Origin of the sequence: Streptomyces sp., assembly GCF_036524955.1 — a bacterium.
In the GTDB taxonomy this organism is placed as follows: domain Bacteria; phylum Actinomycetota; class Actinomycetes; order Streptomycetales; family Streptomycetaceae; genus Actinacidiphila.
On the sequence record NZ_DATDBG010000242.1, the window covers coordinates 1 to 46139 of the forward strand.

At 70.3% G+C, this 46139-nt stretch carries 36 protein-coding genes; 19 read left to right on the top strand and 17 right to left on the bottom strand.

Annotation, left to right across the window (positions count from 1 at the left end; genetic code table 11):
• The 5 genes from VIW71_RS19450 to VIW71_RS19470 all read right to left on the bottom strand — a co-directional run.
• On the bottom strand, nucleotides 1-654 hold a 654-nt coding region (locus tag VIW71_RS19450; protein ID WP_331623672.1), incomplete at its 3' end, for an IS630 family transposase.
• Between the two features lie 125 nt (nucleotides 655-779).
• Nucleotides 780-1946, bottom strand: coding sequence for an acyl-CoA dehydrogenase family protein (locus VIW71_RS19455; protein WP_331623630.1), 1167 nt, complete (start codon nucleotides 1944-1946; stop codon nucleotides 780-782).
• Nucleotides 1947-1948: 2 nt separating this feature from the next.
• On the bottom strand, nucleotides 1949-3016 hold the full coding sequence (locus VIW71_RS19460) for a hydroxymethylglutaryl-CoA lyase (RefSeq protein WP_331623631.1): 1068 nt from the start codon (nucleotides 3014-3016) through the stop codon (nucleotides 1949-1951).
• A 107-nt stretch (nucleotides 3017-3123) separates the two neighbouring features.
• Entirely contained in the window at nucleotides 3124-5334 is a 2211-nt protein-coding gene (locus VIW71_RS19465) for a biotin carboxylase N-terminal domain-containing protein (protein WP_331623632.1), read from the bottom strand.
• Nucleotides 5335-5366: 32 nt separating this feature from the next.
• Nucleotides 5367-6995 (bottom strand): carboxyl transferase domain-containing protein, encoded by a 1629-nt coding sequence (locus VIW71_RS19470; RefSeq protein WP_331623633.1) that lies wholly within the window; start codon nucleotides 6993-6995, stop codon nucleotides 5367-5369.
• An 84-nt stretch (nucleotides 6996-7079) separates the two neighbouring features.
• Here VIW71_RS19470 and VIW71_RS19475 point away from each other — a divergent pair, with 84 nt between their 5' ends.
• Together VIW71_RS19475 and VIW71_RS19480 are read left to right on the top strand one after the other, a co-directional pair.
• Nucleotides 7080-7691 carry a TetR/AcrR family transcriptional regulator gene (locus tag VIW71_RS19475; RefSeq protein WP_331623634.1) on the top strand — a complete coding sequence of 204 codons (612 nt, stop codon included), beginning with the start codon at nucleotides 7080-7082 and terminating at the stop codon, nucleotides 7689-7691.
• Nucleotides 7692-7730: 39 nt separating this feature from the next.
• Nucleotides 7731-8888: an acyl-CoA dehydrogenase family protein gene (locus VIW71_RS19480; protein ID WP_331623635.1), complete on the top strand. Its 1158-nt coding sequence runs from the start codon at nucleotides 7731-7733 to the stop codon at nucleotides 8886-8888.
• A 69-nt stretch (nucleotides 8889-8957) separates the two neighbouring features.
• Here VIW71_RS19480 and VIW71_RS19485 read toward each other — a convergent pair whose 3' ends face one another.
• Complete coding sequence (locus tag VIW71_RS19485; protein WP_331623636.1) at nucleotides 8958-9770, bottom strand: phosphatase; 813 nt, start codon at nucleotides 9768-9770, stop codon at nucleotides 8958-8960.
• Nucleotides 9771-10068: 298 nt separating this feature from the next.
• Between VIW71_RS19485 and speB the strand changes: the two genes are divergently transcribed.
• Both speB and VIW71_RS19495 read left to right on the top strand, forming a co-directional pair.
• Nucleotides 10069-11028 (top strand): agmatinase, encoded by a 960-nt coding sequence (speB, locus tag VIW71_RS19490; protein ID WP_331623637.1) that lies wholly within the window; start codon nucleotides 10069-10071, stop codon nucleotides 11026-11028.
• Between the two features lie 175 nt (nucleotides 11029-11203).
• Entirely contained in the window at nucleotides 11204-15118 is a 3915-nt protein-coding gene (locus tag VIW71_RS19495) for an ABC transporter ATP-binding protein (RefSeq protein WP_331623638.1), read from the top strand.
• Nucleotides 15119-15144: 26 nt separating this feature from the next.
• Here the strand turns inward: VIW71_RS19495 and VIW71_RS19500 are convergent, their stop codons facing one another.
• The 5 genes from VIW71_RS19500 to VIW71_RS19520 all read right to left on the bottom strand — a co-directional run bounded on the left by VIW71_RS19500 (nucleotide 15145) and on the right by VIW71_RS19520 (nucleotide 20455).
• Entirely contained in the window at nucleotides 15145-16968 is a 1824-nt protein-coding gene (locus VIW71_RS19500; RefSeq protein WP_331623640.1) for a glycoside hydrolase family 3 protein, read from the bottom strand.
• A 157-nt stretch (nucleotides 16969-17125) separates the two neighbouring features.
• Nucleotides 17126-17707: a hypothetical protein gene (locus VIW71_RS19505; RefSeq protein WP_331623641.1), complete on the bottom strand. Its 582-nt coding sequence runs from the start codon at nucleotides 17705-17707 to the stop codon at nucleotides 17126-17128.
• 160 nt (nucleotides 17708-17867) lie between these two features.
• Nucleotides 17868-18665 carry a sugar phosphate isomerase/epimerase family protein gene (locus VIW71_RS19510; protein ID WP_331623642.1) on the bottom strand — a complete coding sequence of 266 codons (798 nt, stop codon included), beginning with the start codon at nucleotides 18663-18665 and terminating at the stop codon, nucleotides 17868-17870.
• 43 nt (nucleotides 18666-18708) lie between these two features.
• On the bottom strand, nucleotides 18709-19419 hold the full coding sequence (locus VIW71_RS19515) for a vWA domain-containing protein (RefSeq protein ID WP_331623643.1): 711 nt from the start codon (nucleotides 19417-19419) through the stop codon (nucleotides 18709-18711).
• Nucleotides 19420-19528: 109 nt separating this feature from the next.
• Nucleotides 19529-20455: a bifunctional helix-turn-helix transcriptional regulator/GNAT family N-acetyltransferase gene (locus tag VIW71_RS19520; RefSeq protein ID WP_331623644.1), complete on the bottom strand. Its 927-nt coding sequence runs from the start codon at nucleotides 20453-20455 to the stop codon at nucleotides 19529-19531.
• Between the two features lie 790 nt (nucleotides 20456-21245).
• On the opposite strand from VIW71_RS19520, the gene VIW71_RS19525 reads away from it, so the two are divergent.
• The 4 genes from VIW71_RS19525 to VIW71_RS19540 all read left to right on the top strand — a co-directional run bounded on the left by VIW71_RS19525 (nucleotide 21246) and on the right by VIW71_RS19540 (nucleotide 27090).
• The gene (locus VIW71_RS19525) at nucleotides 21246-23468 is read left to right on the top strand and encodes an ATP-dependent RecD-like DNA helicase (RefSeq protein WP_331623645.1); all 2223 of its coding nucleotides are present in this window, start codon (nucleotides 21246-21248) and stop codon (nucleotides 23466-23468) included.
• Between the two features lie 124 nt (nucleotides 23469-23592).
• The gene (locus VIW71_RS19530; RefSeq protein ID WP_331623646.1) at nucleotides 23593-24882 is read left to right on the top strand and encodes a citrate synthase; all 1290 of its coding nucleotides are present in this window, start codon (nucleotides 23593-23595) and stop codon (nucleotides 24880-24882) included.
• Between the two features lie 477 nt (nucleotides 24883-25359).
• Nucleotides 25360-26109, top strand: a complete 750-nt coding sequence (locus tag VIW71_RS19535; RefSeq protein WP_331623648.1) for an SDR family NAD(P)-dependent oxidoreductase — start codon at nucleotides 25360-25362, stop codon at nucleotides 26107-26109.
• Between the two features lie 183 nt (nucleotides 26110-26292).
• Nucleotides 26293-27090 (top strand): DedA family protein, encoded by a 798-nt coding sequence (locus VIW71_RS19540; RefSeq protein ID WP_331623649.1) that lies wholly within the window; start codon nucleotides 26293-26295, stop codon nucleotides 27088-27090.
• Between the two features lie 155 nt (nucleotides 27091-27245).
• On the opposite strand, the gene VIW71_RS19545 is transcribed toward VIW71_RS19540, so the two are convergent.
• Nucleotides 27246-27974: a TetR/AcrR family transcriptional regulator gene (locus tag VIW71_RS19545; protein ID WP_331623650.1), complete on the bottom strand. Its 729-nt coding sequence runs from the start codon at nucleotides 27972-27974 to the stop codon at nucleotides 27246-27248.
• A gap of 114 nt (nucleotides 27975-28088) precedes the next feature.
• On the opposite strand from VIW71_RS19545, the gene VIW71_RS19550 reads away from it, so the two are divergent.
• Nucleotides 28089-30308, top strand: a complete 2220-nt coding sequence (locus tag VIW71_RS19550; RefSeq protein WP_331623651.1) for an MMPL family transporter — start codon at nucleotides 28089-28091, stop codon at nucleotides 30306-30308.
• A gap of 3 nt (nucleotides 30309-30311) precedes the next feature.
• On the opposite strand, the gene VIW71_RS19555 is transcribed toward VIW71_RS19550, so the two are convergent.
• The 5 genes from VIW71_RS19555 to VIW71_RS19575 all read right to left on the bottom strand — a co-directional run bounded on the left by VIW71_RS19555 (nucleotide 30312) and on the right by VIW71_RS19575 (nucleotide 33831).
• Nucleotides 30312-30515 (bottom strand): MarR family transcriptional regulator, encoded by a 204-nt coding sequence (locus tag VIW71_RS19555; RefSeq protein ID WP_331623652.1) that lies wholly within the window; start codon nucleotides 30513-30515, stop codon nucleotides 30312-30314.
• Nucleotides 30516-30665: 150 nt separating this feature from the next.
• A complete protein-coding gene (locus tag VIW71_RS19560; RefSeq protein WP_331623653.1) occupies nucleotides 30666-31502 on the bottom strand; it encodes a class II fructose-bisphosphate aldolase in 837 nt (278 codons plus the stop codon).
• A 42-nt stretch (nucleotides 31503-31544) separates the two neighbouring features.
• Nucleotides 31545-32435: an SIS domain-containing protein gene (locus VIW71_RS19565; protein ID WP_331623654.1), complete on the bottom strand. Its 891-nt coding sequence runs from the start codon at nucleotides 32433-32435 to the stop codon at nucleotides 31545-31547.
• Between the two features lie 491 nt (nucleotides 32436-32926).
• Nucleotides 32927-33136 carry a hypothetical protein gene (locus VIW71_RS19570; RefSeq protein WP_331623657.1) on the bottom strand — a complete coding sequence of 70 codons (210 nt, stop codon included), beginning with the start codon at nucleotides 33134-33136 and terminating at the stop codon, nucleotides 32927-32929.
• Nucleotides 33133-33831: a hypothetical protein gene (locus tag VIW71_RS19575; RefSeq protein WP_331623658.1), complete on the bottom strand. Its 699-nt coding sequence runs from the start codon at nucleotides 33829-33831 to the stop codon at nucleotides 33133-33135. The genes VIW71_RS19570 and VIW71_RS19575 overlap by 4 nt, the downstream gene beginning before the upstream one ends.
• A gap of 1567 nt (nucleotides 33832-35398) precedes the next feature.
• Between VIW71_RS19575 and fabD the strand changes: the two genes are divergently transcribed.
• The 10 genes from fabD to VIW71_RS19625 all read left to right on the top strand — a co-directional run.
• Nucleotides 35399-36364, top strand: coding sequence for an ACP S-malonyltransferase (gene fabD / locus VIW71_RS19580; RefSeq protein WP_331623659.1), 966 nt, complete (start codon nucleotides 35399-35401; stop codon nucleotides 36362-36364).
• A gap of 175 nt (nucleotides 36365-36539) precedes the next feature.
• Nucleotides 36540-37247, top strand: coding sequence for a response regulator transcription factor (locus tag VIW71_RS19585; RefSeq protein ID WP_414720786.1), 708 nt, complete (start codon nucleotides 36540-36542; stop codon nucleotides 37245-37247).
• Nucleotides 37244-38137: a hypothetical protein gene (locus VIW71_RS19590; RefSeq protein ID WP_331623662.1), complete on the top strand. Its 894-nt coding sequence runs from the start codon at nucleotides 37244-37246 to the stop codon at nucleotides 38135-38137. The genes VIW71_RS19585 and VIW71_RS19590 overlap by 4 nt, the downstream gene beginning before the upstream one ends.
• Before the next feature lie 197 nt (nucleotides 38138-38334).
• Complete coding sequence (locus VIW71_RS19595) at nucleotides 38335-38664, top strand: TcmI family type II polyketide cyclase (protein ID WP_331623663.1); 330 nt, start codon at nucleotides 38335-38337, stop codon at nucleotides 38662-38664.
• Between the two features lie 68 nt (nucleotides 38665-38732).
• Nucleotides 38733-39989, top strand: coding sequence for a beta-ketoacyl-[acyl-carrier-protein] synthase family protein (locus VIW71_RS19600; protein ID WP_331623665.1), 1257 nt, complete (start codon nucleotides 38733-38735; stop codon nucleotides 39987-39989).
• Nucleotides 39986-41203: a ketosynthase chain-length factor gene (locus tag VIW71_RS19605; RefSeq protein WP_331623666.1), complete on the top strand. Its 1218-nt coding sequence runs from the start codon at nucleotides 39986-39988 to the stop codon at nucleotides 41201-41203. The genes VIW71_RS19600 and VIW71_RS19605 overlap by 4 nt, the downstream gene beginning before the upstream one ends.
• A gap of 62 nt (nucleotides 41204-41265) precedes the next feature.
• The gene (locus tag VIW71_RS19610; RefSeq protein ID WP_331623667.1) at nucleotides 41266-41535 is read left to right on the top strand and encodes an acyl carrier protein; all 270 of its coding nucleotides are present in this window, start codon (nucleotides 41266-41268) and stop codon (nucleotides 41533-41535) included.
• A gap of 93 nt (nucleotides 41536-41628) precedes the next feature.
• Nucleotides 41629-42414, top strand: a complete 786-nt coding sequence (locus VIW71_RS19615; RefSeq protein ID WP_331623668.1) for a 3-oxoacyl-ACP reductase — start codon at nucleotides 41629-41631, stop codon at nucleotides 42412-42414.
• Nucleotides 42415-42520: 106 nt separating this feature from the next.
• Nucleotides 42521-43465 carry an aromatase/cyclase gene (locus VIW71_RS19620; protein WP_331623669.1) on the top strand — a complete coding sequence of 315 codons (945 nt, stop codon included), beginning with the start codon at nucleotides 42521-42523 and terminating at the stop codon, nucleotides 43463-43465.
• A 1-nt stretch (nucleotide 43466) separates the two neighbouring features.
• On the top strand, nucleotides 43467-46139 hold a 2673-nt coding region (locus tag VIW71_RS19625), incomplete at its 3' end, for an FAD-dependent monooxygenase (RefSeq protein WP_331623670.1).

Genomic DNA, 46139 nt, shown 5'->3' on the forward strand with positions numbered 1-46139 from the left:
CAGATCAAGGGCGGCGAGCATGTGCATCACGCCGTCGTAACGGTTGTAGGTCGCCCGCAGCCGGCGCGGTGAACCCTGCGGTCGCCATGCCTTGCCCTTGCGGGGCATCAGGTTCAGCGGGCCGAACTCGTCCACGCACACCACGCGGCCGTCAGACGGCGGAGTGTCGTAGAGCGCCAGGACCCGGTGCATCTTGGCGATGAAATCCGGGTCGTTCGAGGCCTTCCACGTCGTGGTGCACTGCCACGAGACCTTGCCCTCGCGCAGTATCCGGCGCAGCGTCTCACGGCTGACCGCCGGCACGACCGCCTGTTTGACCAGGTGCTCGGCCAGTTTCGTCAGGCTCCAGGTGGAAAACGCGGTGATCTTCCAGTCGGCGGGGGATGTACGGGCGATCAGGCAGATGTGCTCGCGCACCTCGTCACTGATCGCCCGGGGGCGTCCCCCGCTCCATTTTGGGTCCAGCGCGTCAAACCCCCACTCGTCGAACGCATGGATGACATCGCGCACGTAGTCCTCGCTGACCTGCATCAACAAGGTGATGTCACGGACTGACTGACCCTGAGCGGACATCATCACGACGATTGCCCGTCGCAGCTTCACCGGGTCCTTCGCGCTCCGGCTGATCCGCTGCAGCCGTCGACCCTCGTCCATGCTCACCGGCCGGACGAACACTCCCGGACGACGCCCCACGACCACCTCCAAGATCAGACCTGGAGCCAGCTTGTCCGCCGAGGGCCAATCGATCAATTACCCGGTCGACCATCCGAGCCGAGCCACTAGCTCACCAGCCCCAACTCCCTCGCGATCAGCATGCGCTGCACCTCACTCGTACCCTCGCCGATCTCCAGGATCTTGGCGTCCCGCCACATCCGGGCCACCGGGTACTCGTTCATGAAGCCGTACCCGCCATGAATCTGGGTGGCCTCGCGTGCGTTGGTCACCGCGATCTCCGACGAATACAGCTTCGCCAGCGCGGCCTCTTTCTTGAACGGCTCCCCGTGCACCAGCCGCGAGGCCGCATCCCGCCATGCCAGCCGCGCGGTGTGCGCCCGCATCTCCATGTCCGCGATCTTGAACTGGATCGCCTGGTTCGCCCCGATCGGCCGGCCGAACGCCTCCCGGGTCCGGGCGTACGTCAGCGACTCGTCCACACAGCCCTGCGCCAGCCCGGTCGCCAGCGCCGAGATCGCGATCCGCCCCTCGTCCAGGATGCGCAGGAACTGCGCGTACCCCCGGCCCTGCTCGCCGAGGAGGTTGGCGGCCGGCACCCGGCAGTCGGCGAAGGACAGTTCCCGGGTGTCCGACGCGTTCCACCCGACCTTGCTGTACTTCTTCGACACCGTGAAGCCGGGCGTCCCGGACGGCACGATGATCGACGAGATACGGGGGCGGCCGTCCTCGGTCCGTCCGGTCACCGCGGTCACCGTGACCAGGCCGGTGATGTCGGTACCCGAGTTGGTGATGAAGCACTTGGTGCCGTTGATCACCCACTCACCGGTCGTCTCGTCCAGCCGCGCGGTGGTCCGGGTCCCACCCGCGTCCGAGCCGCACTCCGGCTCCGTCAGCCCGAACGCGCCCAGCATCTCGCCCGAGCACAGCTTCGGCAGCCAGGTCCGCTTCTGCTCCTCCGTACCGAACCGGAACACCGGCATCGCTCCCAGCGACACCCCTGCCTCCAGGGTGATCGCCACCGAGGAGTCCACCCGGGCCAACTCCTCCAGCACCAGGCACAGTGCGAAGTAGTCACCGCCCATCCCGCCGTACTCCTCCGGGAACGGCAGCCCGAACAGGCCCATCCGCCCCATCTCCCGTACGATCTCGTACGGGAACTCCTCGTGCTCGTAGAACTCGCCGATCTTCGGGGCGATCACATCTTGGGCGAACTCCGCGACGGTCGTGCGCAGTTCCTCGTGTTCGTCGGACAGACGATGGTCGATCGACATGGCTACTGCTCCTGGTGGGTCAGGGCGCGGACGGTACGGGACGGGCTGGGCCGTCCCAGGTGCTCCGCCATCCACACGCTTGTGGCGGTGAGGCGGGCGAGGTCGACCCCGGTCCGGATGCCGAGCCCGTGCAGCATCCAGACGAGGTCTTCGGTGGCGAGATTTCCGGTGGCGCTCTTGGCGTACGGGCAGCCACCGAGGCCTCCGGCGGAGGCGTCCACGACGGTGACCCCGCACTGCAGGGCGGCCAAGGTGTTGGCCAGAGCCTGGCCGTAGGTGTCATGAAAGTGCACGGCCAGCTTCTCCACGGGGATTCCGCCGCCGGTGGGGGAGGGGACCGAGGCCCGGGCGGAGGTGCCGCCCGCGCCGCTGGTTGAGGTGCCGCCCGGCTCGCTGGTCGGGTCGGCGTCCGGGCCGGCATACGAGCCGCTGACCGCGCTGCCGCGCCTGCCCCTGGTCAACTCGTTCAGCAGCGCGATGACATGCCCGGGTGTTGCCACTCCGACGGTGTCCCCGAGGCTCAGTTCGGTACAGCCCAGCGCATACAGCCGCCGGGCCACTCGCGCGACCTGGGCGACCGGCACCGGGCCCTCCCATGGGTCGCCGAAACACATCGACAGATAGCCGCGCACCCGCATCCCGGCCGCCCTCGCCCGGCCGACCACCGGCTCGAACATCGCCAGCGACTCATCCACCGTCCGGTTCAGGTTCGCCCGGGCGAAGGACTCTGTCGCGCTGCCGAACACAGCGATCTCCCGCACCCCGAACTCCAGCGCCCGCTCCAGACCGCGCTCATTGGGCACCAGCACCGGCAGCCGCACTGCGGGGTCCACTTCGGCGAGATCCGCGAGCAGTGGCATCAACTCGCCCGCGTCCGCCAGTTGGGGCACCCACTTGGGGTGCACGAAGCTGGTCGCCTCAATCGTGCTCAGCCCCGCCTCGGCCAGCCGGTGCACGAACTCGGCCTTCACCCCGGTCGGCAGCGTCACCTGCTCGTTCTGCAACCCGTCCCGCGCCCCGACCTCATGAATCCGGACAGCCTCGGGCAACCCCGGCAACGGCGCCTCCATCGGCAGCCCGGTGGGTGGGCCACCCGCGGACGCCGCCCCACCGGTGCGTGTGCCTGCTTCGTAAGGGCCCCCGACGGCCCGGCCACCCGTGCGCCCGTTCACGTCCCTCATGACGCCTCCCCCGGCCGCACCAGCGCACGCTCGCCCGCGCCCACCGCCCCGTCCCCGGACCGGACGCCCACGGCGCCGTTTCCGGCAGGCCCCGCCGCACCGCCTCCGGCGGGAGCGGCCGAACGGACCCCGGCACCCCCCACCGAACTCCCGCCGGCTCCCCTCCGCGAGCCACCTCCCGCGGTGCTATCTTCCGAGTAGTCCTTCGCGGCCACGCCCACCGAACCGTCTCCTGCGGGCGCAGCCGGTGTCACCACCGCGAGCACTTGGTCCATCGCCACCGCCGCGCCCGCGGCGACGTCGATTTCCGAGACCGTCCCGTCGTGCGGGGCGGTGGTGACGTGTTCCATCTTCATGGCCTCCACCACCAGCAGGCTCTGCCCGGCCACCACCTCATCGCCCTTGGCGACCTTCACTACGGTGACCGTGCCGGGCATCGGCGCGGTCAACGCGCCGCCGCCCGCGCCCGCTGCTGCGCCGCGCAGGGCCGCCGCCACCGGGTCGTAGGGCCGCACCCGCCAACTGTCGCCGTCGCGTCCCAGCCACTCGCCTGCGTGACGGAAGGCGAACACCGTGCCCTCGCTGTGCAGCAGCACCCGCTCCCCGTCCACGGCGAGCCGTGCCTCCATTGCCGGGGCATCCCCGATCCGCACGTGTCCGCCCCGCACCCGCACGGTCACCGGGTCGCGTCCAGGCACCCGCAGGTGGTGCACCGTCCAGGCCGGTTCCCCGCCGAGCCGCCATCCGCTGGGCACCGAGAAGGGGTCGGTCCAGCCGCCCTCGACCGGTCGCGGTGCCAGCGCCCGCTGCCTGAGCAGCGCCGCTGTCGCGTACACCTCGTCCGGAACCCCGGACGGCACGAGACCGGCCGCTTCCCGGTCGATCAGCCCGGTGTCCAGCTCGCCCGCCACCACCGCCGGATGGCCCAGCAGCCGCCGCAGGAACCCGGTGTTGGTGTCCATGCCCAGCACCACCGTGTCCGCGAGGGCGGCCCGCAACCGGCGCAGGGCCGTCGCCCGGTCCGGGCCGTGTGCGATCACTTTGGCCAGCAGCGGGTCATAGGCGGTGCCCACCTCCGTACCCGGCGCCAGCCCCGAATCGACCCGCACCCCGGGCCCCTCCGGTTCGCGCAGCTCCAGCACGGAGCCGGACGAGGGCAGGAAGTCCACCCGGCCCTCCCCGGCGTGTGCCGTCTCCGCGCAGATCCGCGCCTCGACGGCGTGACCGGTGAGGACGATGTCCTCCTGGGCGAAGGCCAGCCGCTCCCCGCAGGCCACCCGGATCTGCCAGGCCACCAGATCGAGACCGGTGACCAGTTCCGTCACCGGATGCTCCACCTGGAGCCGGGTGTTCATCTCCATGAAGTAGTAGGAGGCGGGGTCGGCGCCCGGGACGATGAACTCCACGGTCCCCGCACCGGCGTATCCGCAGGCGCGCGCGGCTTGCACCGCGGCCTCGCCCATCGCCGTCCGGGTCGCCGGGTCCAGCAGGACCGACGGCGCCTCCTCGATCACCTTCTGATGCCGCCGCTGCAGCGAGCACTCGCGCTCGCCCAGGTGCACCACCCCGCCGTGACCGTCGGCCAGCACCTGGATCTCGATGTGCCGGGGCCGGTCGATCCACCGCTCCACCAGCAGGGTGTCGTCGCCGAACGAGCCCCGCGCCTCCCGCCGGGCCGCCGCGATCTCCTCAGCCAGCAGCGCGGAGTCCCGGACCAGCCGCATGCCCTTGCCTCCGCCGCCCGCAGACGGTTTCAGCAGCACCGGCAGGCCGATCTCCAGCGCCGCCTCGGCCAGTTCGGCGTCGGAGAGTCCGCTCCCGCTGCTGCCGGGCACTACCGGTACACCCGCGGACCGTACCGTCCTTTTGGCGCGGATCTTGTCGCCCATCAGCTCGATCGCCTCGGCGGGCGGTCCGATGAAGACCAGTCCGGCCTCGGCGCAGGCCCGGGCGAATCCGGCGTTCTCCGCCAGGAAGCCGTAGCCGGGGTGTACGGCCTGGGCGCCGGCCACCCGGGCGGCCCGCACCTGCTCGGCGACCGAGAGGTAACCGGTCACCCGCACCGCTGTGTCGGCCTCCCTGACGTGCCGGGCGTCGGCGTCCGCGTCGGTGAAGACGGCCGCCGACCGTACGCCCAGCTCGCGCAGGGTGCGCAGGACGCGGACCGCGATCTCGCCGCGGTTGGCGACCAGAACGGTCTCGAACATGCTGCTCGGTGTCGTTACGGTCATCACGGCCCTCACATCCGGAAGACGCCGTAGCCCGGCGCGGTCGGATCGGCTTCGGGCAGCGGGGCGTTGGCACAGGCGGTCAGCGCCAGACCCAGCACCGTGCGGGTCTCCAGCGGGTCGATCACCCCGTCGTCCCACAGCCAGGCGGTGGCGTAGTAGGCGTTGCCCTGCGTCTCGTACTGCTCGCGGACCGGCGCCTTGAACGCTTCCTCCGCCTTCTCGCTCCACTTCTCCCCGGCCGCGGCGAGCTGATCCCGCTTGACGGTGGCCAGCACCGAGGCGGCCTGCTCGCCGCCCATCACCGAGATCTTGGCGTTGGGCCACATCCACAGGAATCGGGGGCTGTAGGCCCGGCCGCACATTGAGTAGTTCCCGGCGCCGTAGGAACCGCCTATCACCACGGTGAGTTTGGGCACCCTCGCGCACGCCACCGCGGTGACCATCTTCGCGCCGTGCTTGGCGATGCCGCCCGCCTCGTACTGACGGCCCACCATGAAGCCCGAGATGTTCTGCAGGAAGAGCAGCGGGATGCCGCGCTGGTCGCACAGCTCGATGAAGTGCGCGCCCTTGAGCGCGGATTCGCCGAACAGGATGCCGTTGTTCGCCACGATGCCGACAGGGTGGCCCTGCACATGGGCGAAGCCGGTGACCAGGGTCGTGCCGTACTCCGCCTTGAACTCCGCGAAGCGGCTGCCGTCTACCAGCCGCGCGATCACCTCGCGCACGTCGTAGGGGGTACGGGAGTCGACCGGCACCGCGCCGTACAGCCCCGCCGGGTCCACGGCGGGCGGCTCCGCGGGGCGTACCGCCCAGGGCGGCTCGCCCTTGCCGCGCAGGGTGGAGACGATGTCGCGGACGATACTGAGCGCGTGGGCGTCGTCCTCGGCGAGGTGGTCGGTGACGCCGGAGGTCCTGGAGTGCACCTCACCACCGCCCAACTCCTCCGCGGTGACGACCTCGCCGGTGGCGGCCTTCACCAGCGGCGGGCCGCCGAGGAAGATCGTGCCCTGGTTCCGTACGATCACCGCCTCGTCGCTCATCGCCGGGACGTAGGCACCGCCTGCCGTGCAGGAGCCCATCACCGCGGCGATCTGCGGGATGCCGCGGGCGGACATGGTGGCCTGGTTGTAGAAGATGCGGCCGAAGTGGTCGCGGTCGGGGAAGACCTCGTCCTGCCGGGGCAGGAAGGCGCCGCCGGAGTCCACCAGGTAGACGCACGGCAGCCGGTTGTCGAGGGCGACCTCCTGGGCCCGCAGATGCTTCTTCACCGTGATCGGGTAGTAGGTGCCGCCCTTGACCGTGGCGTCGTTGGCGACCACGACCACCTCGCGCCCGGCGACCCGCCCGATCCCGGCGATCACGCCCGCAGCGGGGGCCTGCCCGTCGTACATCCCGTCGGCGGCCAGCGGAGCCAGTTCCAGGAAGGGCGAGCCGGGGTCGAGAAGCCCGTCCACCCGGTCCCTGGGCAGCAGCTTGCCCCGCGCGGTGTGCCGCACGCGAGCCTTCTCGCCGCCGCCGAGACGTGCGGCGGCCAACTTGTCGCGCAGCGTCGCGCTGAGGGCGGCGTGTGCCTCCGTGTTGGCGCGGAACGCTTCCGACGCCGGATCGGCGGCGCTGGACAGGGCGGGAGCGGTCATGGTTCGGCCCTCGGAATGTTAGCGAGCGTTAACCTGGTGACTCCACGTTAACGCTCGCTAACCGGATTGTCTAGACTCCATTCCATGAACCCGACGAAGGCTGTGGAAAACCGCCGCGAGCAGATCCTCAGGGAAGCCGCGCGGCTCTTCGCCGAGCGTGGATTCCACGGCGTCGGCGTGGACGAGATAGGCGCCGCGGTCGGCATCAGCGGCCCTGGCCTGTACCGGCACTTCGCGGGCAAGGACGCCATGCTCGCCGAACTGCTGGTGGGGATCAGCGGTCGGCTGCTGGCCGCGGGGAAGATGCGGGTGGCCGAGACCGCTGACCCCGCGCGGGCGCTGGACGCGCTGATCCGCGGCCACATCGACTTCGCGATCGACGACCGCCCGCTCATCATCCTGCACGACCGCGAGCTGGACCGGCTGCGCGAGTCCGACCGCAAACTGGTCCGCCAGCTCCAGCGGCAGTACGTGGAGGAGTGGGTGGGCGTGGTCCGGCGGGTGTACCCCGAGGCCACCGAACTGGAGGCGCGCGCCGCCGTCCACGCCGTCTTCGGGCTGCTGAACTCCACCCCGCACCTGGGTGGCCAGAGCGGCCTGCCGGACCGGTGCGGCACGGCCACCCTGCTGCACCGCCTCGCACTGGGGGCCCTTGAGGCTCTGGACAGTCGCGCAGACCCACGGGTAACTTACTGAGCGCTTGCTTATTCGTCACGCCCGTCGATGGGAGGCGCTGTGCGTCGTACGGTGTTCAACGAGGACCACGAGGCGTTCCGCGAAACGCTGCGTGCCTTCATCGAGGCCGAGGTCGTCCCCGTCTACGACGAGTGGCTGGCAGCCGGCCAGGTTCCGCGCGACTTCTACTACAAGCTCGGTGAGCTGGGAGTCTTCGGCATCGAAGTGCCCGAGGAGTACGGCGGCGCGGGGGAGAAGAGCTTCAAGTTCCAGGCTGTCCTCAGCGAGGAGTGCGCCCGTGCGGGCGTCAGCTTCGGCGGCAGCACCGTCCACGTCGGCCTCTGCCTGCCCTATGTGATGGCGTACGGCACCGAGGAGCAGAAGAAGCGCTGGCTGCCCGGCTTCGTCAGCGGCGAGACGATGTTCGCCATCGCCATGACAGAACCCGGCACCGGCTCCGACCTGGCCGGCATGAAGACCACCGCCAAGCTCTCCGCCGACGGCACCCACTACGTGCTCAACGGCGCCAAGACCTTCATCACCGGTGGCGTCCACGCCGACCGTGTCATCGTCTGCGCCCGGACCACCCCACAGAGCCCCGAGGACCGCCGGGCCGGCATCTCCATCTTCGTCGTCGACACCAAGTCCGAGGGCTACGCGATCGGACGCAAGCTCGACAAGCTCGGCCTGAAGGCCTCCGACACCGCAGAGCTCTCCTTCTCCGAGGTGAAGGTGCCGGTCGAGGACCTGCTCGGCGAGGAGGGCAGGGGCTTCTCCTATCTGGGCCAGAACCTGCCGCAGGAGCGGCTGGCCATCGCCATGGGTGCCTACGCCCAGGCCGCCGCCGCGATCCGCTTCGCCCAGAACTACGTCCAGGAGCGCACCGTCTTCGGCCAGAGCGTCGCGTCCTTCCAGAACACCAAGTTCGAGCTCGCCGCCTGCAAGGCCGAGGTGGACGCCGCCGAGGCTGTCGTCGACCGCGCCCTTGAGGCCCACGACAGGCGTGAGCTGACCGCCGCCGACGCCGCCTCCGCGAAGCTGTTCTGCACCGAGGTCGCCGCCCGCGTCATCGACCGCTGCCTCCAGTTGCACGGTGGCTACGGCTACATGAACGAGTACCCGATAGCCCGTCTGTACGCCGACAACCGCGTCAACCGTATCTACGGCGGCACCAGCGAGGTCATGAAGTCGATCATCGCCAAGTCGATGGGCCTGTGACCCGCACCCGACGCACCCGCCGGCCGGCCGTCGCGGTTCGACACGGACCTCCGCCCGGCCCGGGCCTTCTCAGGCCTCCTCGTCCGGACCGGCCAGACCTGCCGCGGACAGCAGATACGCGGTCAGCGGTGTGTAGAGGTGCGGCGGTACGTTGTCGTCCAGGGGCACGGTCACCAGGACGCTGCCCTCGGCTTCGGCGACGAACAGGGCGGGGTCGTTGCAGTCCGCGAATCCCACGGTGTCGATTCCGCGACTGCCCGCGTGCCCGGCCCAGCCGTGGTCGGCGATCACCAGGTCGGGCAGCGGCTCGCCGTCCCGCTCCAAGGCGTCCAGGATCTCCCGCATCGGGTCGGGCGAGTGGGTGTGCACCAGGCCGCCGCCCCGGTGCAGCATGAAGACCTCGGCGAGGTGGCGTACTTCGCCGCCGTCCGCGTAAAGGCGCTCGACGGGTTCGACCAGAGTGCAGCCGGCCTCCCGCAGCGCGGCGGCCACCGAGTGGTGCACGGCGAACAGTCCCGCCGGGTGCCCGGTGGCGAACAGCACCCGGGCGCTGTTCTCCGCCGCCTTGTGCAGCACCGCGGCCATCCGGTCGAGAGCGTCGACGGTCAGCTCGGGATCGATGGTGTCCTGCCCGTGCCGGTGCTCGGGGTCCGCGACGACCCCGCAGCGCTCGGCCATCAGCTCCAGTACCGCCGCCGGGTCCTGCCAGCGGTCGCCGAGGTCCAGCCCCAACCAGTAGTAACGGTTGCCCTCGGCAAGCTCTCGGTAGTGGTCGAGGTTGTTCTCGCGGCTGGTGGCGACGTCCCCGGCTATCCGGGTGCGTATCAGATGATCGGTGAGGGCTTGACGGGAAGATGCGGCGGGCGCGGGGTCCATGGACATGCGCTCATTCTCCCGCCTCGCCGTACGGGCGTGCGACGTTCTGCGGATCGACGCCGAGGCGTGATCGGAACCACCGCACAGCAAGAAACGCACATTCCGGCGTCCTACTGGGCGGCGCAGCGTCACGGGGTGCGGACATCCACCCTGCGGCCGAAGGCGCTGGCGTCGGACAGCCGCACCCCCGCTTGTGGTCCGGTTCATGGCACTGGTCCATTACCCCGGACCACGGACACCGTGCCCCGGGCCCAGTCCTCGAGCGCGCCGGGAAGATCAGCACACCAGGAAAGAGGCAGCCAGCATGAGCAGCACCCCTCCGCGCGGCCCCGTCGACTCGTCGCGAACACCCCGCTATGCCGGTCCGGCGACGTTCGCCCGGCTGCCGCGGCTCGACGAGGTCGGCGCCGCGGACGTCGCCGTGGTCGGCGTGCCCTTCGACACCGGGGTCTCCTACCGGCCGGGGGCCCGCTTCGGCGGCAACGCCATCCGCGAGGCGTCCCGGCTGCTGCGCCCGTACAACCCGGCACAGGACGCGTCGCCCTTCGCGCTCGCCCAGGTAGCGGACGCCGGCGACATCGCGGCCAACCCGTTCGACATCAACGAGGCGGTCGAGACGATCGAGGCCGCCGCCGACGACCTGCTCGGCACCGGAGCCCGGCTGATGACGCTCGGCGGCGACCACACCATCGCGCTGCCGCTGCTGCGCGCGGTCGCCCGCAGGCATGGCCCGGTCGCGCTGCTGCACTTCGACGCGCACCTGGACACCTGGGACACATACTTCGGTGCCGCCTACACGCACGGGACGCCGTTCCGCAGGGCCGTCGAGGAGGGCCTCCTCGACACTGCCGCGCTGTCGCACGTCGGCACCCGCGGCCCGCTGTACGGCAAGAAGGACCTGGACGACGACCAGAAGCTGGGCTTCGGCATCGTGACCTCGGCCGATGTCATGCGGCGCGGTGTGGACGAGATCACGGCGCAGCTCAGCGAACGGATCGGTGACCGTCCGCTCTACATTTCCGTCGACATCGACGTCCTCGACCCGGCGCACGCGCCCGGCACCGGCACTCCGGAGGCGGGCGGCCTCACCTCCCGCGAACTGCTGGAGATCCTGCGCGGCCTGGCCGGCCTCCGGCTGGTCTCGGCGGATGTGGTCGAGGTCGCACCTGCGTACGACCAGGCGGAGATCACGTCGATTGCCGCCTCGCACACGGCCTACGAGCTGACGACGATCATGAGCAGGCAGATCGCGGCGGGGCGCTGAGTCGGCCCGGAGCCCTTGGCAGGCACGTACAGGGGCCCGGGTCGCTGATTCACCCGAAGGGATTACGACCAAGGTCGCACTCTTGTGCGACCTTGGTCGTTGATTTGTTGCAGGAGGATGAAAGCCGCAGCCCAGTGCGTTGGCAGCGACGAACGACGATCGGTGGGAGGACCGCGTGACGACGGCGAGACCGGTGACGGCGGCGAAGGACGACCCGGAGCAGGGGTGGCTCCGGCGGCTGACCGCGCACTGCTGGCGGTACAAGCGCAATGTGCTGCTGGCACTCGGCGCGTCACTGGCCGGCATGGCGGTCACCGCGCTGGTCCCGCTGGTGCCCAAGCTGATCATCGACGACGTGATCGTCAAGCACGACAGACCGCTCCTGCCCTGGGCGGTCGCCCTGATCGCCGCCGCGGTGGTGGTCTACGTACTGACGTACATGCGCCGCTACTACGGTGGCCGGCTCGCCCTCGACGTCCAGCATGACCTGCGCGACGAGATGTTCCGCTCGATCATGCGGCTCGACGGCCGCCGCCAGGACGAGTTGAGCACCGGCCAGGTCGTCGGCCGGGCCACCAGCGACCTGCAACTGATCCAGGGACTCCTCTTCATGCTGCCGATGATGATCGGCAACCTGCTGCTTTTCCTGCTCTCGCTCGTCGTCATGCTGACGCTCTCACCGCTGCTCACCCTGATCGCGCTGGCGGTCGCGCCCGCACTGTGGGTCATAGCGGACCGCTCGCGCAAGCGGCTCTTCCCCGCCACCTGGTATGCGCAGGGCCAGGCGGCAGCGGTCGCCGGGATCGTCGACGGCTCGGTGACCGGTGTCCGCGTGGTCAAGGGCTTCGGGCAGGAACACCAGGAGATGGACAAGCTGCAGGCGGTCAGCCACAGACTGTTCGCGGGCCGGCTGCGCACGATCCGGCTCACCGCCCGCTACAACCCCGCGCTCCAGGCCGTGCCGTCCCTCGGCCAGATCGGCATGCTCGCGCTCGGCGGCTGGATGGCCACCCGCGGCCAGATCACCCTCGGCACCTTCGTCGCCTTCTCCACCTACCTGGCCCAGCTCACCGGCCCGGTCCGGATGCTCACCGTGATGCTGACCGTCGGCCAGCAGGCCCGCGCCGGCGTCGAGCGCGTCCTCGAACTCATCGACACCGAGCCGACGCTGGAGGAGGGCACCACGACACTGCCCGCGGACGCCCCCGCCACCGTCGACTTCGACCACGTCACCTTCGGCTACAGCGAGGACCGGCCGGTCCTGGACACCTTCGACCTGAGCGTCGTGCCCGGCGAGACGGTCGCTGTCGTCGGCGCCTCCGGGTCCGGCAAGTCCACGGTCTCCCTACTGCTGCCCAGGCTGTACGACGTCACGGGCGGAGCCGTCCGCATCGGCGGCAGGGACGTACGGGAGCTCACCTTCGACTCCTTGCGGTCCGCGATCGGCATGGTCCCCGAGGACAGCTTCCTGTTCTCCGACACGGTCCGCGCCAACATCGGCTACGGAAAGCCGGATGCCACCGAGGAGGAGATTTTCGCCGCAACCCGCGCCGCCCAGGCGCACGACTTCATCACGGCGCTGCCGGACGGCTACGACACGGTCGTCGGAGAGCAGGGCCTCACGCTCTCCGGCGGACAGCGGCAGCGGGTCGCGCTGGCCCGGGCGATCCTCACCGACCCCCGGCTGCTGCTGCTCGACGATGCCACCTCGGCGGTCGATGCCCGGGTCGAGGCGGAGATATTCGACGCGCTGCGCGGGGTCATGCGCGGCCGTACCACCCTGCTGATCGCCCACCGCCGCTCCACGCTCGCGCTCGCCGACCGGATCGCGGTCCTCGACGCCGGACGGCTCGCGGACATCGGCACGCACGAGGAACTGGAGGAACGCAGTTCTCTGTACCGGGCGCTGCTCACCGACCCGGACGCGCTCGGCGCGGACGTGGTCGAACTGGACCCGGCGGGTGCGGCGGTGCGCGTACCGAGGCGCGCGGACGGGGTTTCCGTGACCGAGGAGGCGGAGGGCCTGCTCGCGGAGGAGGAAGGCGGCGGGCCGCTGCCGCCCGCCGGGGAGAGCACGCTCCACGGCGCCCCCCGGGAACAGGCGGGCGTGACCCCGGAACTGTGGCCCGCGGACCGGCGCACGCAGGACGGTGACGCGCCCGGTGCGGGCTCGGCCCTGACTGCCGCGGCGGCTGCCCCCGGGGGCCACGGCGGGCCTGGCCCCGGCGGGATGGCCGGGGCGCTGGCAGGCATGCCCGCCACTCCCGAACTGCTCGCCAAGGTGGCCGCCCTGCCGCCCGCGCTGGACACCCCGGACGTGGACGAGACGCGGGCTCGGGCTGCCGATCACCAGTTCGGGCTGGGCAGCCTGCTGCGCGGCTTCCGTACACCGCTGCTGCTCAGCCTGGCGCTGGTGGCGGCTGACGCGATCGCCGCGCTGACGCTCCCGGTGCTGATCCGGCACGGCATCGACGCGGGCGTGCGGCAGTCGGCGCTCGGCGCGGTGTGGGTGGCGTCGCTGCTCGGCCTCGCCCTGGTCCTCGCGCAGTGGGCCGCGCAGTGGGGCTCGACCCTGCTCACCGGCCGGACCGGCGAACGCGTCCTCTACACCCTGCGCGTGAAGATCTTCGCCCACCTGCACCGGCTCGGACTCGACTACTACGAGCGCGAGCTCAGTGGCCGCATCATGACCCGGATGACCACGGACGTGGACGCGCTGTCCACGTTCCTGCAGACCGGCCTGGTCACCGCGCTGGTCAGCGTGCTCACTTTCGGCGGCATCCTGGTCGCGCTGCTCGCCATCGACGTCCAGCTCGCCCTGCTGGTGTTCGCCGCCCTGCCTGTCCTGGCGGTCGGCACCTGGATCTTCCGTCGCAAGTCGGTGAAGGCGTACGTGCTCGCCCGCGAGCGGGTCGCGGTCGTCAACGCCGACCTCCAGGAGCACGTGGCGGGCCTGCGCATCGTCCAGGCGTTCCGGGGCGAAGCGCGAGGCGCCGAGCGATTCCTGCGGCGCAGCGACGACTACCGGGCGGCCCGTGTGCGCGGGCAGTTCCTGATCTCGGTCTACTTCCCGTTCGTGCAGTTGCTCTCCAGCGCCGCCGCGGCCCTGGTGCTGATCGTCGGTGCCCACCGGGTGAGCGCGGGGACGCTGACAGCGGGTGCCCTGGTGGCGTATCTGCTCTACATCGACCTTTTCTTCTCGCCCGTGCAGCAGCTCTCGCAGGTTTTCGACGGCTACCAGCAGGCATCGGTGTCGCTCGGCCGGATCCGCGAGCTGCTGCGCGAGCCGACCGCCACACCGGCCGCCGCCGATCCGCGCCCGGTCGCGGCGCTGCGTGGCGAGATCACCTTCCGCGACGTGCACTTCCGCTACAGCGGCACGGAAGGTGACAGCGCCGAGGCGCTGGCCGGTATCGACCTGCGCATACCCGCAGGGCAGACCGTCGCGTTCGTCGGCGAGACCGGCGCGGGCAAGTCCACGCTGGTCAAGATGGTCGCGCGGTTCTACGACCCGACCGGCGGCGCGGTGCTGGTCGACGGAACCGACATCCGTGAACTCGACCTGACCGGCTACCGGCAGCGGCTCGGAGTGGTCCCACAGGAGCCGTACCTGTTCGTGGGCACCGTGCGCGACGCGATCGCGTACGGGCGCGACGGCGCCACCGACGCCGAGGTGGAGGCGGCTGCCCGGGCGGTCGGAGCCGACGCCATGATCGCCACGCTGGACGGCGGCTACCTGCACCGGGTCGCCGAACGCGGCCGCAACCTGTCGGCGGGGCAGCGACAGTTGATAGCGCTGGCCCGCGCCGAACTCGTGGACCCCGCGATCCTGCTGCTGGACGAGGCCACCGCGGCCCTCGACCTGGCGACCGAGGCGCTGGTCAACCAGGCCGCGGACCGGCTCGCCGTCCGCCGTACCACGCTCGTCGTCGCGCACCGGCTGAGCACCGCCGCCCGGGCCGACCGGGTGATCGTGCTGGACCACGGGCGCGTGGTGGAGGACGGTACGCACGAGGCGCTGCTGGCCTGTGACGGCCGGTACGCCGAACTGTGGCGGACGTTCACCGGCGAGATGCGGGCGGCTGCCTGACGCTTCGTCCGCCCGCACCCCGGGGGTCAGTAACGCAGCCCGTAGCCGATCGGGTAGAGAGCAGCGGCCGGGTCGTCGGCGCGGGGCACCGCGACGGGGAGCCGGCCGACCGGGTACGTCTCGCCCGCGATGACCCGCGCGACGGCGCGCAGAGAGACGTCGGTCCAACCGTAGGTCGCCAGGGACGCGGCCACGGGCGGCAGATGGGCGATGTCGTACGGGTTGCGGACGGCGACCTGGATGACGGGGACGCCGCTGTCCACCAGCGCCGTGACCAGGGCCACCTGACCCTGCGTGGCCGCGGTGACGTTGTACGTACCGACGACCACCGCGTCCTTGCCGTGGGCGGCGGCAACGGCCTGGTCGATCAGAGCCCTGCTGGGAGCGGTGCCGGTGGAGAGCGCCTGCGCGGGGTGGCCGAGATCGGTGAGGGCCCGCGCGAGAACGGTGGTCGGCGGGCCGCCGGTGCCCGAGGGGGCGGCCGGGTCGGCGCCGACCACCAGGAGCTGCCAGTGGGAGCGGCGCGGGAAGGGGAGCAGCCCGTTGCTGTTGGTGACCAGGGTGATGCCGTGGTCGGTGATCCGGTCGGCGGTGGCCAGGTGCGACGGTGTCCCGACCCCCCGGTCCACCCCGGCGTGCGTGACGAACGGATCCCGGAAGAGGCCCTTGCGGAACTTCAGCCCGAGGATCCGGGTGAGCGACAGGTCGATCCGCTTTTCGGCCAGCTCACCGGACTTCACCGCGTCCAGGACGCCCTGGTAGGCGACGTCCAGCAGCGGCGGGTTGAGCAACTGGTCGGCGCCCGCCTTCAGCGCCAGCACGGGTACCCGGTCGTCGCCGTACTTCGCGCGCACGCCCGCCATGCCGAGGGAGTCGGTGACCACCACGCCGTTGTAGCCGAGCTGTTCGCGCAGGATGCCGGTGAGGATGGGGTACGAGAGCGTCGCCGGGTCCCCGGAATCGTCCAGCGCCGGCACCAGGATGTGCGCGGTCATGATCGAGTCGATGCCTGCGGCGATGGCGGCCTGGAAGGGCGGAGCGTCGACGCTCCGCCCCTGCTCCAGGGTGTGGGTGATGATCGGCAGTGCGAAGTGGCTGTCGGTGCCGGTGTCGCCGTGGCCGGGGAAGTGCTTGGCCGTGGCGGCGATGCCGGCGCCCTGGTAGCCCCTCACCTGCGCGGCGGCCAACGCGGCCACCGCCTCCGGGTCGGCGCCGAAGGAACGGACGCCGATCACCGGGTTCGCCGGGTTGATGTTGACGTCCGAGACGGGGGAGTAGTTCTGGTTGATCCCCATCGCGGCGAGCTCGGTGCCGATGATCCGGGCCGCGGTGCGGGCGTCGTCGGCGCTCCCGCCGGCACCGAGCGACATGGCGCCCGCGAACAGCGTCGCCGGCGCCCCGATCCGCGCCACCGCGCCCTGCTCCTGGTCGGTGGAGATCAGCAGCGGGATGGGAGTGCCGTGCGACAGCCCGGCGCGCTGGATGCCGTTGGACAGGTCGACGATCTGGTGCGGGTTCTGCGTGTTGTGCGCCCAGGCGAAGTAGATGATGCCGCCGAGGTGGTACTTCGCGATCAGCTCATCGGCGTTGGACACCCCGATCTCGCTCTGGTTGGCGGCCACATCGGCGGGGGCGGGATCGGTCGCGGAGCTCCCGTAGACCCGCATCACGAATAACTGGCCGACTTTCTCCTCCAGGCTCATCCGCTCGATCAAGGTGCGGATCTGCCTCTTGTCGGCCACGCTGAGGCTCGCCTCCTGCGCTGCGGCCGTGGGGATTCCGGTGGCCAGCGCCGCCGAGGCGGTGGCGGCTGCGGTGAGGACGGTACGTCGGGACGGGCGGTGGTGCATGACGAACTCCTTCCGGACGGAGGAGAGTGCACGCTGAAGGAATCTTCCAAGGCATCACGGATAGCCGGGAAGTTTCCACCAGTCAATGCCCAGGCTGGTCTTCCCCCTCCGATCTCGTCCGCGGTGCGGGCACCGCCGATCCGCCCCCTGATCCCCGTCAGCCAAGCACAGGCCGCGTCGGCATCCGCTCTTTCGGCACCTCGAACACCACTACGACCTTGAAAGGCGCGAAGCACTCCGGCGGCGGCTTCGGCTGGTCGAATTGCGCCCTCAGCCGGTTACCGGACACAGCGAGCAGCGCCGCGTCGGCCGCACTGCATCCGGTCGTCTCCGTCCACACGACCAGCACACTGCGCGAGAAGTCCGTTGTTCCGCCGCCGGACACGATCTGCGCGGCGGCCTCGGGATCGTCCGCCGCGAACGTGTCGGCCACCTCCTGAAGCTCAGCCCGGCTGCGCAGCACCTCGTTGCGCAGCCCGGTCGGGATGTGCGCCGAGGTGGAGAAGTACGCCACACGAGTTTCGACCGGCCCGGCGCCGGACGTCGTGGACGTGGGCGATTCGGCAGTGGTCGTGGAGGCCCGCGGTCGGGTGACGCTCGACGACGGCAGGCCGTTCGTCGTACCGTCCGGGGCGCCGTCTCCCGCGGTCTGATCGGCACCGCACGCGGCGACGAAGGTGGTCAGGCAAGCGGCCAGCAACACGGCCGAGAACGCTCTGCGCAAGGTCACCGTCAGCATGCCGGTAGGACGGACCTCGTGCCTGTCCGGTTCCCCGGGGCCCGGCCGACCGCTGCCCCAGAGAACCGGACAGGCCCGTACTACGACACAACTCCGCCCGCACCAGGCCCCCAACGCCCCGCGCGCGGGCGGATTCAACCCGGCAGCGGTCGGCGAGCGCTCAGGCCGACTCGGACAGCAGCCGCGTCAGATGCTCCCGCGCCGGCCCCAGTAGCCCCGCCAAGTCCGTGGCCCGCTCGTACCACCGCTTCTCGTACTCCCAGCACAGCCAACCGTCCCAGTCCGCCCGGCTGAGCACCTCGACGGTCTCCGCCAGCGGCAGCACTCCCGCCCCGAGCGGTAGCGGTGTGGTGTCCGCTGCCGAACCGATGTCCTTCACCTGCACATATCCCAGGTACGGCGCGAGCACCGGATACGTCACCGACGGCTGCTCCCCGGCCAGCCAGGTGTGCATCACGTCCCAGACCGCCCCGGTGGCCCGGTGCCCGACCTGGCTCAGCAATCGCGCCACGTCCGCCCCGGCCCGGTGCGGGTCGTGGGTCTCCAGCAGCACCCGCACCCCGAGATCCTCGGCGACCGGCGCCACCGCCGCCAGCCGCCGCGCCGCGATTGCGTCCGCCGCGACCGGGCCGAGACCCTGCCCTCCCGGGGAGACCCGCACATACGAGGCTCCCAGATCGACGGCGAGCGTGAGTGCGGCCCCGATCTCGTCCAGCACGGGACCGTCCTCCCCCGGGGCGGCCACCTCGGCGTGGGCGGTCACTGCCAGGATCTCCACACCCGCCGCACCGAACTGCTTCACCACCCGGGCGCGTTCGCCCGCCGTCAGGCCGGTGTGGACCGGCTCCTCGCTGCTCGAGTCCAGGGCGACGCCGTGGTAGCCGTGCTCCGAGGCGAGCCGGACCACCTGCTCGACAGGCAGTGCGGGGACCCCGAGGGTGGAGAATGCGAGTCTCATTCGCCGGACATTAGGCACCGGTCCCGGCCCGGTCAAACCGTGCTCAGGCCCGCACGATGCCCTTGTCGCGGGCCGCCTTCAGCCATTCGGGGAACTCCGCCGTCAATTCGTCGTAGAGCCGCGCGTCGGATATGCCCTGCGGGTGCGTGCCCGCGGTGAAGAACCCTGCGTTGTCCACCACCCGTTTGGCGGGTACCGGCAACTCGTCCAATCGGCGCAGGAAGCGGAACTCGTCTTCGCCGAATCCGACGAACTGCCAGAAGATCGGCAATCGGGCGGCCCGGCACAGTACATCGGTGGCCTCCCCCTTGTTGCTGGGACCACCGTCGGTCTGGAAGACCACAAAGGCGGGCGCGGTTGCCCCGGACTGCTGGTAGTGGTCGATCACCGCCTCCATGGCGGCGGCGTAATTGGTCCGGCCCATGTGGCCGTATGCCTCGTTGAGCTTGTTGATCCGGCCGGTGTAGGCCGTCAGCGACACCTCCGCGACGCCGTCCACCTCGGTGGAGAAGAAGACAAGAGGCACGGTGCCGTCGTCGTCGAAGTGCGCGGCCAGCCCGAGCGTCTGCTCGGCGAGGTGCTGCACGCTGCCGTCCCGGTAGAAGGCCCGCATGCTCCCCGAGCGGTCGAGGACCAGATAGACGGCGGCCCGTTCGCCGGACAGCCGGTGCTTTTCCAGGCTCATCGCGGCCTGCTTGTAGAGACCGACCAGCCCGGGGGCGGTCTCTTCCACCTTCTGCAGCGAAATGGGCATCGCTTCCTCTCCCACGTCCGGTCCTCCGCGCACGGCCTGTCCGCGGATGTGCCGGCTGTCTGTCAAAATCCGATGGCGGGGTCACGGTAGGGGCGCTCTTGGGCCACCCCTAAAGAACCAGCCGCCAGTCCTGCCCTACCAGATCTCGGCCGAAGCTGTGATGAGGCTGCTCGGCGACGAGTTCGAATCCCGCGCGCTGATAGAGCCTGCGAGCGTCGGTCAGTATGTCATTCGTCCACAGGACGAGTCGGGTGTATCCGGCCGAGCGTGCGAACGCGATGCATTCGTCCACCAGCCGTCTGCCGATCCCGTGGCCGCGGGCGGCCGGGTCGACCAGCAGCAGCCGCAGCCGCGCGGTGTCCGGTTCCTCGTCGCGCACGCAGAAGACGCAGCCGGCCCGTTCCCCGTCGAGTTCGGCTATCCAGGCCGCCTCGCGCTGCGGGTCGCAGGTTGCGGCGAAGTCGGCGACGATCCGGGCGACCAGTGTCTCGTACTCGTCGTTCCAGCCGAACTCGGCCGCGTACACCTCCGCGTTGCGCCCGATGGTCCAGCCCAGGTCGCCGGGGCGGGTGCCGCGCAGGACGGCCCGCGGGGCGGGGGACACCCGCTCGGCGTCGCGCTCGCGCAGTATGTCGCGGACCGTCCGCATCGCCTCGGTCAGGCGCGGCCGGTCGTCCGGCGGTATGCGGCCGAGCAGGCTGCCCACGGCCTCCTCGGAGCGCTCCTCCAGCCGTGCCGCCGCCGCATGGCCTTGGGTGGTCAGCTCTATCCGCTGCCGCCGGGCGTCCTGCTCCGAAGGCGCCCGCGTGACCAGCTTCTGCTCTTCGAACCTGGCGAGCATCCGGCTCAGGTGACCCGCGTCCAACGACAGCTCCACCCGCAGATCGGCCGCGTCGGTGCGCGGCGCGTGCGCCAGCTCGTACAGCACCCGGGCCTCGGTGAGGGTGAACGGTGTGTGCAGGTGACGGCTGTAGTCGAGGGCGCCGATGAGATTGGTGTAGAAGCGGTTGAACTCGCGGATCTCCCGGACTGCCATGATCCCCACCTCCCGAATTTCTTTGCCTGAGTCAAAAATAGCGGGCGCGGTGCGGTCGGGTGGGAGGGCCCCCTTCCCCAGTCTGTGGATAACTTCAGTAACCACTGGTCAAGGGCGGGACAGTCTTGCGGACCGTGAGTTCCGTGGGGGACGGCGGCGAGTCCGCCGGGCGGGGGCCTGCCGCCCCATCGTGGCGGCGGCGGTCAGCACCTCGGCACAGGAGAGGCCGACGGGTGCTCCCTGCCGGACCACCGGCGGCATCACCGCCTGCTTCGGCTCGCCGACGGGGTGACGCTGCTGCTGGAAGGAACGCTGCTGGGACGCGGCCGGCCCGGCGGCGGCCCCGTCGACCTGCCGGACTCCGCGAACAGGTCGTGCCGCGGGCTGTCGCGGAACGGCCGGGGCGAGATCGTCAGGCCCGCTCCGTGGGCAGGGACGGCACCGAGGTGCCCGCCGAGATCGCCGACGGATACCGCCGCCACGTGATCCGAAAAAATCTTGGGAAATTTGGTCTCCGTAGTACAACCCTTCCTCCCGGCAGGCGGTCTTACATGACATCACGGCTCCACGGAGGGGTTCAGGAGCCAGGCAGGAAATACGCCCGAGGGGGGCTTCGGGGGTAGAGGGGGGAAAGACCGAAGGGGTCCGGCCCGTAGCCGGACCCCTTTCGTCTGCCTCCAGGGCGGCCGGGCGGAGTTGTCCACAGGCACAGGCCGACGGTCCGCGAAGTGTCCGTGGCTGCGAGTACCTTCGGAGCAGATCGACACCGGAGCCGGAGAGGAGGCGGGGCATGGGGGAGACACCGCACCTTTCCGTGCTGGAAGGCGTCCTGGAACGGATCACGTACGCCAACGAGGACAACGGATACACGGTCGCGCGGGTGGACACCGGCCGTGGCTCCGGAGACCTGCTGACCGTGGTCGGCTCACTGCTCGGCGCGCAGCCGGGCGAATCCCTGCAGATGCACGGCCGCTGGGGCTCGCACCCGCAGTACGGCAAGCAGTTCACGGTGGAGAACTACACGACGGTCCTACCAGCCACGATCCAGGGAATACGGCGCTACCTGGGATCGGGGCTGATCAAGGGGATCGGGCCGCGGATCGCCGAGCGCATCGTCGACCACTTCGGCACCGGCACGCTGGACATCATCGAGAGCGAGCCCGAGCGCCTCGTCGAGGTACCGGGACTCGGTCCCAAGCGGACCAAGCTGATCGCCGCCGCGTGGGAGGAGCAGAAGGCGATCAAGGAGGTGATGGTCTTTCTGCAGGGGGTGGGCGTCTCCACGTCCATCGCGGTGCGGATCTACAAGACCTACGGGGACGCCTCGATCTCCGTGGTGAAGAACCAGCCGTACCGGCTGGCCGCCGAGGTCTGGGGCATCGGCTTCCTGACCGCGGACCGGCTCGCCCAGGCGGTCGGCATACCGCACGACAGCCCGGAGCGGGTCAAGGCGGGCCTGCAGTACGCCCTTTCGCAGGCCACCGACAGCGGCAACTGCTTCCTGCCGCGGGAGCGGCTGATCGCCGACTCGGTGAAGCTGCTCCAGGTGGACACCGGCCTGGTCATCGACTGCCTCGGCGAACTGGCCGACGAGGAGGGGGTGGTACTGGAGGAGGTGCCCGCCCCGGACGGAGACGACGTGCCGGTGAAGGCGGTCTACCTCGTGCCGTTCCACCGCGCGGAGATATCGCTCGCTGCCCAGACGCTGCGCCTGCTGCGTGGCCCGGAGGACCGGCTGCCCGCGTTCCGGGACGTGGACTGGGACAAGGCGCTGGCCTGGCTCGCCGAGACGACGGGCGCCGACCTCGCCCCGGAGCAGCAGCAGGCGGTGCGGCTGGCGCTGACCGAGAAGGTCGCCGTACTCACCGGCGGGCCCGGCTGCGGCAAGTCCTTCACCGTCCGCTCGGTGGTGGCCCTGGCCCGGGCCAAGAAGGCCAAGGTGGTGCTCGCCGCGCCGACCGGCCGTGCCGCCAAGCGTCTGGCGGAGCTGACCGGCGCCGAGGCGTCCACGGTGCACCGACTGCTGGAGCTCAAGCCTGGCGGTGATGCGGCGTACGACAAGGACCGGCCGCTCGACGCCGACCTGGTGGTGGTCGACGAGGCGTCGATGCTGGACCTGCTGCTGGCGAACAAGCTGGTGAAGGCGGTGCCGCCGGGTGCGCACCTGCTGTTCGTCGGGGATGTGGACCAGTTGCCGAGTGTCGGTGCAGGTGAGGTGCTGCGGGATCTGCTCGCCCCGCGAAGCCCCGTCCCGGCCGTAAGGCTGACCCGGATCTTCCGGCAGGCTCAGCAGTCCGGGGTGGTGACCAACGCGCACCGCATCAACGCCGGAGTGCCGCCGGTGACCCAGGGGCTGCCCGACTTCTTCCTTTTCCCCGAGGAGGACTCCGAGGAGGCAGGCCGGCTCACCGTGGACGTGGTGGCCCGGCGGATTCCCGCTAAATTCGGCCTGGACCCGCGGCGGGACGTCCAGGTGCTCGCCCCGATGCACCGCGGCCCGGCCGGCGCCGGTGTGCTCAACGGGCTGCTTCAGCAGGCCGTCACCCCCGCCCGCCCCGACCTGCCCGAGCGCCGTTTCGGCGGCCGCACCTTCCGGGTCGGGGACAAGGTCACTCAGATCAGAAACAACTATGACAAGGGCGCCAATGGCGTCTTCAACGGCACGGTGGGAGTGGTCACCGCACTCGACACGGTCGAGCAGCGGCTGACCGTGCGCACCGACGAGGACGAGGAGATCGATTACGACTTCGACGAGCTGGACGAGCTGACCCACGCGTACGCGGTGACGATCCACCGCTCGCAGGGCAGCGAGTATCCAGCGGTAGTGATACCCGTCACCACCGGTGCCTGGATGATGCTCCAGCGCAACCTCCTCTACACCGCTGTCACCAGGGCAAAGCGGCTGGTCGTCCTGGTCGGCTCACGCCGGGCGATCGGCCAGGCGGTCCGCACGGTTTCCGCAGGGAAGCGCTTCACGGCTCTCGACCATCGGCTCTCCCTGGGCGCAAAATAGGCACTCAGTGCCACTTTTCGGCCCGATGGTCGACCCCGAGTGCACGCACGAGCGCCAAATGGGGGACAGTGGACGTAGTCAGGGCACCTCGAAGAAGAGGCAACACCGTCGGTGAGGGAATGACGTGAGCGACAACTCTGTAGTACTGCGGTACGGGGACAGCGAATACACCTACCCGGTTGTGGACAGCACCGTCGGCGACAAGGGCTTCGACATCGGCAAGCTGCGTACCGACACCGGTCTGGTCACCCTGGACAGCGGCTACGGCAACACCGCGGCTTACAAGTCCGCGATCACCTTCCTCGACGGCGAGGAAGGCATCCTGCGCTACCGCGGCTACCCGATCGAGCAGATCGCCGAGCGCGGTACGTTCTTGGAAACGGCCTACCTGCTGATCAACGGCGAACTTCCGACCGTCGACGAGCTGGCGGAGTTCAAGGGCGAGATCACCCAGCACACGCTGCTGCACGAGGACGTCAAACGGTTCTACGACGGCTTCCCGCGTGACGCGCATCCGATGGCCATGCTGTCCTCCGTGGTCAGCGCACTGTCGACGTTCTACCAGGACAGCCACAACCCGTTCGACCCCGAGCAGCGCCACCTCTCCACCATCCGGCTGCTCGCCAAGCTGCCGACGATCGCCGCATACGCGTACAAGAAGTCCGTCGGCCAGCCCGTGGTCTACCCCCGCAACGATCTCAGCTATGTCGAGAACTTCCTTCGGATGACGTTCTCTGTGCCGGCTGAGGAGTACGAGCTGGACCCGGTGGTGGTCAGCGCGCTGGACAAGCTGTTCATTCTGCACGCGGATCATGAGCAGAACTGTTCGACCTCGACCGTCCGGCTGGTGGGTTCGTCGCAGGCCAACCAGTTCGCGTCGATCTCGGCGGGCATCAGCGCGCTGTGGGGCCCCTTGCACGGCGGCGCCAACCAGTCGGTGCTGGAGATGCTGGAGCGCATCCAGACCGAGGGCGGCGACGTGGACTCCTTCATCCGCAAGGTCAAGAACAAGGAAGACGGCGTGAAGCTCATGGGCTTCGGGCACCGCGTCTACAAGAACTTCGACCCTCGGGCGAAGATCATCAAGGCGGCGGCGCACGACGTCCTCTCCGCGCTCGGCAAGTCCGACGAACTGCTCGACATCGCGCTCAAGCTGGAGGAGCACGCGCTTAGCGACGACTACTTCGTCTCGCGCAAGCTCTACCCGAACGTGGACTTCTACACCGGCTTGATCTACCGCGCGATGGGCTTCCCGACCAGCATGTTCACCGTGCTCTTCGCGCTCGGTCGGCTGCCCGGATGGATCGCCCAGTGGCACGAGATGATCAAGGAGCCCGGTTCCCGTATCGGCCGCCCGCGGCAGATCTACACGGGCACCGTCACCCGCGACTACGTACCGGTCGAGGCTCGCTGAGCGTTCCGTACGGCCGGGTGACGGGCGGGACGTACCCCCGGCCGTCGGCTCGCGGACGGCTCCTGAGCGAAGAAGCGCCCCGCGCTGGATCCCCCCACGGGTCCGGCACGGGGCGCTCCCGTCTCCCGGCGCGGATCCCCCCACGGGTCCGAACCGGGCGTTTGCGGCGGCTGCGCCGTGGCCGGGACGAAAAGGCCGGGAGGGCCGCTCAAAGCTCCCCGGACGTCGCCCCGGCGACGCTCGACCGGGCCGTCCCCCAAGACGGCCCGCACCACAACCCCCACCGGCGATGCCGGAACTGCGGTGCTCAAGACGTAAGACCCGCGAACCACGGTAATGGTTACCTTCGAATGCATGTGATCTACGTCTCTCCATGGCGGGTGGCTTCACAGCGGCCCGCCGGTGGCGGGCTACCCCGCCCGCAGCCGTTCGCGGACGATCCCGTAGCGTGCTGTCTCTTCTCGAGGGGCGGAGAACATGGCAGACAACGGGACACCTTTCCGCAACATCGTGGTGACCGGCGGGGGCACGGGCATCGGGCGGGCCATCTCGACGCGGTTCGCAGAGGACGGCCACAGCGTCACGATCGTCGGCCGTCGCCGCGAGGTGCTGCACGCCACCGCTGAGGAGCTGCGCACCGAGCGCGGCCTGGACGTCACCCCCGTCGTCTGCGACCTCGCCGATCCCGACGACGTGGAGTTCGCGCTGCCGCAGCTTCCGGAGCGGGTGGACGTCCTGGTGAACAACGCGGGCAGCCGGGAACTCGCCGTCGGCGCAGGTCCGCACGGTGTACTGGCCCGCTGGCGCGGCGACTTCGAGCGCAATGTGCTGACCGCGGTGCTGCTGACCGAGTCTCTGCGGGACCGTTTCACCACCGACACCGGCCGGGTGGTGACGGTGACGTCCGTGGCGGCGCTGCGTGGCGGCGGTTCGTACGGCGCGTCCAAGGCCGCACTGCACGCCTGGAACCACTCACTCGCCGCCCAGCTCGGCCCCCAGGGCGTGACCTGCAACATCGTGGCGCCGGGCACGGTCGCGGGCACCGAGTTCTTCGGCTCGCGGCTCAACGACGCGGAACTGACCCGGAGGGCGGGCCGCACTCTGGTAGGCCGGGTGGGCCGCCCCGCGGACGTGGCAGCTGCCGTGCTCTTCCTCGCCTCACCCGAGGCGGGTTTCATCACCGGCGAGATCCTTCAGTGCAACGGCGGGGAGCTGCTCGGCCGCTGAACCGCGGCGCCGACCAGGACCGCTGTCGGGACCGGTACTCCGCGGGGAGTACAGCGAGGGGGCCCACAGGATGAGTTTCCCTGGGAATTCCCAGGGAGTTCCCGGATCCGCCGGAAAGCTGCTTGCCGCACCCCGCCCATCGCTGTCAGCGTGGAGGTCCGGGGCGGGAAGACGGGTGGTGGGATGGACGTTGCACTGAGTGTGTCGTCACTTGACTTCACCTCGGGTCTCGCTGAGTACCTGCGGGGTGGGCATGTCATATGGGCGTATGCGCTGCTGGCCGTGACGACGGCTCCGCCGCTCGTGCCCAATGCCGTGCTGCTCGTGACCGGCGGGGTGATGGCAGCCGAAGGCCGGCTCGACCTGGCGCTCGTCCTCCTGGTGGTGGCCGGCAGCGCGGTCCTCGGCGACCTGGTGATCCACCGCACGGGCCACGCGCTGAGCAGCCGCGTACTGGCCCGGCTGCGGCGCCGTCCGCGCCAGACCGCCCTGCTGAGGTGGGCGGCACTGCGCATCCAGCGGCACGGAGTGCCGTTTGTCATAGGAATACGTTTTCTGCCCAGCGGCCGGGTGATCGGCGGCTTGGCGGCGGGCATCGTGCGGTATCCGGCCCGGCGGTACGCGGTCGGCGCGGGCGTGGCGGAGGCGGTCTGGGCCTCCTACTCCGTGGGCGCCGGGTACGTCAGCGGCCGAGCCGCCTCGAACTCCTTCTACGCACTCACGCTGGGCCTGGGCATCTCCCTGCTGGTGGCCGGGATCGGCACGGTGGCGCAGTGGGTGTCGCGTGCCCGGGACCGGCGGCAACCGCGGGGCCCGGGCGCCGTCATCCGGCCTTCGGCTGTGGTGGCCACGTCCCTGGCGGGCGAAAGCGCTGCGGCGGCACCGGCAGCAGGTGGCGGTCCGACGATCGGGCCGCCGTTGTCGTCTCCGGAGACGGACGGCAAAACGTATCCCTGCCCGATGGCGCGGCACGGCAAGTAACGCCGTGAGCAGCCGCGGTGTCCGGCATCACGGGCGTACAGAAGCGGCGTCCGGCCCATGTCGCACGTGTGCCGGGTTCCCGTCGGCGTGGCACGCGCGCCGGGCACCGTCGCCACCGTGTCCGGCCCCCACGTCAGGCTTCCGCAACGCTGTGATCAGTGCCCGGAGGCCGCAGTGGCTCCCGTGGGAGCGCCCGATTCGGCCGCTGCCGCCGACCCCGCCACATCTCCCGACCCGTCCGACTCCACTGGGTTCTCCGGCACTGCCTCGGTGCCGACGTACGGTGCCAGGTAGCGGTAGAGCATGCTCTTGAGCTCCCGCACATAGGCCGAGCGACGTTCGCCTTCGTGCTGGGCGACGAGGTCGAGTCCCGTCTTGAAGGTCGCGAACGACATCTGCGCGACGAGCGCCCGCTCGGCGTTCGACAGGGACGGTTTTCGGACGGCCAGCAGCTCGGTGACGCGCTCCAGCAGCGCGGCGTGCAGCACGTCGTGGTCCTCGGTGACCTTGCCCGGCGCGTCCGGGCCCTTGATCAGCGCGAGCATCGCCGGGTGGGCGGCGTTGAACTCGATGAACGGGTCGGTCACCGCGTCGATCAGCCGGTCCAGCGGCAGCCGGGCGTTCTCGGGGGTGAAGACCCGGCCGTGGGTCGCCTCCATCTCCTGGATCAGCTGCGTGCTCAGCTCGACGGCGATGGCCTCCTTGTTCGGGAAGAACTGGTACAGCGTCCCGGGCGAGACGCCCGCCTCGCGGGCGATCGCGCTCGTGCTGGACGCGGTGTAGCCCAGCGTGCAGAAGACCCGGGCCGCCGCCTGCAACAACTGGGCGATACGCCGCTCGCCGCGGGCCTGCCGGCGGCGTGGCCTCTCGTCCGCCTCGGACACATTGACTCCCAGGAAGGATTGACAAACGCGAGCGATCCCTCGCATTCTAGAAAACGCGAGTGACCCTTCGTGTTTCTATTTTATGTCGTGCTATGGGGAGAGGACACCTGTGACATGTCCGATGTCAACCGGGAAGGCCCGGTGCGGGGCTGGACGCGGACCGTTACCGCCAGACCGCGGCTGACGCTGCTGCTTGCCCTGCTCTTCACCGCCCTCGCAGTCGCCGCCGGCAGCGGAGTGGCCGACCGGCTCGCCAGCGGCGGCTGGGCCGCTCCCGACTCCGAGTCCTCGTACGCGGCGGACGCACTCGCCCGGCACTTCCCCGGCTCTCAGCCGAATGTGGTGCTGCTGGTCGACGCCCGCGGCGCCGACGTGGACAGCGCCGCCGTGACCGCGCAGGGCCGGGAGTTGGCCCGCAGGCTCGCCGCGGACCCGGACGTGACCGGCGTGACCTCCTACTGGAGCACGCACGCGCCGGTGCTGCGCGCCAAGGACGGCGGCTCCGCGATGATCACCGCCCGGCTGCGCGGTGACGACGACGCGGTGGCAAAGGAGGTGAAGCGGATAGCGCCCGCCTACCGTGGCCAGCACGGGCCGGTCGATGTGACGATCGGCGGATCCGCAGCGGTCCGCCACGAGTTGCAGACCACCATCCAGGAGGACCTGGTACGCGCCGAGATGATCGCGCTGCCCGTCACGCTGCTGCTGCTCGTCATGGTCTTCGGCAGCGCGGTGGCCGCGCTCCTGCCGCTCGGCGTGGGCATCGTGGCGATCCTCGGCACCAGTGCCGTGCTGCGCGGTATCACCGAGTTCACCGATGTCTCGGTCTTCGCGGAGAACCTCACCACCGCACTGGGACTCGGCCTCGCGATCGACTACGCGCTCTTCATCGTGCGCAGGTTCCGCGAGGAACTCGCGACCGGCCTCACCCCGCAGGCGGCGGTGGGGGTGACGCTGCGCACTGCCGGGCGGACCGTGCTGTTCTCCGCCTTGACGGTGGCGGCCTCGCTCTCCGCGATGCTGGTCTTCCCGCAGTACTTCCTTCGTTCCTTCGCCTACGCGGGGATCGCTGTTGTGCTGCTTGCCGCCGGTGCCGCGCTGATCGTGCTGCCCGCCGCGCTGGTGCTGCTCGGCAACCGGGTCAACGCGCTGGATCTGCGCAAGATTCTGCGACGTGGGCAGGCGAAGGATCCCGGCGCGGGCTATGCGCGGTTCGCGCGACTGGTGATGCGGCGGGCCCCGCTGTTCGCCGTCGGCGGCGTGGTAGGACTGCTCCTGCTCGGACTGCCCTTCCTCCAGGTGAAGTTCGGTACGGCGGACGACCGGCAACTCCCCGCCTCGGCCGAAGCACATGTGGTGCAGCAGCACATCCGGGCGGAGTTCCCCGGCAGCCCCGACGGCGCGATCACCGTGCTGGCAGAGGGCGCGGACTCCGCCCAACTGGCCGGCTTCGACCGCCGGGTGGAGGCACTGCCGGGTGTGGCGCGGGTCGACGGCCCCTTCACCGCTCCGGGTTCCGACGCCGCCTACGTGACGGTGCTGCCGAAGGGGGAGGCGGTGGACTCCGGGGCTCAGAGCTTGGTGAAGGAGATCCGCGCGGTGCCGGCCGACTTCCGCGCCTCGGTGACGGGGCAGGCGGCGGTGCTGGTGGACAGCAAGCACGCCATCGCCGAGAAACTGCCCTGGGCGGCCGGGATCATCGCCGTGGTCACCCTGCTCCTCGTCTTCCTTCTCACCGGAAGCGCGATCATCCCGTTGCAGGCCGTCCTGCTCAACGCGCTCAGCCTGACTGCGATGTTCGGCAGCGTGGTGTGGGTCTTCCAGGACGGTCATCTGGCCGGAGTGCTGGGCTTCACCGCCACCGGGAGCATAGAGACCACCCTGCCGGTGCTGATGTTCTGCGTGGCCTTCGGACTGTCCATGGACTACGGGGTGTTCCTGCTCTCGCGGATCAAGGAGGAGTACGACCGGACCGGTGAGCACCAGTCGTCCATCGTCTTCGGCCTCAAGCGAACCGGCGGACTGATCACGGCGGCGGCGGTCATCCTGGCCGTGGTGATGGTCGCGATCGGCACCTCCCGGGTGGCGAACACCAAGATGCTCGGGCTCGGCATCGCACTGGCGGTACTCATGGACGCCATGGTGGTGCGCACTCTCCTGGTCCCCGCGGTGATGCGGCTGACCGGGCGGGCCACCTGGTGGGCGCCGCCGGCGCTGCGCAGGTTCCACGAGCGGTTCGGCATATCCGAAGGCGGCGGCGACGCGGCGAGCGGCAGCACCGAGGCTCCGCACCTCGACGAGCGGCGGGAACCCGAACCGGCCGCCAGGCACTGAGGTTCACCCGGGTGCCCGGCGGCTGCGATTACCCGGCCGCCGGGCACTCCAGGCCCGGACGGTGTCGGCGTACCAGAACGGTTTGCCGCCCTCGACGACGTCGGGTTCCGGCAGATGCCCGTGCTTGCGGTACGAGCGGACGGTGTCCACCTGCACGCGGATGTGTGCTGCGATGTCCGCGTACGACCACAGGGTCCGGTCGGTCATGATGCACCTCTCCAAACGGGTGGGGGCCGTTGGTCAGCACCCTTGCTCCGTCAACGAGAGGCGGACCGTGACCGCGTCGGGTTGTTGATCTCCTGTGACACGGAACCCGCGTGACGGTGACAAACGCGGCGATCGGTAACCGTTCGCCGCTCAGCCCGCGACGACCCGCAGCAGGTGCGCCGCCGTGGCGGTCATCGCTTCGCGGGCGGGGCGGAGGTAGCGGCGCGGGTCCACCGTGGCGGGGTGGGCGGTGAGGTGGTCGCGGACGGCGTTGGTGTAGGCGATGTTGAGGGCAGTGCCGATGTTGACCTTGACCATGCCGGCGATGACGGCCCGGCGCAGTTCCTCGTCGGGCACGCCGGAGGAGCCGTGCAGGACCAGGGGGGTGGGGACGGCGGTGCGCAGGCGGGCGATGAGGCCCAGGTCCAGGCGCGCGGTGCGTTCGGTCATGGCGTGCGAGCTGCCCACCGCGACGGCGAGCGCGTCCACACCGGTGGCGGCGGTGAAGGCAGCCGCCTCGGCCGGGTCGGTGCGGACGTCGGGGTCGTGGGCGCCGTCCTTGCCGCCCACGGCGCCCAGTTCGGCCTCGACCCAGACGCCGCGGGCGTGCGCCCAGTCGGCGATCCGGGCGGTGGCTTTGACGTTCTCCTCGTAGGGCAGCTTCGAGGCGTCGAACATCACCGAGGAGATCCCGGCCGCGACGCCCGCGCGCAGCAGTTCCTCGTCCTCGACATGGTCCAGGTGGAGGGCGACCGGGACGGCCGCGCCACGGGCGACCGCCGCTGCGGCGGCGAGTACCGGCTCCACCCGGCCGCCGTGGAACGCAACCGCGTTCTGGCTGAGCTGGAGGATCACCGGCAGCTCGGTCTGCTCGGCGGCGGTCGCGATCGCCTCGGCGTGTTCCAGCGTGATGACGTTGAACGCGGCGATGCCCCGGCCCGAGGTGCGGGCTGCGGTGATCAGTGGGGCGGTGGTGGCGGCAGGCATGGGTTTCCTCGGGCGGTGCGGGGTGGGGCTGCCGAAGCGGTGTCAGGGGAGGATGACCGAGCGGGTCAGGTTGCGCGGGCGGTCGGGGTCGTACCCCTTGGCCTCGGCGATGGTGACCGCGAGCCGCTGGGCCCGGATCAGGTCGGCGAGCGGGTCCGTGCCCGGGCGGGTCACCAGGTGGCCGCCGGCCTCGGCGATGTTCTCGGACAGGCCCTCCGGGAGCGGGCCGAAGGACCAGACGACGCGCCCCGGGCCGGTGATGCTGATCGGGCCGTGCCGGTACTCCATCGCCGGGTACGCCTCGGTCCACGCCCCGGCCGCCTCGCGCATCTTGAGCGCGGCCTCCTGCGCGAGCCCGTAGGTCCAGCCGCGGCCGAGGAAGGTGAACTGCTCGGCAGCCGCCGCTACTTCGCTCACCTCGTCCTCGGCCGCCTTGCGGGCGTCGGACACGGCCGCGGTCAGGTCCTCGCCGAGGTGGGCGCGGAGCAGCGCCAGCGCGGTGGTGGCGAACCGGGTCTGTACGACGGACTGTTCGTCGGCGAAGTCCAGGACGACGACCTCGCCGGCGGTGTCCATCACCGGGGTGTGCGGGTCCGCGGTGATCGCCGTCACCGGCACCGAGGCGCCGCGCAGCCGTTCGCACGTCCGCAGCACCTCCGTGGTGGTCCCGGACCGCGTGACGGCCAGCGCCCGGTCGTACCGGCGCCCGAAGGGGAACTCCGAGGCGGCGAAGGCGTCCGTCTCGCCGTGCCCGCCGCTCTCCCGCAGCACCGCGTAGGACTGCGCCATGAACCAGGAGGTGCCGCAGCCGATCACCGCCACGCGCTCACCGCGCCGCGGCAGTTTCCCGCCCTCCGCCGGGATCAGTTCGACCGCGCGCTGCCAGCACTCGGGTTGCGTCGCGATCTCGGTGGTGGTCAGGGACGCGGACATCGGTACTCCTCACATCGACCGGCGAACGCGGAGTGCCGGAGCGCCGCGCTGCTGCTGCCGCCAGTTTAGTGAGTGGACTTGATCGAAACGAGCGCCGTACGCGCATACATGAGCACGACCCTCCAGGCCGAGATCGCCGCCCGGGAGCCCGACCGCCACTCCTCCTGCGTGAGGCGTGGCTCACATCTGCCGAATGCACTGTCACAGTCGGCATACCGGAATCACTCATAGTGGTGAACGCGCGGTGTACGGATCACGGCCGATCCCGCTGAGAGGAGCCCCTCATGTCGCCGACCGAGTCCGCCTTCCCGGTGCGGAAGACGCGGAGGGCGCTCCAGGCACCGAGCGAGCGGCAGGCGTGCCGGGTCCGGCAGGCAGGCCGGGCGCGGGGGGAGCCGCGGGCAGCGAGAAGCCCCCGCCTCCGCTCCGGGCGCGGCAGGCAGGGCTCCCCACTGTTCACCGATCATGTAAATCCCGCTGCGGGGAACGAATCATTCCTCGACGGGCGGGGGCGGGTCCGTTTTCCCGGCCACCCGTTCCAGCAGCTCGTCGAGATCGTATTGCGCGCGCCCCGGGCTGCCGTAGCGAGTGATCTTCCCGCGGCTGGCCCATTTTCTGATAGTGGCTTCCGAAACACCCGCGGCCAGCGCGGCCAGTTGGGTCGGAACCAGCCGACTCCTATTACGCGGTGGCGTATTCATGCCGCGCCCTCCGGGCGCTGCTTTTGGGTCGCCGTACCGGCGGAGCCACGACCGTGTCGCGTCTGCTGAATCTGACGGGAAAGCAGCAGCCATTGGTGCGGCTGCCAGCTGTGGCCGGCGGTGCAGCTCACTTCGCGGGTACGACGGCCGTCGCGGGTCGAAGGAGCCGTAGTCATGGCCGCGTTGCAATCGGTGTGAATGCACTGGCCGAGATCCATCCGGAGTGCGGGTTGCGTGTAAGCGGAACGCCGTGCGTGGTGCGTGATCTCGGAGATCTCCTCGGCGAAGTCCGCAGCCGTCGGGTGGGCGAGGAGCCAGTTGAGATGGGCGAGCAGGAAGTCCGCCAGAGTGCCGGGGCTGCGGTGTGCGGGCTTGTTCACCGGGCGCTCGTCGGCGACCAGCGCCGCCCAGGAGGCCAGAAACCCGATGATGCTCGAACGGGCTGTGATCGCCGCCTCGTCCAACCGTATGCCCGTCGACTGCCGGCTGCCGCTCACCCGCTGGAGGGTGGGGTTGCGCCGCGGGTGGAGCACCGACTCGCAGTCGTCGTAGATCTCGGGCAACTCGATCAGGTTGGCCTTGAGGTCGTGGTAGCACGTGGTGCAGAGGCGCAGCCCGGGGGCCGCGGTGCGACGGGGTCGCGAGCCGTGCGGCAGGCTGCCGCATTTGTGTCCCACACACAGAGTTGAATTCATGTCGTCTCACCTGGTGGTCATGATGTCGGAGGGTGGCTGTCGCAGAGCGAGCTCGTTGATCATCTGGATGACCTGGTGATGCAGCCCCGTTGCGGACATGCGACAAGACGTCATCGGTGCAGGTGAGCGACGTCTTGTCAGGACATGACCGTGCGTCGGCTCCTTCTGATGGCTGAATCGCGCCCATCAGTGGTCACCGCTGAACCGGAACCTGTCGACGTACTTCCAGGCGGGGGAACGCGCAAATCTGACGTGGTGCTACGCCTGGACCGGTGGAACGCCGTGCTGACCGGTCGGCGAGGGCTAGGCCGACCGTCTTGAGCGATCTGAACTGCCCGCGGCGGCGCGGCTCCGCAAGCCCGCCGCCGTGCCCCTCAGGGGGGCGTGCATCGAGAGGAGATGGCGCCTGTGTGGGAGATTTGCGGGCGCGCGTGTGGCGTGGCTTCGCCGCGGCGGGACCTCTTCGTCCGTACCACGCGGGTGGTGAAGACGGCGTCCCGGACCTGGCCCGGGGCCGCCGAAGGAGCCGGGTTACTCGCGGTCACCGAGTGGTGACCTCGAAAAACGCTCCTGCTGCGCCCATGAGTGAAGGACTCATCAACTGTGTCTGATGTGCCTCGCCGTGATGGCGAGGATACCGGCGATGGGAATCGCCCTGGTGGCCACGATGAGTCCTGTTGGGTCTGTCGCGTTAAATCCGTGTTCATAACGATCCGGAACCCCCGCTCCCGAGTCATGCACCGGCTAGCAGCCTTCGGATGTTCGCGTTTGGCAGGCGACGATACATGCAAACCCGGGGGCCGTCCACACCCGGTCTACCTGCGGTGATCTGGCCGAACGCTGGTCTGACCGGGGGGGCACAGGTGTGAATGCGCAGCGTAAAAATTAGCTACACGCTTGCGTGACACCATGGTCGAGTGAGGACGCAATCCGGTTCTGACGCCACGTCAGCAGTGGGCTATTGGGGTCCGGAGTGTTCCGAAATGCTCACCGATGCGGTGTTGTTATGGGGGATGGCCCGGGTGTCGCACGATTACGGGGGGTGCCGCCGGCCCCGGGTGGAGGTGTGCCTCCGCTGCGACGCCGCTGAACTGGGCGAACGCGCTGAGTGCCAGGGCAAGTTGACATCCGCCGCAGGGGACTGTCACGATACTTTCGGCGGCCGAGGTATGCCCGGATGCAGCCGCGGAGCAGGGCCCCGGTAAAGATCCACCGCAGGTCCCGGGCCCGCACGGTATCGGACGCCAAGATCACCTTGAGATCATTCCCACCCCGTGAGCGCCTTGCCGCCACGGGGTTTCTCATCTGTTGAGTTTCTCAGCGCCTCCTTGAGCTTCACGCGAGCTTCCGTGAGTGTCGCTTGAACCTGCTTGTACGTCGCTTGTACTTCACCTGTACATGGCTTGAGCTTCGCTTGAGCTTTCTTGTCGAGCCTTTCCCCTGAGCCGGATGTGCGCTTTCGCATCCGGGATTCAGACTTGTTCAAGGCTTGATTCGGGCTCGATGTCGAGCTTTCACCCTGAAACCAGCCGGGCACCGCGAAAGGCCGGAAGGAGCCTGCGGCCGTATGGACAGGATCGGCTTCGTCTTCCCGGGCCAGGGTTCGCAGCGTGTGGGCATGGGCTTCGATCTCGCCGAGGAGCATCCGGCACTGATCGACACCTACTACCGCACCGCTGACGAGATCCTCGGCCTTCCTCTGTCTCGACTGTGCTGGGAGGGACCCGCCGAGTCCCTTCGCGACACGTCGATCACCCAGCCCGCCATCTTCCTGACCAGTTTGTGCACCTGGGAAGTGCTGCGCCGGCGCGGCCTGGCACCCGATGCCGTCGCCGGGCACAGCCTGGGCGAGTACACCGCGCTGGTCACCGCGGGCGTGCTGGGCTGGACCGACGCGTTGCGGCTGGTACGGCTGCGCGGCCGGCTGATGGCCGGCGTCAACGAACGCGTCCCCGGCGCCATGGCGGCCGTACTCGGACTGCCCATCGGCGACGTGGAGGAGATCTGCGCACAGGCGGCCACCGGCACCGGGCAGATCGTCGAGATCGCCAACGACAACGAGCCCACACAGGTCGTGGTCTCCGGTCAGGCCGAGGCGGTGCGCTGGGTGATGACCGCCGCACGGGACGCCGGCGCCCGCCGGGCGGTCCCGCTGGAGGTCGGGGCGCCCTTCCACTGCAGCCTGATGAGCGAGATCGAGGACGAGTTCTCGGCGGCCCTGGAAAAGGTGGAATTCCGTGATCCGGCCATCGAGATGATTTCCTCCGTCACCGCCGAACCCGTCACCAGCGGTACCGAGGCGAGGCGGGTGCTCATGCGCCAGCTCACCGGCCGGGTGCGCTGGACGGACACCGTGGGCCGGATGTCGGCAGACGGTGTGGGGCGGTTCGTCGAGATCGGCCCCGGCAAGGTGCTGGGCGGCCTGTGCCGCCGTATCGCCCCCAAGGCCCAGGTGTACGCCACGTTCGATTCGCGGCAGTGTGCATCGACTCTCGACGCGCTCTCCCTCGCGGGGGACCACTCGGGTTCTTGACGTCGGCGAACTGTCCACGGAAGCGATCAGGCCCAGGCCGTCAGCGGGGACCTGAGCAGTCACAAAGGGCGGACCCATGAGTCAGACAGACGTTCTCAAGCCTCATACACCAGCCCCGGCTCTGTCCGCACATGTCCCGCGCGCCGCGACCCGTACCGCGCACCAGGTACGGGCGGTGCCCGGACCGTCCGTGAGCTGGCGGGTGCTCGTCGTGGAGCCGCACGCGGACGACGCCGAGTCCCTGGTCAGGGGATTGCGGCGGCACGGGCACGAGGTCGTCTCGGTGGCGACCGGCGGCGCGGCCCTGCAACTGTACGAGGACGCCGACCTGGTGCTGCTCGACCTGGACCTGCCCGACCTGGACGGCCTGGAGGTCTGCCGGAGCATCAGGTCCGTCTGCGACGTGGCGGTGATCGCGGTCACCGCCCGGGGCACCGAACTCGACCGGGTGCTCGGCCTGCAGGCCGGGGCCGACGACTACCTCGTCAAGCCGTACGGCTTCCGCGAGCTGATGGCCCGGATGGACGCGGTCATGCGCCGCGCCCGCCCCGAGCCGGCCTCGGCCCGGGTCGTCTCCTGCGGCCCGCTGCGGATCGACGCCGGTTCGCGGGAGGTTCGGCTGAGTGGACGTCATATAGATGTCACGCGTAAGGAGTTCGACGTCCTGTACCTGCTGGCGTCCCACCCGGACATCGTCATCACCCGCAAGCGGCTGATGCAGCAGGTGTGGGGTGACACGTGGTCCCGGCGGACGGTCGACACCCACGTCAGCAGCCTCCGTACGAAGCTGGGCGCCAAGGAGTGGATCGTCACCGTGCGCGGTGTCGGCTTCCGGCTGGGCCTGGGCAACCCGTCCGCCACGCAGTCCGGAAGCACGGCATGACCGGCACCTGCGAGGGCCACGAGTGCCGGGTGCGGGAGGCGGGTGGGCGTGCGGCGGGGCGTACCGCGGCCGGGTACCGGCTGTGCGGCGCCTGCCACCGCCGGCTGACGCTGGGCATCAGGCAACTGCCCGACCTGTACCGGGACTGCGAGCAGGTGCTCGGCGGGGCGTCCGTCAAGGGGCTGCGGGAGCGGACCTCCGGTGGCCCGTTGCCCGGTGCCCCGTTCAACGCCGCCGCAGCCGAGGCACGCGCCGCCATCATGGGCGTACTCGGCGCCTGGAGCGGCCTGGTGGCGCAGGAACGGCGGGTCGCGCCGCCGCAGCGCACGATCGGCACGCTCTCGGTGTTCCTGCTGCGGCACACGGACTGGCTCGCCGGGCACCCGGCCGCCGCCGAGGCCACCCGTGAGGTGGCCCGGCTGGTCGTCAAGGCCCGCCGGGTGGCCCATCCCGAGCAGGTCCGCCGGATCGCCCTCGGCGCGTGCGTGGAGCCCGGTTGCGACGGCCGGCTGTTCGGGACGGTGCCGGTCGGCGTACCGGGCTCACATCCGGCCGTACGGTGCGACGCCGATCCGCTGCACGTCTGGGCCGGACACCAGTGGACGCAGCTCCGCCGCCTCATCGGAGGCGTGAGCACCGCGAACACGGCGAGCACCGCGAGTACGGCCGGTACGGCGAAGGCGGCCGACGCCGCCCCCGCGGCAGCCGCCGACCGCTGGCTGACCGCCACCGACATCTCGCGGCTGTGGAACACCCCGGTCGGCACCGTCTACCGGCTGGCCAGTGAGCAGCGCTGGCGCCGGCACCACCGGTCCGGCCGTACCTACTACTCGGAGGCTGACGCGCACGAGTGCTTCAGCCGCCGCGCCGAGCGGTCCCGGCAGGGCTGACGCCCGACCGGCGCCCGCCGCCGGAATGCCCCGGACCCCCGCCCGGAATGCCCCGGGCCGGATGGCCCGGCTCTCCGCCCCGGAGTTCCCGGTCGGCGTTCGGTCCGGCATTCCCGGGCCCGCGCCCCGGCCCGGCATTCCCGGGCCTCCGCCCAGCAGTTCCCGACCGTCCTGCGGTCCGTCACAAGGAGCCAACGATGCACAGCACCTTGATCGTGGCGCGCATGCTGCCGCAATCCGCCGAGGAAGTGGCCCGGATCTTCGGGGAATTCGACCGGACCGAGATGCCCCACCTGATGGGCACCCGCCGCCGGGAGCTGTTCTCCTACAACGGCCTCTACTTCCACTTGCAGGACTTCGACACCGAAGCCGGCAACACGACCATCGAAGAGACCAAGAACCACCCGCTGTTCGTGCAGGTCAGCGACGACCTGAAGCCGTACATCGAGGCCTACAACCCGGCGACATGGCGTTCGCCGAAGGACGCGATGGCCACCCGTTTCTATCACTGGTCCAAGTCTGAGTGACGATTCGGCTGCCCGAAGGCGTCCGGACAACTCAGGAAACCCGAAATCCCGAAGGGAGCGGCGTCCACATGGGACGGCGAGTGGTGATAACCGGCATAGGGGTCGTGGCGCCGGGGGGCGTCGGCGTGAAGGACTTCTGGAGTCTGCTGAGCGACGGCCGGACCGCGACAAGAGGCATCACGTTTTTCGATCCCACCCCGTTCCGTTCCCGCGTGGCGGCCGAGGTCGATTTCGACCCGGAGGCCCAGGGACTGAGCCCGCAGGAGATCCGTCGCATGGACAGGGCCGCGCAGTTCGCGGTCGTCACTGCGGCCGAGGCGCTGGCGGGCAGCGGGCTGGAGGCGTCCGACCTGGACCCGTACCGGACCGGAGTGACCGTCGGCAGTGCCGTCGGCGCCACGATGGGCCTGGACCAGGAGTACCGCGTCACCAGTGACGGCGGACGGCTGGACCTCAACGACTACCGGTACGCGGTACCGCACCTGTACGACTACTTCGTACCCAGCTCCTTCGCGAGCGAGGTGGCCTGGGCCACCGGCGCCGAAGGCCCGGCGACGGTGGTCTCCACCGGCTGCACCTCGGGCCTGGACTCGGTCGGCTACGCGACCGAGCTGATCCGCGAGGGCAGCGTCGACGTGATGATCGCGGGCGCCACCGACGCCCCGATCTCCCCGATCACGGTGGCCTGCTTCGACGCCATCAAGGCGACCACCTCGCGCAACGACGACCCGGAGCACGCCTCCCGGCCGTTCGACAAATCCCGCAACGGGTTCGTGCTCGGCGAGGGCTCGGCCATGTTCGTACTGGAGGAGTACGAGCGGGCCAAGGCGCGCGGCGCGCACATCTACTGCGAGATCGCCGGCTACGCCACCCGGTCCAACGCCTTCCACATGACCGGACTGCGCCCCGACGGCCTGGAGATGGCCGAGGCCATCCGCACCGCCCTGGGCGAGGCGAAGATGAACGCCGACGAGATCGACTACGTCAACGCGCACGGCTCCGGCACCAAGCAGAACGACCGCCACGAGACCGCGGCGGTCAAGCGGATCCTCGGCGACCATGCCTACCGGACCCCGATGAGCTCCATCAAGTCGATGGTCGGGCACTCGCTCGGCGCGATCGGCTCGATCGAGATCGCCGCGTCCGCGCTGGCCATCGAGAACAACCTGGTCCCGCCGACCGCCAACCTGCACGAGCCGGACCCGGAGTGCGACCTGGACTACGTACCGCTCAAGGCCAGGGAGCACCGGACGGACGCCGTGCTCACGGTCGGCAGCGGCTTCGGCGGCTTCCAGAGCGCCATGGTGCTGCGGAGGGTCGCGTGAGTACCTCGGTGGTCGTCACAGGAGTCGGGGTGACCGCGCCCAACGGGCTCGGCACCGAGGAGTTCTGGGCCGCGACCCGGGACGGACGCAGCGGCATCGGACCGGTCAAGCGGTTCGACGCCGAGGGATACCCCGCCAAGCTCGCCGGGGAGGTGCCCGGCTTCGTGGCCGTGGACCACCTGCCGGGACGGCTGATCCCGCAGACCGACCACATGACCCGGCTTGCCCTGGTCGCCGCCGACTGGGCGCTGGAGGACGCGGGCGTCACGCCGGACGAGTGGGAGCAGTTCGACATGGGCGTCGTCACCGCCAGCTCCTCGGGCGGTTTCGAGTTCGGCGGCAACGAGCTGCAGAAGCTGTGGAGCAAGGGCGGGCAGTACGTCTCCGCGTACCAGTCCTTCGCCTGGTTCTACGCGGTCAACACCGGTCAGATCTCGATCCGCAACGGTATGAAGGGCCCCAGCGGGGTGGTCGTCTCCGACCAGGCGGGCGGCCTCGACGCCGTCGCGCAGGCACGGCGGCAGATCCGCAAGGGCAGCCGGCTGATCGTCTCCGGCGGGGTGGACGGCTCGATCTGCCCGTGGGGCTGGATCGCCCAGATCGCCGCCGGGCGGCTGAGCACCAGCGACGACCCGGACGTGGCCTTCCGCCCGTTCGCCGCCGACGCCACCGGGTACGTCCCCGGCGAGGGCGGGGCGCTGCTCATCCTGGAGGACGCCGCGTCCGCCAGGGCCCGCGGCGCCAAGGTGTACGGCGAGATCGCGGGGTACGGATCCACGTTCGATCCACGGCCGGGCAGCGGCCGGGAGCCCGGCCTGAAGCGCGCCATCGAGATCGCGCTGGCCGACGCCGAGCTGGCCCCGTCCGACATCGACGTGGTCTTCGCCGACGCCGCCGCAGTACCGGAGCTCGACCGGATCGAGGCCGCCGCGATCAGCGGTGTTTTCGGGCCCCGCGGGGTGCCGGTCACCGCGCCCAAGACGATGACCGGCCGGCTGTACTCCGGCGCCGCCTCGCTCGACACTGCCGCCGCGCTGCTGTCGATCAGGGACGGGGTCATCCCGCCCACCACCAATGTCGCCCCTGCCCCCGAGTACGACCTCGACCTCGTCACCGGCCAGGCCCGTACGGCCACCGTCGACGCGGCCCTGGTGCTCGCCCGCGGTTACGGCGGCTTCAACTCCGCGATGGTCGTGCGCCGCGTCGCCGAGTGAAACCGGACCCGCCGGAGCCACCCGTCCGGCGGGCCCACCCCACCACACCAGAAGGGACCGAGATGGCCGGCATGGAACTCACCATCGATGACCTCAAGCGCATCCTGCGCGAAGCGGCCGGCGAGGAAGAGGGAATCGACCTCGACGGCGACATCCTCGACCTGACCTTCGAGGACCTCGGCTACGACTCGCTGGCCCTGCTGGAGACCGGCAGCCGGATCGAGCGCGAGCACGGGATCGAGCTGGAGGACACCACGATCACCGTCGCCGAGACGCCGCGTGCCCTGCTCGCGGTCGTCAACGAGCAGCTCGCCGCGGAGCACGCGGCCTGAGCTGGCTCCGCCCACACGGTGCCGCCGCCGCGCTCCCGAGGAGCGGCGGCGGCACCGACCAGCAGTCAAGGGACACGAGTCGGAGGAGTAGGCATGTCGACACAAGGGCAGCGGGTCGCTCTCGTCACCGGGGCCACCAGCGGAATCGGACTCGCCGTCACCAGGAACCTGGCGGCCCAGGGCCACCAGGTCTTCATCTGCGCGCGCACCGCGGAGAGCGTGGACGTGACGGTCAAGGAACTGCGGGCCGAGGGCCTGGACATCGACGGCAGCGCCTGCGACGTCAAGTCCCCGACCGACATCAAGGCGTTCGTGCTGGCCGCCGTGGAGCGGTTCGGCCCGGTGGATGTCCTGGTCAACAACGCGGGCCGCAGCGGCGGCGGCGTCACCGCCGACATCGACGACGAACTCTGGTACGACGTCGTCAACACCAACCTCAACAGCGTCTTCCTGATGACCCGCGAGGTGCTGAACACCGGCGGGATGCGCTACCGCGACCGCGGGCGCATCATCAACATCGCCTCCACCGCGGGCAAGCAGGGCGTCGTGCTCGGCGCGCCGTACTCCGCCTCCAAGCACGGCGTGGTCGGCTTCACCAAGGCGCTCGGCAACGAGCTGGCCCCGACCGGCATCACCGTGAACGCGGTCTGCCCCGGCTACGTCGAGACTCCGATGGCACAGCGGGTCCGGCAGGGCTACGCGGCGGCGTACTCGACCTCCGAGAACGAGATCCTGCAGAAGTTCCAGTCGAAGATCCCGCTCGGCCGCTACTCCACCCCGGAGGAGGTCGCGGGTCTGGTCGGCTACCTGGCCACTGACACCGCCGCCTCGATCACCGCGCAGGCCATCAACGTCTGCGGCGGCCTCGGCAACTTCTGACATCGGGCGCACCGCCGCCCACCGGCGCAACGGTCCACCGCGCAGCGCCCACCGCCCACCGCACCCAAAGGCAGCCACCCGCGTAACTCGCGTGAGGGGAACGAGCATGACGCAGACAGGCCACCGTGAGGTGGAACACGAGATCACGATCAGCGCGCCGGCCGACGCGGTCTACCGGCTCATCGCCGAGGTGGAGAACTGGCCGCGGATCTTCCCGCCGACGGTCTACGTCGACCACGTCGAGCGGTCCGAGAACGAGGAGCGGATCCGGATCTGGGCCACCGCCAACGGCACGGCCAAGAACTGGACCTCACGCCGGGTACTGGACCCCTCCGACCTGCGGATCGAGTTCCGCCAGGAGGTCTCCGCCCCGCCGGTCGCGGCGATGGGCGGCACCTGGATCATCGAGCCGCTGGCGGCCGGCGAGTCCCGGGTGCGGCTGCTGCACGACTACCGGGCCATCGACGACGACCCCGACGACCTGAAGTGGATCGACGAGGCGGTGGACCGCAACAGCCGGTCCGAGCTGGCGGCGCTGAAGACCAACGTCGAACTGGCCGTCTCCTCCGAGGACCTGCTGTTCTCCTTCGCCGACACGGTACGCATCAACGGTTCGGCCAAGGACGTCTACGACTTCATCAACGAGGCGCACCTGTGGAAGGACCGGCTGCCGCACGTGGCCCGGGTCTCGCTGGAGGAGGAGACGCCCGGACTGCAGATCCTGGAGATGGACACCCTCACGAAGGACGGCTCGTCGCACACCACGAAGTCGGTCCGGGTGACCTTCCCGCACCAGCGGATCGTCTACAAGCAGATCACCGTGCCCGCGCTGATGACGCTGCACACCGGCTACTGGCTGTTCGAGGAGGACGGGGACGGCCTCAACGCCACCTCGCAGCACACCGTGGTGCTCAACACCGCGAACATCACCAAGATCCTCGGCGAGGACGCCGGAGTGCCGGAGGCGAAGGCGTTCGTGCAGAACGCGCTGAGCACCAACAGCCGCGCGACTCTCGGCTACGCCAAGGACTACGCGGAAGGCCGGCGGTGAGATGGGCGGTACAGACAAGGACACGCAGGTCATCGTCGTCGGGGCCGGGCCGGTCGGCCTGATCCTGGCCGGCGAGCTGCGCCTGGGCGGGGCCGAGGTGATCGTGCTGGAGCGGCTCGCCGAGCCGACCACCGAGTCCCGGGCCTCCACGCTGCACGCCCGCACCATGGAGATCCTGGACCAGCGCGGCCTGCTGGAGAGCCTCGGCACCCCGCCGAACGACCCGATGGGCCACTTCGGCGGCCTCCCGCTGGACCTGGGCGAGCCCAGCACCCGCTACCCCGGCCAGTGGAAGGTCCCGCAGGCCACGGTCGAGGCGCTGCTCGCGGCCTGGGCGACCGGGCTCGGCGCGGAGCTGCGCCGCCGCCACGAGCTGCTGGGCCTGACCGCCACCGACGACGGCGTCGAGGTCGAGGTCGCCACGCCCGAGGGCGTCACCCGGCTGACCGCCGACTACCTGGTCGGCTGCGACGGCGAGGAGAGCACGGTACGGGGTCTGGCCGGCTTCGCGTTCCCCGGCTCCGACGCCACCAAGGAGCTGCTGCGCGCCGACGTGCTGGGCCTGGACATCCCCAACCGGCGCTTCGAGCGGCTGCCCGGCGGCGTGGCCATCGCCGCCACCCGCGACGGCGTCACCCGGGTCATGGTGCACGAGTTCGGCCGGGAGGTACGGCCGCGCTCCGGCGACCCGGAGCTCGCCGAGATCGCCGAGGTCTGGGCGCGGGTCACCGGCGAGGACATCAGCGGGGGCACGCCGACCTGGCTCAACGCGTTCGGCAACACCAGCCGGCAGGCGGCCTCGTACCGCCTGGGCCGGGTGCTGCTGGCCGGGGACGCCGCGCACCGGCAGATGCCGGTCGGCGGCCAGGCGCTCAATCTCGGACTGCAGGACGCGGTCAACCTCGGCTGGAAGCTGGCCGCGGAGGTCACCGGGCGCGCGCCGGACGGCCTGCTGGACACGTACCACACCGAACGGCACGCGGTGGGACGGCGGGTGCTGGCCAACATCGAGGCCCAGACCGTCATCCTCTTCGGCGGCCAGGAGGTCGAGTCGGTCCGCGCCACCACCGGCGAGCTGATCGAGCGGATCCCGGTGGTACGAGGTCACCTCGCGGGCATGATCAGCGGCCTGGACATCCGGTACGAGCGCAACGGCCACCCGTTGACCGGCGCCCGCGTACCGCACATCGAGCTGGAGACCGCTGACGGGCCGACCAGCACCACGGCTCTGCTGCGGTCCGGGCGCGGAGTGCTGCTCGACCTGTCGGGCGACGCCAGGCGGCGGGCCAAGCTCGAACGCGTCGTCACCGGCTGGGCGGGCCGGGTGGACGTGGTGCCGGCCACGGCCGCGCCCGGCACGGTCCTGGACGGCGCCAAGTCGGTGCTGCTGCGGCCGGACGGCCATGTCGCCTGGGCCGTCGCCCGCGCGACCGATCCCACCCCGGCGGTGAAGCGCTGGTTCGGCGCCGAGCAGGCCGAATCCGTGACGTCCGAGGCGACGCCCGAAGCCGTTGCGCCCGAGGCAGCCACGCCCAGGGCCGCGACGCCCGAAGCCGCACCCGAAGCCGCGCCCGCCGCGACCTCCGAGGCTCCGCGCGACGACGCAACGCCCACACCAACGCCAACCCGAGCAGAGAGGGGCGCCTCCGTGCCCAGCAAAGCCAAGGCAGTCGTTCCGGCCATGAATTCCAGCAAGGTGCAGAACTGCGATGTCCTGATCGTCGGCTCGGGCCTGGCGGGCTCGGTGAGCGCTTCGATCCTGGCCCGCAACGGCGCCAACGTGGTGCTCGTCGACGCCGCCACCCACCCCCGGATGGCGATCGGCGAGTCGATGACCCCGCAGCTCATCGAGTGGCTGCACATCCTGGCCACCCGGTTCGACATCCCCGAGCTGCACCACCTCCTGGACGTCAAGGCCGTGCTGAAGAACATCGGCCCCTTCCACGGTAAGAAGCAGTCCTTCGGCTTCATCAAGCACGACGTGGGCAAGGAGCCCGACCCGCGTGAGGCGACCCAGTTCGTCATCCCGAAGATCCTCACCGAGGCCAGCCACCTGTTCCGGCAGGACACCGACTCCCACTTCTTCCACGTGGCCGCCAAGTACGGCACCACGACGCGGCAGAACTGGCGCGTCGCGGACCTGGACTTCGACGACGACGGCGTGACCGTGACCGGTCAGAACGGCGAGGTCTTCCGGGCGCGTTACCTGATCGACGCCTCCGGCTTCCGGTCGCTGCTGGCCGAGAAGATGGAACTGCGCGAGCAGCCGGCCCGCTTCAAGCACCACTCGCGGTCGCTGTTCACGCACTACATCGGTGTCAAGCCGTTCGACGACGTCAGCCACCACCCGCAGAGCCTGCGCCCGCCGAAGGTCTCGCCGTGGAACGGCGGCACCCTGCACCACCTCATCGAGCGCGGCTGGTTCTGGATCATCCCCTTCAACAACGTGGAGGGCTCCAAGAACCCGGTGTGCAGCGTCGGCCTCACCTTCGACGAGCGGGTCTACCCCAAGCCGAAGGACATGACGCCGGACGAGGAGTTCAACAAGTACCTGGACATGTACCCGGCGGTGAAGCGCCAGTTCGAGGGCGCCAAGCGGGTGCGTGAGTGGGTCTCCACCGACCGCCTCCAGTACAGCTCCAAGCAGTCCATCGGCTACCGCTGGTGCCTGATG

Coding starts and splice junctions, on each gene's coding strand:
- VIW71_RS19525 (WP_331623645.1), top strand. CDS start 21,246: ATGGGGGAGACACCGCACCTTTCCGTGCTGGAAGGCGTCCTGGAACGG.
- VIW71_RS19465 (WP_331623632.1), bottom strand. CDS start 5,334: ATGTTCGAGACCGTTCTGGTCGCCAACCGCGGCGAGATCGCGGTCCGC.
- VIW71_RS19500 (WP_331623640.1), bottom strand. CDS start 16,968: ATGCACCACCGCCCGTCCCGACGTACCGTCCTCACCGCAGCCGCCACC.
- VIW71_RS19505 (WP_331623641.1), bottom strand. CDS start 17,707: ATGCTGACGGTGACCTTGCGCAGAGCGTTCTCGGCCGTGTTGCTGGCC.
- VIW71_RS19520 (WP_331623644.1), bottom strand. CDS start 20,455: ATGGCAGTCCGGGAGATCCGCGAGTTCAACCGCTTCTACACCAATCTC.
- VIW71_RS19555 (WP_331623652.1), bottom strand. CDS start 30,515: ATGACCGACCGGACCCTGTGGTCGTACGCGGACATCGCAGCACACATC.
- VIW71_RS19510 (WP_331623642.1), bottom strand. CDS start 18,665: ATGAGACTCGCATTCTCCACCCTCGGGGTCCCCGCACTGCCTGTCGAG.
- VIW71_RS19590 (WP_331623662.1), top strand. CDS start 37,244: ATGACCGGCACCTGCGAGGGCCACGAGTGCCGGGTGCGGGAGGCGGGT.
- VIW71_RS19610 (WP_331623667.1), top strand. CDS start 41,266: ATGGCCGGCATGGAACTCACCATCGATGACCTCAAGCGCATCCTGCGC.
- VIW71_RS19615 (WP_331623668.1), top strand. CDS start 41,629: ATGTCGACACAAGGGCAGCGGGTCGCTCTCGTCACCGGGGCCACCAGC.
- VIW71_RS19515 (WP_331623643.1), bottom strand. CDS start 19,419: ATGCCCATTTCGCTGCAGAAGGTGGAAGAGACCGCCCCCGGGCTGGTC.
- VIW71_RS19475 (WP_331623634.1), top strand. CDS start 7,080: ATGAACCCGACGAAGGCTGTGGAAAACCGCCGCGAGCAGATCCTCAGG.
- VIW71_RS19485 (WP_331623636.1), bottom strand. CDS start 9,770: ATGTCCATGGACCCCGCGCCCGCCGCATCTTCCCGTCAAGCCCTCACC.
- VIW71_RS19575 (WP_331623658.1), bottom strand. CDS start 33,831: ATGAATTCAACTCTGTGTGTGGGACACAAATGCGGCAGCCTGCCGCAC.
- VIW71_RS19570 (WP_331623657.1), bottom strand. CDS start 33,136: ATGAATACGCCACCGCGTAATAGGAGTCGGCTGGTTCCGACCCAACTG.
- speB (WP_331623637.1), top strand. CDS start 10,069: ATGAGCAGCACCCCTCCGCGCGGCCCCGTCGACTCGTCGCGAACACCC.
- VIW71_RS19460 (WP_331623631.1), bottom strand. CDS start 3,016: ATGGAGGCGCCGTTGCCGGGGTTGCCCGAGGCTGTCCGGATTCATGAG.
- VIW71_RS19600 (WP_331623665.1), top strand. CDS start 38,733: ATGGGACGGCGAGTGGTGATAACCGGCATAGGGGTCGTGGCGCCGGGG.
- VIW71_RS19470 (WP_331623633.1), bottom strand. CDS start 6,995: ATGACCGCTCCCGCCCTGTCCAGCGCCGCCGATCCGGCGTCGGAAGCG.
- VIW71_RS19565 (WP_331623654.1), bottom strand. CDS start 32,435: ATGTCCGCGTCCCTGACCACCACCGAGATCGCGACGCAACCCGAGTGC.
- fabD (WP_331623659.1), top strand. CDS start 35,399: ATGGACAGGATCGGCTTCGTCTTCCCGGGCCAGGGTTCGCAGCGTGTG.
- VIW71_RS19540 (WP_331623649.1), top strand. CDS start 26,293: ATGGACGTTGCACTGAGTGTGTCGTCACTTGACTTCACCTCGGGTCTC.
- VIW71_RS19620 (WP_331623669.1), top strand. CDS start 42,521: ATGACGCAGACAGGCCACCGTGAGGTGGAACACGAGATCACGATCAGC.
- VIW71_RS19550 (WP_331623651.1), top strand. CDS start 28,089: ATGTCCGATGTCAACCGGGAAGGCCCGGTGCGGGGCTGGACGCGGACC.
- VIW71_RS19455 (WP_331623630.1), bottom strand. CDS start 1,946: ATGTCGATCGACCATCGTCTGTCCGACGAACACGAGGAACTGCGCACG.
- VIW71_RS19560 (WP_331623653.1), bottom strand. CDS start 31,502: ATGCCTGCCGCCACCACCGCCCCACTGATCACCGCAGCCCGCACCTCG.
- VIW71_RS19595 (WP_331623663.1), top strand. CDS start 38,335: ATGCACAGCACCTTGATCGTGGCGCGCATGCTGCCGCAATCCGCCGAG.
- VIW71_RS19535 (WP_331623648.1), top strand. CDS start 25,360: ATGGCAGACAACGGGACACCTTTCCGCAACATCGTGGTGACCGGCGGG.